Raw genomic sequence first — 56,691 nt, forward strand, 5'->3', positions numbered from 1 at the left:
CCTGGCTCAATTCGGTTCGGGCATCGAAAGCGATACGTTTGAAGCGGCGACGCTCGGACGGGTGCTCGCTCATGGCGCAATCCTCAGGAAGGTCAGCTGACTATAGACCCGACCTGCGGGGTGTTGCCAACGAATGGACTGTCTAGACCAATGTCGGGGTATGGCCTTTGCCGCCAACAGCGCTAAACTCGGGGTGGCTGTCTTTCTTGTCCACCCTGGCTGGAATAATAAAATGAAAAATAATAATAGCCTGCTACGCCACTTACCCTGGCTGCTGCTGGCAATCGTAGGAGCGTGCGCCCTGGGCGTAGTGGCATTGCGCCGAGGCGAGGCGATCAACGCCTTGTGGATTGTGGTCGCCGCCGTGGCCATTTATCTGGTTGCGTACCGTTACTACAGTCTGTTCATCGCTAACAATGTGATGCAACTCGATCCGCGTCGGGCCACCCCCGCCGTGCTCAACAACGACGGTCTGGACTACGTTCCAACCAACAAACACATTCTTTTCGGTCACCACTTCGCAGCCATCGCCGGCGCGGGGCCGCTGGTCGGCCCGGTACTGGCGGCGCAGATGGGCTATCTGCCCGGCACGCTGTGGCTGATCGCCGGCGTGGTGCTGGCGGGCGCGGTGCAGGACTTCATGGTTCTGTTCATGTCGACCCGTCGCAACGGCCGGTCCCTGGGCGACATGGTGCGTGAAGAAATGGGCCGCATCCCCGGCACCATCGCCCTGTTCGGCTGCTTCCTGATCATGATCATCATCCTCGCGGTGCTGGCGCTGATCGTGGTGAAAGCCCTGGCTGAAAGCCCGTGGGGCATCTTCACCGTGATGGCGACCATCCCGATCGCGATGTTCATGGGCATCTACATGCGCTACATCCGTCCGGGCCGTATCGGCGAGATCTCGGTCATCGGCGTGTTGCTGCTGCTGGGTTCGATCTGGCTCGGTGGGCAGATTGCCGCCGATCCGGTCTGGGCCAAAGCCTTCAGCTTCACCGGTGTGCAAATTACCTGGATGTTGATCGGTTATGGCTTTGTCGCCGCCGTGCTCCCGGTGTGGTTGATCCTTGCACCGCGTGACTACCTCTCCACCTTCCTCAAGATCGGTACCATCGTCGCTCTGGCGATCGGCATCCTGGTGACCATGCCCGAGCTGAAAATGCCGGCGCTGACCCAGTTCGTCGACGGCACCGGTCCGGTGTGGAAGGGCGGTCTGTTCCCGTTCCTGTTCATCACCATCGCCTGCGGTGCGGTATCGGGCTTCCACGCGCTGATCTCTTCCGGGACCACGCCGAAGCTGCTGGATAACGAAACCAACGCCCGCTACATCGGTTACGGCGGCATGCTGATGGAATCGTTCGTGGCCATCATGGCCATGGTCGCTGCCTCGGTAATTGAGCCGGGCGTGTACTTCGCCATGAACAGCCCGGCTGCCGTGGTCGGCGGTGATGTGGTGGCTGTGGCAACCGCAGTCAGCAACTGGGGCTTTGCAATTACCCCGGAAGCCTTGCAAGCCGTGGCGCATGACATCGGCGAAACCACCATCCTGGCCCGTGCCGGTGGTGCGCCGACCCTGGCGGTCGGTATTGCGCAGATCCTGCACAGTGTCCTGCCGGGTGAAAACACCATGGCGTTCTGGTACCACTTCGCGATCCTGTTCGAAGCGCTGTTCATCCTGACCGCTGTGGACGCCGGCACCCGTGCCGGGCGCTTCATGCTGCAGGACCTGCTCGGCTCCTTCGTACCGGCACTGAAACGTACCGAATCCTGGACCGCCAACCTGATCGCCACCGCCGGTTGTGTGGCGATGTGGGGCTGGTTGCTGTATCAGGGCGTGATCGATCCGCTGGGTGGTATCAACACCCTGTGGCCGCTGTTCGGTATCTCCAACCAGATGCTCGCCGGTATCGCGCTGATGCTCGGCACCGTGGTCCTGATCAAGATGAAGCGCCAGCGCTACATCTGGGTCACCCTGTTGCCGGCCACCTGGCTGCTGATCTGCACCACGACTGCTGGCTTCATCAAGCTGTTCGACGCCAACCCGGCGATCGGCTTCCTGTCGCTGGCCAAGAAATACAACGACGCACTGGCCGCGGGTCAGGTGCTCGCTCCGGCCAAGAACGTCGAGCAGATGCAGCACGTGATCTTCAACGCCTACACCAACGCCACATTGACCGCGCTGTTCCTGTTCGTGGTATTCAGCATCCTGTTCTATGCGCTCAAGGTCGGCATCGCCGCCTGGGGCAAAAAAGAGCGTACGGACAAAGAATCGCCATTCCAGGCCCTGCCGGACGCGTAACCAGAGGATTGCAGCATGTTCAATGACCTGAGTCGCCTCGGTAAATACCTCGGTCAGGCCGCGCGCCTGATGGTCGGCATGCCCGACTACGACACCTACGTCGAGCATATGCAGACCAAACACCCGGACAAACCGGTGATGAGCTACGAGATGTTCTTCCGCGAACGTCAGGAAGCCCGTTACGGTGGCAAGGGTGGGCCGAAGTGCTGTTGATCTGACAGCCTTCGGTTGATGCAATCCCCCTGTGGGAGCGGGCTTGCTCGCGAAAGTGGTGTGTCATTGAGCAATGATGTCGACTGACACGACCCCCTTCGCGAGCAAGCCCGCTCCCACATTTGTTTTGTGTTGCTCATCAATTTCGTGAAGGGGATCGATGTTGTCTTCTCCAATACCTGTAACGGTACTCAGCGGTTTCCTCGGCGCCGGCAAGACCACTTTGCTGCGCCATCTGTTGAAAGCCGAGCACGGCCTGAAAATCGCCGTGATCGAAAACGAATTCAGCGACGCCGGTATCGACACCCAATTGCTGGGCGACGAGCCGGTGCAAGTCATGACCCTGGCCAACGGCTGCGTCTGCTGCACCATCCACACCGACCTGACCAAGGCCCTGTACCTGCTGCTTGAACGGCTGGACAGCGGCGAAATCGCTTTTGATCGGTTGGTCATCGAATGCACCGGCCTGGCCGACCCGGCCCCGGTAGCACAGACCTTTTTCATCGACGAAGAACTGCGCGAACGCTATTTGCTCGACGGCATCATCACCCTTGTGGATGCGGCCCATGCCGAACTGCATCTGACCCAGACCATTGCCCAGGCGCAGATCGGTTTTGCCGACCGCTTGCTGGTGAGCAAGACCGATCTGGTGGACGAGGCCTCGTTCACCGCGCTCAGCGAACGCCTGACCCGCATCAACCGCCGTGCGCCGATCCGCGTGGTCGAACACGGCAACATCGATCTGGCCGAGTTGCTCGATGTGCGCGGTTTCAACCTGAACGCCGATCTCGGCGGCGGGGTGAGTCTGCGACCGGTCAGCAAGGCGCCGTCCATCGACCGGATTTCCAGTCTGGTGCTGCGTACCGACCAGCCGCTGGATATCGATCAGCTCAGCGAATTCATGAATGAACTGCTGGATGCGCACGGCAAGCAGTTGCTGCGTTACAAGGGCGTGTTGAACATTGCCGGTGAAGATCGGCGGCTGGTGTTCCAGGGTGTGCTGAAACTCTACGGCTTCGACTGGGATACCGAGTGGGCCGAGGGCGAGGCTCGGGAAAGCGTGATCGTGTTTATCGCCGACGATTTGCCGGAAGAGAAAATTCGGGCGGGGTTTGCCAGGGTGGCTGCACAGCAAAACTGAATTTGTGGAGGCTCGAAGGGCCTCTTCGCGAGCAAGCCCGCTCCCACAGTAGATCGCATTCTGTCAGGAAGAATGCAGTTCATTGTGGGAGCGGGCTTGCTCGCGAAGGCGTTCTAACCAGCAACACAATATTCAGATTCTGAACCCAGCAACGTCTGCTCAAGATGTTCCAGATGCCGATTCATCAGCATGCCGGCTTTTGAAATATCTCCCCGCTCCACCGCCTCGACAATTGCCAAGTGTTCCTCCCACGCGCAACAGCTGTGCGTCTGCTTACCGCATCGCGCAATCGCCAGTGAGGTCAGCGGCACCAGCGTGCCGAGAAAATGCGTCAACGGTGCATTCCGCGCCATTTTCGCCAGCTGCAAATGAAACTCCCCGGACAGGCGAATCGCCGCCCCGCGTCGATCTTTATCCACAGCCTGGCGCTCACCTTCGATCAAGGCGCGCAGGCGCTTCAGATCTTCAGCCTGCGCATGCTGACAAGCCAATCGAACCAGCGTGTTCTCGGTCAGGCGCCGGGCGTGCAGTGCCTGACGTGTCTGCTCGGCGTCCGGCGCAGCAACACGCGGCCGATGGTTGGTCCGCAGCACGATGATCTGTTCGTGGGATAGCTGGGTCAGCGCCCGGCGCACATCGGCGCGGCTGACCCCGAACATCTGCTTGAGACTTTCTTCGGTGAAACGGCTGGCAGCATCGATGCGCTGTTCGAGGATTGCGTCGAACAGGCGCGGATACAGATCGTCCACCGGCGCGTGCAGGCGGGAGAAGGGCAGGGCCGCCGAGGTCGGGCGAGGGTGCGACGGCGTGGCAAGACTGTTCATGGCCGGTCTCCTGTGTGAGGCGTTTCAGTGGCTCAGGTTGTCATCCGGAATATTCAGCTCGATGCCCATCCGCTGGCCTTCACGCAAAATGTGCCGGCGCATTTCGGCACTGGCCTGGGCGCTGTTCTTGCTGCGGATCGCGCGCACCACGGCTTCGTTTTCTTCAAGGCGTTCGGCCAGGTGCTCCGGCGAATTGCGCAGCACTTCGGCGCTTTGCTTGAGAGCGTTGCTGGTCTGTTGCACCACGCTCTGGAAAATCGGGTTCGAGGTCAGGGTGAACAGCTCCTCGTGGAACGCGATGTAGGCGCTGACTCCGGCCTCGCTGTCGCCCGCTTCGAGGGCTTCGCGCATGTCCATCAGGGTCAGGCGCAGTTGCCCGACTTCCTTGCTGCTGATTGACTGCGCCACCAGCCCGACGATGAACGGCTCGAGGGTGTAGCGCAGTTGCAGCACGTCTTCGAGACTGGCGCCGGCTACCGCGTTGTCGTGGCTTTGGCTGTCACTGGCCTGGGCGTCGAGCACCACCACGCCTTTGCCTGGCATCGAGCGCACCAGACCGAGGGTTTCCAGCACGATCACCGCTTCACGCAGGCTCGGGCGGCTGATGCCCAGTTGTTCGGCCAGTTCGCGCTGGCCCGGCAGCATCTCGCCGGAGCGCCACTGACCACGGGCCAGCGCCGCCCGAAGTTTTTCTACCACTGAGTTGACGACGGTTGATGAAGTAATCACGGGTTCGCTCCATGTGCCGTGCCTGCATTGGCGCAGGCACGGCGGTCATTCAGAATTCTTTGGCTGCCGCTTGAGCGACGGTTTTTCTCGGCTGAAAGTTATAGCCCTGCTCGCCGTTGAGCACCTTGTTCGCCCGTTGCACATCGATGTCCTTTTCCCAACGGGCGATGGCCACGGTGGCAACGCAGTTGCCGATCAGGTTGGTCAGCGCCCGGCCGATGCCCATGAACCAGTCCACCGCCAGCACCAACACCAGACCGACCACCGGGATCGCCGGGATGGCCGTCAGCGTGGCCGCGAGAATCACCAGCGCCGAACCTGGAATGCCGTGGGCACCTTTGGAGGTAATCAGCGATACCAGCAAAATCGTCAGCAGATCGGTCATGGCCAGCGGTGTACCGGTGGCGTTGGCAATGAACACAATGGCCAGCGTCAGGTAGATCGAAAAACCGTCGAGGTTGAACGAGTAACCGGTGGGAATCACCAGGCCGACGGTCGAGCTGCCGATGCCCAGATGTTCCAGCTTGCGCATGATCTGCGGCAGCACGGCATCGGAGGACGCAGTGCCCATGACGATCAGCAGTTCTTCACGCAGGTACCTGAGCAGCGGCCACATGCGCAGGCCCGAGAGGCGCATCACCAGACCGAGAATCAGCGCGACGAAGGCGATGCAGGTCAGGTAGAACAAGCCGACGAGGCTGCCCAAGTGTTGCAGGGAATCAAGGCCATATTTGCTGGTGGTGAAGGCGATGGCGCCGAACACGCCGATCGGTGCCAGACGCACGATCATGCCCATGATGCGGAAGATCACATGGCTCAGTTCGTTGATCAGCCGCGAGATTCCGGAAGCTGCTTCGCCCACCAGATTCAACGCGCTGCCGAACAGCACCGAGAACAACAGCACTTGCAGGATGTTGTTGTCGGCAAAGGCGCCGAGTACCGAAGTCGGAATCAGGTCCATCAGGAACTGAGTGGTGGTGTGCATGTGCTGGCCGCGTTCGGCGATGTCGCCCATGTCGGCGGCGGACAGTTGCTCCAGATGGATGTTGGCGCCGCTGCCGATCCCGGTGGTGAAGGCGAACACCAGACCGATCACCAGGGCGATGGTGGTCAGCACTTCGAAGTAGATCACCGACTTGAGGCCGATACGCCCGACCTTCTTCAGATCGCCCGCGCCGCTGATGCCGCTGACCACCACGCAGAACACGATCAGGCCGATGAGCATCTTGATCAGTTTGATGAAACCGTCGCCGAGCGGTTTGAGCTGGGCCGAGTATTCAGGAAGGGTCAGCCCGCAGACGATGCCGAGCATCAGTCCGAGAACCACTTGGAGGAAGATTGAACGCGAGCACCATCTGAGCATGGGAGGAATCCTGGTCGGTGTCCTGGCTGCCGTGCGCGAAGCGCATCAGATTCAGGACTTAATTATTGTGGTCTTACCGGTATGTCCAGTGCGGGTGCAGTCTAGGCGCTGTTTTTTACGGATCGCAAGTGAAAAATGACGAATTGGCATGACCGGTCTGACCAGCTGGGCGGCAAGTCCCATTCTTGAGCGATTCAAGCGTTTGAAAAAATCCGGGCGAAAAAAAAACCGGCCAATCACTTGGCCGGTTTTTCATGCTGCGGTTTTACGTCGCAATCAAGCGCCGTACACCGGCAGTTTCTTGCAGATGGCTTTGACTTTCTCACGAACGGCGTCGATCACCGCTTCGTTGTTCAGGTCTGCCAGGATGTCGCAGATCCAGCCGGCCAGCTCTTTGCACTCAGCCTCTTTGAAGCCGCGAGTGGTCACGGCCGGAGTACCGAAGCGCAGGCCGGAGGTAACGAACGGGGAGCGTGGGTCGTTTGGCACGGAGTTCTTGTTCACGGTGATGAACGCTTTGCCCAGAGCGGCGTCGGCGTCTTTACCGGAGATTTCCTGCTTGATCAGCGACAGCAGGAACAGGTGGTTTTCAGTACCGCCGGAAACCACGTCGAAACCGCGCTCGATGAACACGCTGGCCATGGCCTGGGCGTTTTTCACCACTTGTTGCTGGTAAGCCTTGAACTCAGGCTGCAGGGCTTCCTTGAAGCAGATCGCTTTGGCGGCGATCACGTGCTCCAGCGGGCCACCCTGGGCGCCCGGGAATACGGCGGAGTTCAGCTTCTTCTCGATGTCGGCGTTGGCGCGAGCCAGGATCAGGCCACCCCGTGGACCGCGCAGGGTCTTGTGGGTGGTGGTGGTCACCACGTCAGCGAACGGAACCGGGTTCGGGTAGACGCCAGCGGCGACCAAACCGGCCACGTGAGCCATGTCGACGAACAGGTACGCGCCCACCTTGTCGGCAATGGCACGGAAGCGTGGGAAGTCGAGAATCTGCGAGTAGGCAGAGAAACCGGCCACGATCATTTTCGGCTTGTGCTCGACAGCCAGACGCTCGACTTCGTCGTAGTCGATCAGGCCGTTGGCATCGATGCCGTACTGGATGGCGTTGTACAGCTTGCCGGAGGAGGACACGCTGGCGCCGTGGGTCAGGTGACCGCCGTGGGCCAGGCTCATGCCCAGGATGGTATCACCGGCCGACAGCAGGGCCAGGTAGACAGCGGCGTTGGCTTGCGAACCTGCGTGCGGCTGAACGTTGGCGTAGTCGGCGCCGAACAGTTCCTTGGCGCGGTCGATGGCCAGCTGTTCAACAACGTCGACGTACTCGCAACCACCGTAGTAGCGCTTGCCCGGGTAGCCTTCGGCGTACTTGTTGGTCAGTACCGAGCCTTGAGCTTCCATCACCGCTGGGCTGGTGTAGTTCTCCGAAGCGATCAGCTCGATGTGTTCTTCCTGGCGCTGGGCTTCTTGCTCCATGGCGGCAAAAAGATCGGCGTCGTACTTGGCAATAGTCAAATCACGGCTGAACATGGCGGTCCTCAAGGATCGGGGGGCAGAAAAGGGGGGCATTCTAACCCATCGGGTTTTGGATGGCATATGAAACGACATCATGTCGCAGACAAGTGGCGTTCATGACAGATGTGCGGTGCTTTTGCTCGCCTCATCGCGAGCAGGCTCGCTCCCAGAGTAATCGAGGCAGGCCTGAGATTTTGTGATCGACATCAATTCCTGTGGGAGCGAGCCTGCTCGTGAAGGCCGTACCGCAGATGTTCAGTCAAACATGAACAGCGCATCATTGCTGAACTGTGCTTCGAACCGGCCCGCCGGCATCGGCCGCCCGAACAGATAGCCCTGAACCTCGTCGCAGCCATGCTCGCGCAGGAAGTCCAGTTGCTCATGGGTTTCCACGCCCTCGGCGATCACCGCCAGATTCAGGCTGTGGGCCATGGCGATGATCGCCCGGGCGATCTGCGCGTCCTGCTCGCCGGACGGCAGGCCGTCGACGAAGGTGCGGTCGATCTTCAGCACGTCGATCGGGAACTGCTTGAGGTAGTTCAGCGATGAGTAACCGGTGCCGAAGTCGTCGACCGCAATGCTCAGGCCGAGGTTCTTCAGGCCGGCAAGGATCTGCATCGCCTCGCTGACTTCACGCATCAGGATACTTTCGGTCAGTTCCAGTTCCAGGCACGCCGGCGGCAGGCCGGTTTCCCTGAGGATGGTGGCGATCCGCGTGCCGAGCTGGCCGTCGGAGAATTGCCGGGCGGAAATGTTCACCGAGACCTTCGGCACGCGCACGCGGCTCTGGTGCCAGGTCTTGAGCTGACGGCAGGCCTCGCTGATCACCCAGTCGCCGACGTCCACCACCAGCCCGAGTTCTTCGAGCACCGGGATGAAATCCCCCGGCGGCACCAGCCCGCGACGCGGATGACGCCAGCGCAGCAGGGCTTCGGCGCCGGTCAGGCGTTTGCCGTCGCCGCTGAACTGCGGCTGGTAATACAGCACGAATTCGTTCTGCTCGAGAGCGTGGCGCAGGTCGCTTTCCAGTTCCAGGCGTTCCAGTGCACTGGCGTTCATGTCGGCCTGATAGAACTGGAAGTTGTTCTTGCCGCGCTCCTTGGCGTGGTACATCGCGGTGTCGGCGTTCTTCATCAGTTGGCTGAGTTCGTTGCCGTCCTGCGGGCTCAGGGCGATGCCGATACTGGCGGTGACGAAGAACTCGCGTCCCTCAAGTACGAACGGTCGTACCAGACTGCCAAGGATCTGTTCGGCCACGTGGATCGCACGGTTCAGCGCCATTTCACGGCTGGAGCGGTGTTGCAGCAGCAGGGTGAATTCGTCGCCGCCCATTCGCGCCACGGTGTCGTCATCATCGACGCACGCCAGCAAACGCGTGGCCATGTCCTTGAGCATGCGGTCGCCGGCGGCGTGGCCGAGGGAGTCGTTGATCGGTTTGAAACGGTCGAGGTCGAGGAACATCAGCACCACCCACGACTTCTGCCGTTCGGCCGATTGCAGCGCGGTGTGCAGACGATCCTGGAACAGCGTGCGGTTCGGCAGGTGGGTCAGGGCGTCGTAGTAGGCGAGGCGGTGAATCCGCTGCTCGCTGGCCTTGCGCTCGCTGATGTCACTGAAGAAGCACACGTAACTGGCCAGGTCGCCCTCGTCATCGAGCACGGCGGTGATGCCGACCCACGCCGGGTAGTGCTCGCCGTTGCGGCGCTTGAGCCAGACCTCACCTTCCCAGGTGCTGTGCTGATGCAACTGCTTGAGCACGTAGCGCAGGTGCGCGTCCTGCTGTTCGTCGACGGTCAGCATGTTCGGCAACTGGTCGAGCACCTCACCCACCGCGTAACCGCTGACCCGGCTGAACGCCTCGTTGGCCTGGACGATATAACCGGCCGGGTCGGTGATCAGGATCGCCGAGGTCGAGTGCTCGAATACCGTGGCCGCCATCCGCAGGTCTTTCTCGGCGCGGCGTTGCTGGCTGATGTCGCGACCGACCCCGAGTACGCCTTCGAAGGCGCCATGCTCGTCCCACACCAGCACCAGGCGCAGTTCGATCGGGATCTTGCGGCCGTCGGCGCGCAGGCAGTCGAACAGGAACAGCTGGGTCTGCACCTGGCTGCGCAAAATCACCAGTTGCTCGGGTTTGCCCAGGGCTTTGCTGACGCGATCCATCAGGTGATAGATGCCGCTCAGTTGCTGCGGGTTGGCGATGGTCGACTGCCAGCCGTTCTGGAAAATCCATTCGGCGTCATAGCCCAGCACTGCCTGCACCGAGGGGCTGACATAGTTCAGGGACAGCTTGCTGTCGGTGGAGAAAATCACGTCGCTGATGCTTTCGGCGAGCATCCGGTAGCGTTGTTCGCTGTCGCGCAGGGACTCGCTGGCTTCGATCTGCTCGGTGATGTCCTTGGCCACGCCGATGATCCGCGTGACCTGGTCGTGCTTGTCCCGGGCCAGCGCCTGTTCGCGAATGTCGAAGCGCCGCCACTCGCCGTCGCGATGACGGAAGCGCAGCTGACATTGCAACAACTGGCTGTAACCGGCGTGACGCTGCATCTGCCGCGAGCGATGGTAATAGTCGGCGTCTTCCGGGTGCAGGAGGATTTCCCAGAAGTACTCGCCCATCTGATGCAGTTCGGTGCGGTTGTAGCCCAGGGTCTGGCCGAGGTGGTGGTTGCTGAAGATCATCCGCTGGCTGATCACGTCCTGCACGTACAGATGATCCGGCACGGTACGCACCACATCCGACCAGAAACCTTCGCGCTCCAGCAGCGACAGTTCGATCAGCTTGCGGCTGGTGATGTCGTTGATGCTCAGGATCACGGCCTTGTAGTCGTGCTGTTCCTGAGGCAGGCGCAGCACCAGCCACAGGTGCTGGTCGCGGCCATTGATGTCCGGGAGCTTGATTTCCAGTTCCAGCTGCTTTTGCTGCTGGAGCACGGCGTCCAGCACTTGATTGCCGATGGCGCACTGACTGTGCGGCTGACCGTCGATCAACAGTTGCCAGGCGTGGTCGCAGGAATTGACGTTGAGCAGTTGCAGCGCGACCTGGTTGACCTCGGTCACCCGCAGTTCGTGGAGCAATTGCTGGCGCTGTGCCGGCTGGTCGAGCCAGGCCTTGAGCTGGTCGCTGGTCTGGATCTGGGCCCTTTCGAAAACCTGTTTGAGCCCCGAAAGATCCAGCACGCACAACGCCACGCCGGTGCCTTCGAAAATATCCTGATAACGCCGACGCCCCTCATGCACCTGACGCTGACGACGACGCATGTTGAGCAGGGCGATAAACGGCAGCAGCGACAGCGCCAGGCCCAACAGGCATTTGCCGATGAACGCCGGCAGCAGTTGTTCGAGCACATGCTGGCGGTCGAACAGGCCACGCAGTTGCCAGTCGCTGCTGCTCAGCGGCACGGTCAGCACGCTGTTGGCCAGATCGTCCGGGGTCAGGACGCTGGTGCTGCCGATGGGCATTGCTTCGTCGCGGCTGATGATCTGATGGTTGATGCGGTTTTCCACCAGCCACAGAGGACGGATGCCTGTTTCGCCTTGTTTGGTCAGTGCTTTAAAGAAGGTGGGTGTCAGCCGCAGCGCCCAGTAACCGCGAGTGCTGCCACTGGCCTGATGCAGTAGCAGATGCACCACCGAACCGTCTTCGTCGTTGCTGAAGTAATGCGCCTGAGCGCGACTGCGGCGCACCAGATCGCTGAGGTAATCGGCGTCATGGCTGTCGGCGGCGCTGTCGCTGAGGATCTTTCCGGACGGGCTGAGCAGGGCCAGGCTGCGCAGGTCGGGCAGTGATTTCTGAAGTTTGCGCAGGAGTGCCTGCTGTTCGTCGGCCGACTGCGGTTGTTCGACGATCGGTAGCAGGTTGAGGGCGATCTGCGCGTTCAACGCCATGTTCAGGCTGACCTGAGCGGCGAGGTCGGCGGTGTAGTCGATGGTGTACTGACGCTGGTTTTTCTGGGTTTCACGCAGTTGATCGAGCAGTTGCCAGAACAGCAGCGCCAGCAGCAAAAGCACCAGCGTCGCCAGCGCGCCTTTCAAGGTTCCGCGCAGGGACGAGCCGGGCGCCGGTTGGGTGCTGCTCACAGAGGCTGGCGGAGTGACGTTGGACAAGCTGTAATCCTGCGGTCTGGCTGGACTGGCGCGACGTGCACTATAAGCCGGACGCCCAAGAGGCGGCTAGCATGCCTTGAGTTGTGGCGAAGTGCCAGCCCCACTCGGCTGGACTGCCTTCCGTCATTAAGGTAGCTTTGCCGGTTACGCGGGAGCGTTCCAGCTCCTAGACTCAGACTTTTTCAGCGCGCACGCATTGATGACCATCAAGTGAACGACGCGCATCGGTCTGGCCGGGCATCGCCTGCGCTCCAATCATTCATCTGTCACTGACCCAAGGTTCTCCATGGCTCAATACGTCTTCACCATGCATCGGCTGGGCAAAGTTGTTCCGCCGAAGCGGGAAATCCTGAAAAACATTTCGCTGTCTTTCTTCCCCGGCGCCAAGATCGGCGTACTCGGCCTCAACGGTTCGGGTAAATCCACGCTGCTGAAAATCATGGCCGGCGTCGACACCGAGTTCGAAGGCGAAGCGCGCCCGATGCCGGAACTGAACATCGGTTACCTGCCGCAAGAACCGCAACTGGATCCGACCAAGACCGTGCGTGAAGTGGTCGAGGAAGCGGTCAGCGTGATCAAGGATGCGCAAGCGCGTCTGGACGAGGTCTACGCGGCCTACGCCGACCCGGACGCCGACTTTGACAAGCTGGCCGCCGAACAGGCCAAGCTCGAAGCGATCCTGCAGGCCAGCGACGGTCACAATCTGGAGCGCCAGCTGGAAGTTGCCGCCGATGCGCTGCGTCTGCCGGCCTGGGACGCGAAAGTGGAACACCTGTCCGGTGGTGAAAAACGTCGTGTGGCCCTGTGCCGTCTGCTGCTGTCTGCCCCGGACATGCTGCTGCTCGACGAACCGACCAACCACCTGGACGCCGACTCCGTTGCGTGGCTCGAACACTTCCTGCACGACTTCCCGGGCACTGTGGTCGCGATCACGCACGACCGTTACTTCCTGGACAACGTTGCCGGCTGGATTCTGGAACTCGACCGCGGCGCGGGCATTCCTTACGAGGGCAACTACTCCGGTTGGCTGGAAGCCAAGTCCGATCGTCTGGCCCAGGAATCCAAGCAGCAATCGGCTCACGAAAAAGCCATGAAGGAAGAACTGGAGTGGGTGCGCAAAGGCGCCAAGGCCCGCCAGTCGAAATCCAAGGCTCGTCTGCAACGCTTCGAAGAAATGCAGTCGCAGGAATTCCAGAAGCGTTCGGAAACCAACGAGATCTACATCCCGGCCGGTCCGCGCCTGGGTGACAAGGTCATCGAATTCAAGAACGTCACCAAGGGCTATGGCGATCGCGTACTGATCGACAACCTGTCGTTCTCGATGCCCAAAGGCGCCATCGTCGGCGTGATCGGCGGTAACGGTGCCGGTAAGTCGACCCTGTTCCGCATGCTGATGGGCAAGGAAACCCCGGACTCCGGCAGCATCGAGATCGGCGAAACCGTGCAACTGGCCTGCGTGGATCAGAGCCGTGAAGACCTGGACGGCAGCAAGACCGTGTTCCAGCAGATCTCCGACGGTTCCGACCAGATCCGCATCGGCAACTACGAGATCCCGTCGCGTACCTACGTCGGTCGCTTCAACTTCAAGGGCGGCGATCAGCAGAAGTTCGTCAAGGACCTGTCCGGTGGTGAGCGCGGTCGTCTGCACCTGGCGCTGACTCTGAAGGAGGGCGGCAACGTCCTGCTGCTCGACGAACCGTCCAACGACCTCGACGTTGAAACCCTGCGTTCCCTGGAAGAAGCCCTGCTGGACTTCCCGGGCGCCGCCATTGTGATCTCTCACGATCGGTGGTTCCTTGACCGCGTCGCAACTCACATCCTGGCGTACGAAGACGACTCGCAAGCGGTGTTCTTCGAAGGCAACTACACCGAGTACGAAGCCGATCGCAAAAAGCGCCTCGGCGAAGCAGCGGCCCAGCCACACCGGGTACGCCACAAGAAACTGGCCTGATTACGGGTTGGTTGCATGAAACAGCGGAGCCTTCGGGCTCCGCTTTTTTTTGCCTGCAATGCAGACTGTTTTATACCTTGTGTACTATTTGTTTTCATAAATGCGACATTTTTGTCTGTTGCTGTGTACAGATCGTTTGTTACAGTCCGGCTCAATCGCTTCCAACGACAACAAATCTGCCGAGACTTTCCCCATGATCGAATCCGTCGAATCCTTCCTCGCCCGTCTGAAAAAACGCGATCCGGATCAACCCGAATTCCACCAGGCCGTCGAAGAAGTCCTGCGCAGCCTGTGGCCGTTTCTCGAAGCCAATCCGCACTATCTGACCTCGGGGATTCTGGAGCGCATCTGCGAGCCGGAGCGGGCGGTGGTGTTCCGGGTGTCGTGGGTCGACGATCAGGGCAAGGTGCAGGTCAATCGCGGTTTCCGCATCCAGATGAACAGCGCCATCGGCCCGTACAAGGGCGGCTTGCGCTTCCATCCTTCGGTGAATATGGGCGTGCTGAAATTCCTCGCCTTCGAACAGACCTTCAAGAACTCCCTGACCTCATTGCCCATGGGCGGCGGCAAGGGTGGCTCGGACTTCGATCCGAAGGGCAAGAGCGACGCCGAAGTCATGCGTTTCTGCCAGGCATTCATGAGCGAACTGTACCGGCACATCGGTGCCGACGTGGACGTGCCGGCCGGTGATATCGGTGTCGGCGCTCGGGAAATCGGTTTCCTGTTCGGCCAGTACAAGCGCCTGAGCAACCAGTTCACCAGCGTGCTGACCGGCAAGGGCATGACCTACGGCGGCAGCCTGATTCGTCCGGAAGCCACTGGTTTCGGTTGCGTGTATTTCGCTGAAGAAATGCTCAAGCGTCGCGGGCAGACCGTCGAAGGCAAGCGCGTGGCGATCTCCGGTTCCGGCAACGTTGCGCAATACGCGGCTCGCAAAGTGATGGACCTGGGCGGCAAAGTGATTTCCCTGTCCGACTCCGAAGGCACGCTGTATTGCGAGGCGGGCCTGAGCGAAGAACAGTGGCTGGCGCTGCTGGAACTTAAGAACGTCAAGCGTGGGCGGATCAGCGAATTGGCTTCCGCCTTCGGCCTGGAGTTCCGCGCCGGTCAATTGCCATGGTCGTTGCCGTGCGACATCGCGCTGCCATGCGCGACCCAGAACGAGCTCGACGCGGAATCCGCCCGCACCTTGCTGCGCAACGGCTGCATCTGCGTGGCCGAGGGCGCGAACATGCCGACCACCCTCGAGGCTGTGGATATCTTTATCGAGGCCGGCATTCTGTTTGCGCCGGGCAAGGCCTCGAATGCCGGCGGCGTGGCGGTCAGTGGGCTGGAGATGTCGCAGAACGCCATGCGCCTGCTGTGGACCGGGGGCGAAGTGGACAGCAAGTTGCACGGGATCATGCAGTCGATCCACCACGCCTGTGTGCACTACGGCGAGGAAAACGGCCGGATCAACTACGTCAAAGGCGCGAACATCGCCGGCTTCGTCAAAGTCGCCGACGCGATGCTCGCCCAAGGCGTGGTTTAAGCAACCGGGTTCAAGAGCGCTCGATGCGGATCACTTCGATCAGTTGATCGCCTGCCGGGCGCTGCCACAGCACTTCATCGTTGAGCCGCGCGCCAAGCAGCGCACGGCCCAGCGGTGAGGCCCAGTTGATCAGGCCGTTGGCCGCATCGGCCTGGTCTTCACCGACCAGTTGCACCCGGTGCTCGGTGTCGTGTTCGTCGGCGTAGGTCACCCAGCTGCCGATCTGCACTTTGTCGGTAGATGTCGGGGCCGGAGCGACTTGAGCGCTGCCGACCCGTTGATTGAAATAACGCAAATCCCGTTCGAGATCGGCCAGCCGCTGTTTGTCAGCCTGTTCGCCCTTGGCCGACTGCTCGGCGTGCAGGCTTTGCAGCTCGGCGACTTTTGCCTGCAATTGGGCAAACCCTTGCGGCGTGACGTAATTGGGCTGGGTGCTGACCTGCCGTTCGACCGGCTGATCGGCTTGCGCAGCGGCATTGTCTTCGTTGACGAAAGCGCGACTCATGGTGGGCTCCTGTTATAGCCGTTGGGCCATGGTCGCAGGCAAAAGGTTTCGCTGGATGTCTGGAAGCGACCTACTGCGAACGATAAGCCCGCGCGGCGCCCTGATCCTTCTCCTGCTGCCAGGCGCGCTCGCGTTCGTCCCAGTGCTCGTTGCGATACTGTTCGCGATCCTTGTTTTCCAGCATCGCCTGACACTGACGGAAGCCGTCGCTCCAGCCTTCGGCGTATTGCTTGTCCTTGAGATAACGCGGCACGTTCTTGCGAAATTCGCCGCTGATCGAACCGGCCGCCTGACGACCGCTGATGCATCCGTCATCGAAACCGTCGGCGAACGCCGGTGGATAACCCTTGGCAATCAGGTCTTCGTGAGTGCTCTGACAGCCACCCAGCAACAGCAACACGCCCGCGAACACCGCACACCGCCACATCACACTCTCCCGAGCCGTCACACGGCTGATAGGGAAAGTCTAGAAGCGGATTCGTCGGGCTTTGGTGAAAGGCCTGTCAGTAATTCGTTAACCAGTGGAGATCCCTGTGGGAGCGGGCTTGCCCGCGATGAGGCCATCAGACTCAACATTTCTGTTGACTGATAATTCGCTATCGCGGGCAAGCCCGCTTCCACAGTTTCAGGGATATGTTCGGGATCAGTAGTGATACCACTTCACTTCCAGCATCACTTCGGTCTCCGGCGTGGCCAGATGGCTGAACTCACGCTGGGCGCTCAGGCGCAGGCCGAGGTTGCGCGACAGTTCCCACTGCTGATTCAGGCTCAGGCTACGGCGCACTTCACCATTGAAGAAGTAATCGCCTTTGGCCTCCAGGCTGAGATTGCCCAACGGGTTTTTCCACAAAACGCCGGTATTGAAACCGCCTGCGGGGGAAACGAACTCGGCGAAATCATTGTTGTGTTCAACGCGCACGGTGCCGAGGGCAAAACCCAGCACATCGTCACCCAGCGCCCACGTGCCGCCACCGCCACCGTTGACGTGGCTGACCAGCGTCTCGTCATCATGCTTGCCCGGCACTCGCTCAAGACCGCCGGTGACTTGCCACGACAGCGGCTGCAACAGCGCGTTGCGCGGCGTCAGCGAGCGGATGGTCGCCAGATCCAGTTGCTGAAATTGCCAGTGATTGCCTTCGTACTGGCGCAGCTTCATTTGCAGGATTTCGATCTGTGCGCCGAGGGGGAAACTCTCGGCGTTGTCGTTGAGGTCGTGATAGGCCATGCGCAAGCCGTACTCGCCGAACGCGCGGTCACCGCGCGTGCCGAGACCAGCCTGCCAGGTGCGCGATTCGTGGCCGTCTTCGGGCAGACCCGGTTGGGGAATTTGCAGCTCCGGCGCCGGATTCTTGTTGATCGCCCGCAGCAATTCGAAACTGCGCTGCGCTCGCTGTGGATCACGTTCCTGGCCGTTGGCGCGGTAGCGCTCCAGCCGATACGCCGCGTCAACAATCAGCGCCTGGCGATCCCGGGGCAGGGCCTGGAAGCCTGGATCCTGCAATTGCTGCTGGTCGGCGCTGACTTTCAGCACCCAGTCCTGTTCTTCGCCGCTCAAGGGCTCGGCACGGCTGAGCAGTTCGCGCTCGCGGGACGGACGATATTCGATGTGCTCGACCAGCCCGGCTTCCTTCACCGCTTTGACGGTGTCGGTGGGGATCGCCGTCAGCGGGAATTGCTCGGTCAGGCGCAGGCTCGGGCGCGCCACCTGCAACAGTTCCAGCAGGCGATAGGAGCAGTTTTCATCGAAGAAGAAGTAATCGAACTGGATCTGCTTCAACTCCCACACGTGCTCGACCATTCGCGCGGTTTCGGCTTGCGTCAGATTGAGCCGGTATTCCCACAGATCTCGGTTTTCCAGGCTGCGGTATTCCGAGAGTTTTTCCTGATAGGGCACCAGCGCGAACAGCCCCGGATAACCGCCCATCAGGCCTTTCCAGGCGTAAAGAATGCTGTTGTCCGAACCTTCGATGTAGGCGCCGAAGTTGATCGCGTAGCTGAGCAGAGAAGTCTTGTCGCTTTGTACGTCAGCCTGGTCGATGCGCAGCAGGGTGTGGCCGAACATCGACGACGGGCTGTTGAGGTAGGCCGCCGGGAAAATCATCACCGCGCTGTGGGGCGAGACGTCCTTGAACCATTTCTTGAATTCGGCGCAGTCCGGCGCCGGTAAGTCGGTCAGGTTCAGTTGATCTTTCAACCAGCGGGTGCGTGCCGGGTAAACGCACTGTGCGTGTCGCTCACCGAGACTGGCCGGGGCGTACAACGCCTGCACGGTGGCGGCCAGTTCATGGTCGGGGTGTTCGTTGCCGTCAGGGGCGAGGAAGAATTTTTTGTCGCTGACGTAGCTGCGCCAGCCACCGAGTTTGGCGGTTTCGTAATGACCGAGGGAAATCCAGAAGCGGTCGTTGGCCAGTTGCTGCAAACGTTGAGGGTCGATGTGAGGCGCGGCGGACAGCGGGGCGCAGACACACAGCGCCAGCCAGGCAAGGCGTTTGAGCATAAATGGCAACTTAAGTCGAAAAGAAACAAAGCCCGGGAAGGGCGGGCCGAAAAAATAAAACCCGCTTCCCGAAGGAAGCGGGTGGGTCGAGCTTAAGCCTGAGTCGCGTACTTGGCCAGACGTGGGTCTGCCTTCAGAACGGCCAGGGTGTTGGTATGCACGTCTTCAGCGGTCACGTCAGCCTTGCTGAAGATCTGCTGGAAGTGCTCGTGAGTGACGGCGGCGAAGTGCGCACGGTCTTCCGGCGCCACGCCCAGTACCACGGCATAGGTCGTCAGCGCTTCGCCGTTGCCTTTTGCCATGTCTTCGGACAGCTCGTTCATCATGCCATTCATGGCAAACCAGGATTTGCCGCCATAGGTCAGCGAAGCGTTGGTGGAGCAGCCGTTGGTGCCGGACGTCATGCCGAACGTCGCGTTGCCGGAGGTGCCGTTGGTGGTGGATGCCAGGAAGTGTGCCGGGGTGCCACGCTGACCTTCGAACAGCATGTTGCCCCAACCGCAATCCGGGCCGCCTGGAGCTTGCGCCATGGCGTTGATGGATACAGCGGTGAAGAGAGTACCGAGAAGAATCCGTTTCATAGCTTTGTTCTCTTTGTGTGCATACCAATGGACAGGGTTCTGGCCCCCAAGCTCTGTACGAAACAGATCCAGACGAAGCCAGTGGGCCGGTATTAGTTCCAGCCGCGCAGTTTGGAGTTTAGGCACGTTCCGAGGGTTCCGTGAGTTTTTGCACAATATTTGGAATAAACCCCGGTTTCACGGGGCGGCGCCGCGTGCAGGGCGGTTGTCTATGCTTTGTCGTGTGGCGCGCCTTGCCAGTGGGGCTCGGGCAGCGCCAGAATGCCGCTATCTGCCCCGCCTGATTGTTAAGGAAGCCCGATGCCTGATCCTGTTGCTGCCAGCTTGCGTCTAGCGCCCGAAGCGCTGACCCGTCCGTTTTCCGCTGAACAGTTCAGCTTCACTACCACCAATGATCTGGAGCCCTTTCGCGGTGTGCTCGGCCAGGAACGTGCGGTCGAAGCCTTGCAGTTCGGTGTGGCCATGCCACGCCCCGGTTACAACGTATTTGTCATGGGCGAGCCCGGCACCGGCCGTTTCTCGTTCGTCAAACGCTACCTGAAGGCCGAAGGCAAACGCCTGCAGACCCCGGCGGACTGGGTCTACGTCAACAATTTCGATGAGCCGCGCGAACCCCGCGCTTTGGAGCTGCCATCGGGCAGCGCCGCTGCTTTCATCGGCGACATCAACGGCCTCATCGACAACCTGCTGGCGACCTTTCCTGCGGTGTTCGAGCACCCGTCCTACCAGCAGAAGAAAAGCGCCATCGACCGCGCCTTCAACCAGCGCTACGACAAGGCACTGGATGTCATCGAACGTCTGGCTTTGGAAAAAGACGTCGCCCTGTACCGCGACAGCAGCAACATCGCCTTCACCCCGATGCTCGAAGGCAAGGCGCTGGACGAAGCCGAGTTCGCCCAGTTGCCGGAGGCCGAACGCGAGCGTTTTCATGACGACATCTCCGGCCTCGAAGAGCGCCTGAACGAAGAGCTCGCCAGCCTGCCGCAATGGAAGCGCGAGTCGAGCAACCAGCTGCGTCAGCTCAACGAAGAAACCATCACCCTGGCCTTGCAGCCCTTGCTCGCACCGCTGTCGGAAAAGTACGCGGAAAATGCGGCCGTCTGCGGTTACCTGCAAGCGATGCAGGTCTATCTGCTGAGAACCGTGGTCGAGCAACTGGTCGATGACAGCAAGACCGACGCCGTCGCGCGCAAGCTGCTGGAAGAGCAATATGCGCCGAGCCTGGTGGTCGGCCATCCGGCCAGCGGCGGTGCGCCGGTGGTCTTCGAGCCGCATCCGACCTACGAAAACCTGTTCGGCCGCATCGAGTACACCACCGATCAGGGCGCGCTCTACACCACCTATCGCCAGTTGCGTCCGGGTGCGTTGCACCGCGCCAACGGTGGTTTCCTGATTCTTGAAGCGGAAAAAATGCTCGGCGAGCCGTTTGTCTGGGATGCGCTCAAGCGCGCCCTGCAATCGCGCAAGCTGAAGATGGAATCGCCGCTGGGCGAGATGGGCCGTTTCGCCACCATGACGCTCAACCCGCAGCACATTCCGTTGCAGGTCAAAGTGATCATCATCGGCGCGCGTCAGCTGTATTACACGCTGCAGGACCTTGATCCGGACTTCCAGGAGATGTTCCGTGTTCTGGTGGACTTCGACGAAGACATCCCGATGGTCGACGAAAGCCTGGAGCAGTTCGCCCAGTTGCTGAAAACCCGAACTTCGGAAGAGGGCATGGCGCCGCTGACCGCCGACGCGGTGGCGCGCCTGGCAACTTACAGCGCGCGTTTGGCCGAGCACCAGGGGCGTTTGTCGGCGCGGATCGGCGATCTGTTTCAGTTGGTCAGCGAGGCGGATTTCATCAGGCACCTGGCCAACGATGAAATGACCGACGCCGGCCACATCGAGCGTGCCCTGAAGGCCAAGGCCACCCGCACCGGCCGGGTATCGGCGCGGATTCTCGACGACATGCTGGCGGGGATCATTCTGATCGACACCGACGGCGCCGCAGTCGGCAAGTGCAACGGGCTGACGGTGCTCGAAGTCGGCGACTCGGCGTTCGGCGTGCCGGCGCGGATTTCCGCCACGGTGTACCCGGGCGGCAGCGGCATCGTCGACATCGAGCGCGAGGTCAATCTCGGTCAGCCAATCCACTCCAAGGGCGTGATGATCCTCACCGGGTATCTGGGCAGCCGTTACGCCCAGGAATTCCCGCTGGCGATTTCCGCGAGCATCGCGCTGGAGCAATCCTACGGCTACGTCGATGGCGACAGTGCGTCGCTGGGCGAGGCGTGCACACTGATTTCGGCGTTGTCGAAAACCCCGCTCAAGCAATGCTTCGCGATCACCGGCTCGATCAACCAGTTCGGCGAAGTGCAGGCGGTGGGTGGGGTCAACGAGAAGATCGAAGGCTTCTTCCGTCTCTGCGAAGCACGCGGGCTGACGGGCGAGCAGGGCGCGATCATTCCCCAGGCCAACGTTGCCACGCTGATGCTTGATGAAAAGGTGCTGGCGGCGGTGCGTGCCGGGCAGTTCCACGTTTACGCGGTGCGTCAGGCCGACGAAGCGTTGAGCCTGCTGGTGGGCGAGCCGGCCGGTGAGCCGAACGAACAGGGCGAATTCCCGGAAGGCAGCGTCAATGCGCGGGTGGTGGAGCGCCTGCGGGTGATTGCCGAGATGATCAGTGAAGAGGATCTGAAAGAGGCCGAGAAGGAACTGGCGCAGGAGGCGCTGGCCGAGGCCAAACCGGCGTAAGCCAGGCAGCCATAAAAAAACGGGAGCCTTGTGCTCCCGTTTTTGTTTTGTCGCGAACGTCGGCAAAAGTGCCATCAGTCTGGCGTCAATATTCACACAATGACCATTCGGCGCCTTCTGGTTCTGTGCGGCTTGCGCGGCGGACTTTTCTTCTATTCTCTGCTCAAGGACATCGACAGTATCACTGGATCGAAACAGCTCTTCAGCAAGGGCTGAACACCGGCTTTACCGAGGGTCGCCGCCATGTCGCGCAACCTCTGCCTCACCCGTCAGTGCCTGGGTCTCGTGACCCGTATCGAATGCGCCATCAAGCCGTTGGCCGGCGATAACGGCATGTGGACGTTGCTCTTCGCCGCCGGCATGGCCGGTGAACAACCTTCCGCCATCAAGGCCCAGGGTCCGTTCCACGGACCGATCGCCGCCGAGTCGATTCTCGACACCATCGTTGAAAGCCTGACGATGCACGGCTATGAACTGGCCAATGATCCACAGATCTGGTCGTTGCATCTGCAGGCGCAGTTACGGCAGATCAACGGTGGACGCGGACGCAGCATCGGCACTTTCGATCACTAGAGTGCCGATCATCAGCGCCGATCAGGGCGCAGCGCCCTGGGTCTGCGCCTTGTCGAGTTTGACCTCAAAGCCGTATTGCACGGTGGCGAGGTCGGTTCGCTGGTAGGTTTCCACGTGCGTCGGACGGCCGTAGAAATAATGCACGCCGAATAACGCCGGCCCTTCCGTGCTCGCGTCGTGGCTGACCGACAGAATCCGCTTCAGGTAATGACCGCTGTCGTCCTTGACGAAAAATCGCCATTCGTTGGCGGGGAATCGCTTTAAATCCACCACCAATGCGTTGTTCCTGATTTCCAGACCTTTAGGCAGGGCCTTGGCTTCATAAGCCTGTTTGTCCACCGTGGCCAGGAACAACGGCATCGAGCCGACGGCAATCGCCGGGGTTTCCGGGAACAGGTTCAGGTCGTAGGTGATGGTCGCCTGCAGCGGGTCGACCTGATACGCCTCGGGCGGCAGTTCGATCGGCTCGTCGAGTTTGCCGTTGTGTTTTTCAGTGAAGAACGTCACCGGGCTTTCGCCGGGGCTGAAGTCGTCGCCGAGCATTTCATCGTTGAAGGTTTTGCGGTGGTCGAATTCGATGCGCGCGGCGCTCGGCTCTTCAACCGACTGGCGGATATGAACGCCGCTTTTCAGCTGTTCTTCAGTCAGGGACGCGCCCTTGAGCCAGTCGGGCGCGAGGTCATCGTAGACGGTGATCGGCAGGTCGAGCGGCTGCACGGTTTTTTCCGTGGTGTGCGGATCGAATTCGCGCACGGGCAAATCCAGCGCCTTGCGGGTGACGGTTGCTTCGGAAAAATCCAGCAGGCTGACTTCGAGGGCGTCGATCGGGCCGTTGAAGTACACCTTGTTGTAGTGGCGCGGATGCTGCTGTTCAAAGGCCTGTTGTTCATCGTCCAGCTTTTTTTCCAGCGTCTCGCTCCAGGCTTTTTGCTGTTGCAGGTAGGCCAGCTGCTTTTGATAGAACGCCACCTGCTCGGGGTTTTCATTGATGGCGCCGGCCCGCACCAGATACTGGCCCGTCGAATCGCGGGCCTGGACGATCAACGGATTGAGCCGGGTATTGGCGACTTCCGGGGCGAGCGGCAGTTGGTTGCTGAACTCGAGTTCGGCGTAGTGTGTGTCCAGTTTCAGCAAGGTCACGCTGAGGCTGCCATCGGAGCGGGTCTGGCCGACGTCCTTTTTATCCAGATTGAAACTGTGCAGGCGTTTCGGGACGATGACTTCCACCTGGCCTTGCAGGCTGACCGGGCGCGGCAGGTTGTTCTTGTCGACATTCAGCCCTTCGATGAACGGGTAAGTGACAGTCAGGTCATCGGGGTTGGTGACGTTGGAACTGGAAGGACTGAGCTGAATGCCCGGATCGGTTTCCGACCATTCCGGTTGATAGGCAATCACCCGTTTGTTGCTCAGGGTCACCGAGCGCCACTCCACGCCATGGGGGAACAGAAAGCCGCCGGGGATGTTGAGATTGAAAGGGAACACCGGTTGCAGATCGGTGAGGTAATCGGAACTGGAATCCTTGTGCAGCACGAACAGGCCGTTGATGAAGGTATCGACCAGCGTCTGCGGCGTGGGGTAGTGCCTGAGCACGCCGAGGGCGTCTTCGCCGTATTCGGTAATGGACGGTTTGTTGTCGAGCTTCTGTTGCGCGCGTTCGAGCAACAGCAGCGAACGGCCGAGTTCGGTCACGGCGTCCTTGAGTTTGGGGTCGGTGATGGCGTCCAGCGACTGCTCGAACTGCGCGGTCTTTTCCTCGAGGCTGACGGCAGGCTTTTCATCGCCGGGCGAACACCCGCCAAGCAACAGGGCAAAGCAAATTCCGGCAGTCGTTATCGGCAATCGCACATCCATTTCCCGTCTTCCTGTGCACTGTCGCTGGGCTGTCAATGGTTTGGACACTAGCAGAAAAACTTTGACACACACACGCAGGTGGCGGATTTCCGGGCGGTTTCTGGCTGTCATGGGCGGCTGGTATACTCGCCGCCGATTTCAACCCTTCTTGTGTGAGAGTCAATGGAACGCTTTATCGAAAATGCAATGTACGCCACGCGCTGGCTGCTGGCGCCGATCTACATCGGGCTGTCCCTGGGGCTGCTGGCGCTGGCATTGAAATTCTTCCAGGAAGTGTTTCATGTCATTCCCAACGTTTTCTCCATGGCCGAGTCCGAGCTGATTCTGGTGCTGCTGTCGCTGATCGACATGGCGCTGGTCGGCGGCTTGCTGGTGATGGTGATGATTTCCGGCTACGAGAACTTCGTCTCCGAGCTGAACATCGATGAAGGCAAGGAAAAGCTCAGCTGGCTGGGCACCATGGACTCCTCGTCGCTGAAGATGAAAGTGGCGGCGTCGATCGTTGCAATCTCTTCGATCCATCTGCTGCGGATCTTCATGGATGCCAAGAACGTCGATCCCGAGCACCTGATGTGGTACGTGATCATCCACATGACCTTCGTGATCTCGGCGTTTGCCATGGGTTATCTGGACAAGCTCACCAAGCACTGATGAGCTGACGATTGCTGTAACAAAACCGCCCGTCTGTTGCGAAACAGACGGGCGGTGTCGTTTGTGGCTTGTGCTTTGATCCGCCGAGGCATATCCCTGTAGGTCTCAAGGCTTGCCACCGCGTGAGGTGCGTTCATGAACCTGCAAGAGTTGAATGCGTTTGCCGTCGCCAGAAAGGTCGACGAACTGAACCTGATCTCCATGGAAGGCGGGATCTATCTGCTTGAGGCCCGGATGCATGGCGCGGCGTATCCGCTGAGCGATCCGCAGGGGAATATGCTGACGCTGCGTTCGGTCGAGCATGCCCGGGATGTGCTGCATAACTTTCCGGTGCTGCCGTTCAACCTGGTGCACACCTCGGTGCACGATGAAATGTGCGGTCTTGGCGCCAGTGGCGAAGAAAGCCTGAAGGTGCCGCTGGCTTGGCGATCCGCGCTGTAGGCCCTGGGGCCTGATCAATGCCGGAACATCTGTGCTAGTCTGCTCGCCCTTTTGGTTCCGGGCGCGCCGGGACGCGCTGTGTACGCACGGCAGGTCCTGAGGCCGTCCGCACAGCGGAGCAGTGTCATGTCCGAAGTTAATCTGTCCACCGACGAAACCCGCGTCAGCTACGGTATTGGCCGTCAGTTGGGTGACCAGCTGCGCGACAACCCGCCACCGGGTGTCAGCCTGGACGCCATCCTGGCCGGTCTGACCGACGCGTTCGCCGGTAAGGAAAGCCGTGTAAGTCAGGAAGCCATGTCCGCCAGCTTCAAGGTGATCCGCGAGATCATGCAAGCCGAAGCCGCTGCCAAGGCTGAAGCCGCTGCTGGCGAAGGCCTGGCATTCCTGGCTGAAAACGCCAAGAAAGAAGGCATCACCACCCTGGCCTCCGGTCTGCAATTCGAAGTGCTGACGCAGGGCGAAGGCGCCAAGCCATCCCGTGAAGACACCGTGCGTACTCACTACCACGGCACGCTGATCGACGGCACTGTGTTCGACAGCTCCTACGAGCGTGGCCAGCCCGCTGAATTCCCTGTTGGCGGCGTTATCGCTGGCTGGACCGAAGCCCTGCAACTAATGAATGCCGGCAGTAAATGGCGTCTGTATGTGCCGAGCGAGCTGGCTTACGGTGCTCAAGGCGTTGGCAGCATCCCGCCGCACAGCGTTCTGGTGTTCGACGTCGAGCTGCTCGACGTTCTGTAATCCCGTTACCCTGCACAAGCGTGGCTTGTGCAGGGTTTCCTCGCCGTTCTCATACTTCGATCTTGTTGTGCAGTTCACTGGTCGGGCGCAAGGCCCGGGCATAGCAGAACAGGAACAGATTGCGCACCAGCTCCTTGAGCACCAATGGCTCGCTGGAACTCAGGCCGCTGACGTCAAGATCCCCTTGATCCTGCAGTTCATGCAGGGCTTCTTCTTCCAGTACGGCACAGACTTCACCGGTTTCCCGATGCAGGATCCTGAGGTACGGATGCGGGCGATCCAGCCAGGCGTCGATCAAATAAGTCATGGGTCTCATCTCCATTGAAAGGTTTCAATGAGAATAATTCTTATTCGTCAAATAGCAAGCGCCTATTGGCGGTTTGTGATTTTTTGCGGGTAAAGATTGCGTAAGGTCAAAACGGCTGGCGTTTGGCTATCGCGAGGATTTGCTGGGGATTGCGGGGGAGGGCGAAGCTCCATCCCACGGCGGGCGCGGGATGGAAGACAGCAGACTCAGACTTTTCTGACGAACTCGGATTTGAGTTTCATCGGGCCGATGCCGTCGATCTTGCAGTCGATGTCGTGATCGCCATCGCACAGGCGGATGTTCTTGACCTTGGTGCCGACCTTGACCACCAGCGAGGTGCCCTTGACCTTCAGGTCCTTGATCACGGTGATGGTGTCGCCGTCCTGCAGGACGTTACCGACCGAATCTTTCTTCACGGCATCATCGGACGCCACTTCGGCTTCACCGCCGGCAGACCACTCGTGGGCGCACTCCGGGCACACCAGTTGGGTGCCGTCTTCGTAGGTGTATTCGGAATTGCATTTCGGGCAGGGTGGCAACGTGCTCACTAAGGCTCCTTGGAGAGGGGATCGCTAAAAGTCGCACATTGTATAGGGTTTTAGCCGCCGATGGCAGGCAACAAAAAACCGCAGGCTCCAACGGAGGCTGCGGTTTTTAGATGACGCGATGCTGATCAGTGCGTGCGGGCGACCGCGAACTCGCTCAGCTCAACCAGCGCATCGCGGTATTCGCTGGCCGGCAGCGCGTCGAGGCACTTGATCGCACGGGCCACGTAATCACGGGCCAGTTGCGCTGTGTATTCCAGCGAACCGGAGGCTTCCACGGCGATGCGGATGCTTTCCAGGTCTTCGATCCCGCCTTTCTGGATTGCCTGGCGTACCAGTGCGGCTTGCTCTGGCGTGCCTTCGCGCATGGTGTAGATCAGCGGCAGGGTCGGCTTGCCTTCGGCCAGATCGTCACCGACGTTCTTGCCCAGGGTTTCGGCGTCGCCCTTGTAGTCGAGCAGGTCGTCGACCAGTTGGAACGCCACGCCCAGGTGATCGCCGAAGGTGCGCAGGGCTTCGCTCTGCTCGGCGGTGGCACCGGCCAGCGCCGCGGCACTGTGGGTCGAAGCCTCGAAGAGCATCGCGGTCTTGCCGCGGATGACTTCCATGTAGGTTTCTTCGGTGGTGCTGGCGTCGCGGACCTTGGACAGTTGCAGCACTTCGCCTTCGGCGATGATGCGCGTGGCCTGAGACAGGATCTTCATCACCGGCATCGAGCCCAGTTCGACCATCATCTCGAACGAACGCGAGTACAGGAAGTCGCCCACCAGTACGCTCGGGGCGTTGCCCCACATGGCGTTGGCGGTGGAGCGGCCACGGCGCATGCCGGACATGTCGACCACGTCGTCATGCAGCAGGGTGGCGGTGTGCAGGAATTCGATGGTGGCGGCCAGCAGGCGCATGTCGTCGCCTTCGCGACCCAGGGCCTTGCCACACAGCAGCACCAATAAAGGACGCAGGCGTTTGCCGCCGGCCGACGTGATGTAATCGCCGATTTTCGATACCAGCGGCACTCGGGAAGTCAGCTGCTTCTTGATGATGCCGTCGACGGCGCTAAAATCGTCCGCCACCGCGCGGTAGAAAGCTTGGGGTTGCATCAGCGACAGGTGCTCCAGAAGGGTTGCGCGGCATGCTAGGACCCACGTCCGGGCCTGTCAAGGCGCGATGGACGGCCCCTTGCATGACTTCGAAGGCTTGCGTACAATCGCGCACCCTGAACTTCCTGGGCAGCACCTGCCTTACGCAATTGCACTTGGGCCGTTCCAGCCCCATGCAGCCATGCCAGCCAATACCTCTTCTTATAAAGAGCTGGGTGAGCAGGATTATCGGAGAAATACCATGTACGCAGTAATCGTTACCGGCGGTAAGCAATACAAGGTCGCTGAAGGTGAATACCTGAAGATCGAAAAACTGGAAGTCGCCACTGGCGAATCCGTGACTTTTGACCGCGTTCTGTTGGTCGCCAACGGCGACGACGTGAACATCGGCGCACCTGTTGTTGCTGGCGCAACCGTCAAGGCTGAAGTGATCTCCCAAGGTCGTCACGATAAAGTCCGCATCATCAAGTTCCGTCGCCGTAAGCACCACATGAAGCGTATGGGCCACCGCCAGTGGTTCACCGAGATCAAAATCACCGGTATTCAGGCTTAATTACAGCCTAATTCCTCACTAGGAGAATTGAACTCATGGCACACAAAAAAGCTGGTGGTAGTACCCGTAACGGTCGCGACTCAGAAGCCAAACGCCTTGGCGTGAAGATGTATGGCGGCCAGGTCATCAAGGCCGGCAACATCATCGTGCGTCAGCGCGGCACCCAATTCCACGCTGGCTACGGCGTTGGCATGGGTAAAGATCACACCCTCTTCGCGAAAATCGAAGGCGTGATCAAGTTCGAAGTAAAAGGCGCCTTCGGTCGTCGTTACGTGAGCGTTGTCGCAGCCTAACTGCGAGAGTGCTGGAGAAGCCCTGTCTTGCGACGGGGCTTTTTCGTTTGTGGGGTGAGTCTCTTGCAAAGCTGTTTGTATGGGCTGCCGGCGTGCGATGCAGGTCGTGGATTGGGGTCGCTGCGCTCATTTTTGCAAGAGTCTTATGTCTTGATTGTTTTTCGGCTCGTCCGTACGGCGAGAGGCGTTGGTTATGAAGTTTGTTGATGAAGTATCGATCCGCGTAAAGGCTGGCGACGGCGGCAATGGCTGCATGAGTTTCCGTCGGGAAAAATTCATTGAAAACGGCGGCCCGAACGGTGGTGATGGCGGTGACGGCGGTTCCATCTACATGATGGCCGACGAAAACCTCAACACCCTGGTGGACTACCGTTACACCCGGCACTTCGATGCCGAGCGTGGCTCCAACGGCGGCAGCACCGACTGCACCGGCAAGAAGGGTGAAGACCTGATCCTGCGCGTGCCGGTCGGCACCACCGTGATCGACTCCGCCACCCAGGAAGTCATCGGCGACCTGACCAAAGCCGGTCAGAAACTGATGGTGGTGCAGGGCGGCTGGCACGGTCTGGGTAACACCCGTTTCAAATCCAGTACCAACCGTGCGCCGCGCCAGACCACGCCGGGCAAGCCGGGCGAGCAGCGCGACCTGAAACTGGAAATGAAAGTGCTGGCCGACGTCGGTCTGCTCGGTCTGCCGAACGCCGGTAAAAGTACCTTTATCCGCTCGGTGTCGGCTGCCAAGCCGAAAGTTGCCGATTACCCGTTTACCACCCTGGTGCCGAACCTCGGTGTGGTCAGCGTCGATCGCTGGAAAAGCTTCGTCATCGCCGACATTCCGGGTCTGATCGAAGGCGCTTCCGATGGTGCCGGTCTGGGTATTCGTTTCCTCAAACACCTGGCGCGTACCCGTCTGTTGCTGCACCTCGTCGACATGGCGCCACTGGATGAAAGCAGCGCGCCGGACGCCGCTGAAGTGATCGTCAACGAGCTGATCAAGTTCAGCCCGTCGCTGGCCGAGCGTGATCGCTGGCTGGTGCTGAACAAGTGCGACCAGATCCTCGAAGAAGAGCACGAAGCGCGGGTCAAGGAAATCGTCGATCGTCTGGAGTGGACCGGTCCGGTCTACGTGATCTCGGCCATCGCCAAAGAAGGCACCGAGCGCCTGACGCGCGACATCATGCGTTATCTGGAAGATCGTGCCGATCGCTTGGCCAATGACCCGGCCTACAAGGAAGAGCTGGCCGATCTGGATCAGCGCATCGAAGACGAAGCCCGTGCGCAGTTGCAGGCGCTGGATGACAAGCGTGCCCTGCGTCGCAGCGGCGTGAAGTCGGTCCATGACATCGGCGACGATGACTGGGACGAAGAAGATGTGGATGACGAAGACGGTCCGGAAATCATTTACGTGCGTGACTGATTCGTTGCAGTAAACTTAAGCGCCGCTCAATCGAGCGGCGTTTTAGTATCTGGAAATCGATTGTTGGTCACGAAGAACCACGAATAACGTCACGGGCAGTGCCAGGTCGCGCTGCCCTCAAGCTAAGGTTGAAGATGATGCGGAGCAAGGTGACAGGTGCGCAGCGTTGGGTCGTGAAGATCGGCAGCGCTTTGCTGACGGCGGATGGCAAAGGGCTGGATCGCGCGGCAATGAGTGTCTGGGTCGAGCAGATGGTGGCTTTGCACGAGGCCGGCGTCGAGCTGGTGCTGGTGTCCTCCGGGGCAGTGGCGGCGGGCATGAGTCGCCTGGGCTGGACTGCGCGACCCAGTGCGATGCACGAGCTCCAGGCTGCCGCTGCAATCGGTCAGATGGGCCTGGTGCAAGCCTGGGAATCGAGCTTTGCCGAGCATGGCCGGCACACCGCGCAGATTCTCCTGACCCACGACGACCTGTCCGATCGCAAGCGCTACCTGAACGCCCGCAGCACCTTGCGCGCGCTGGTCGAGCTGAAAGTCATCCCGGTGATCAACGAGAACGACACTGTGGTCACCGACGAGATCCGCTTCGGCGACAACGACACGCTTGCAGCGCTGGTGGCCAACCTGGTCGAGGCCGATCTGCTGGTGATCCTGACGGATCGCGACGGTATGTTCGACGCCGATCCGCGCAATAACCCTGATGCCCAGCTGATTTACGAAGCGCGCGCCGATGATCCGACGCTGGATGCGGTGGCGGGCGGTACCGGTGGTGCGCTGGGGCGTGGCGGCATGCAGACCAAGCTGCGCGCGGCACGTCTGGCGGCGCGTTCCGGGGCGCACACCATCATTGTCGGCGGGCGTCTGGAGCGCGTGCTCGATCGTCTGAAGGCGGGTGAGCGCATCGGTACGCTGCTGTCGCCTGAGCGCGGCATGCTCGCGGCGCGCAAACAGTGGCTGGCCGGTCATCTGCAAACCCGTGGCACGCTGGTGCTGGATGATGGCGCGGTTTCCGCTCTGTCTCAGGGCAATAAAAGCCTGCTGCCGGTCGGGGTCAAACTGGTTCAGGGCAGTTTCCGTCGCGGCGAAATGGTGGTGTGCGTGGCGCCGGACGGTCGAGAGATTGCCCGTGGCCTGGCCAATTACAGCGCGCTGGAAGCACAAAAAATCATCGGTCAGTCGTCGGATGCGATTGTCGGTTTGCTGGGTTACATGGCTGAGCCGGAACTGGTTCACCGTGACAACCTGATTCTGGTGTAAGGAAAAACGCGATGCGTATGGCAAAAGGATTGTTGGGCTTGCTGGTGGTGTTGCCATTGCTGGCCTCGGCCGAGGAAATCGGCCAGGTGTCGACGGTGTTCAAGTTTGTCGGGCCGAACGACCGGATTGTGGTCGAGGCGTTCGATGACCCGAAGGTCGAGGGTGTGACCTGCTACCTGTCGCGCGCCAAGACCGGTGGTGTGAAGGGTGGGTTGGGTCTGGCCGAGGATCGTGCCGAGGCGTCCATTGCTTGCCGCCAGGTCGGGCCGATCAACTTCAGGGGCGAGTTGAAGGATGGTGAAGAGGTTTTCAAGGAGCGCACTTCGCTGGTGTTCAAGACCATGCAGGTGGTGCGCTTCCTCGACAAGAAGCGCAATACGCTGGTCTATCTGGTCTACAGTGATCGTCTGATCGAGGGTAGCCCGCAGAATGCGGTGACGGCGATCCCGATTCTGCCGTGGGCGTCAGCTCATTAATCACGCGTAAAAAAAGAGGAGTCGATTGGCAAGCCGATTGGCTCCTCTTTTTTGGGTCTTGATTTCAGCAAATCGCAGGCAATAAAAAACCGACCCTGAGGTCGGTTTTTTAATGACTACGTCGCTTAGGCAGCTTCTTTCAGTGCCTTGACGTGGCCATTCAGACGGCTCTTATGACGAGCAGCCTTGTTCTTGTGGATGATGCCTTTATCGGCCATGCGGTCGATAACTGGCACAGCCAGAACGTATGCAGCTTGAGCTTTTTCAGCGTCTTTTGCGTCGATGGCTTTAACTACATTCTTGATGTAGGTACGAACCATGGAACGCAGGCTGGCGTTGTGGCTGCGACGCTTCTCAGCCTGTTTTGCACGTTTTTTGGCGGAAGGTGAGTTGGCCACCGTCGAGCTCCTCGAAAGACTTTTTAGGAAATAGCAAACAAAATAGGCCGCGAATCATGCCGATGAGTTGAAGTCTTGTCAAGGGCGCTTGAAACGTTCCGCTAAGTGGTAGGCGTGGTGCGACGGGATATTTCTTTCCGGCGTGTGACCTGTAAACTCGCGAGCTTTGGCTCTGTGCTGTTGCGGCGCGGAGTATCGCACAAGTGGGCGCGTTATTCGCCTGCTGTTTATCGACAGGCACACATTCCTTCAATGAATCTGCTCAAATCGTTGGCCGCCGTCAGCTCTATCACGATGCTTTCCCGGATTCTCGGGTTTGTTCGCGACACGCTCATCGCCCGCACCTTCGGCGCCGGAATGGCGACCGACGCCTTCTTCATCGCCTTCAAACTGCCCAATCTGCTGCGCAGGATTTTCGCCGAGGGCGCGTTTTCCCAGGCTTTTGTGCCGATCCTGGCCGAGTATAAAAGCCAGAAGGGCGAAGAGGCGACCCGCACCTTTATTGCCTACGTTTCCGGTCTGCTGACGCTGGTGCTGGCGCTGGTCACCGCGCTGGGCATGATTGCCGCGCCCTGGGTGATCTGGGCCACAGCGCCGGGTTTCACCGATACCCCGGAAAAATTCCAGCTGACCTCCGACCTGCTGCGAGTGACCTTCCCTTATATATTGCTGATCTCCCTGTCTTCCCTGGCAGGTGCGATCCTCAATACCTGGAACCGTTTCTCGGTGCCGGCATTCGTGCCGACCCTGCTCAACGTCAGCATGATCGTGTTTTCGCTGTTCCTGACGCCGTATTTCGATCCGCCGGTCATGGCCCTTGGCTGGGCGGTGCTGGTCGGTGGCCTCGCGCAGCTGCTCTATCAACTGCCGCACCTGAGAAAGATCGGCATGCTGGTGCTGCCGCGTCTGAATCTGCGCGATACCGGTGTCTGGCGGGTCATGAAGCAGATGTTGCCGGCCATCATCGGCGTCTCGGTCAGCCAGATTTCCCTGATCATCAACACTATTTTCGCCTCGTTCCTGGTGGCGGGCTCTGTGTCGTGGATGTATTACGCCGACCGTCTGATGGAGCTGCCGTCCGGTGTGCTCGGTGTGGCGCTGGGCACGATCCTGCTGCCGACATTGGCCAAGACCTATGCGAGCAAGGATCGCCACGAATATTCGCGGATTCTCGACTGGGGCCTGCGGCTGTGCTTCGTGCTGGTACTGCCGTGTGCGCTGGCGCTGGGTATCCTGGCCGAACCGTTAACCGTTTCGCTGTTCCAGTACGGCCAGTTCAGCGGCTTTGACGCGCAGATGACGCAGCGGGCATTGATTGCCTATTCTGTCGGTCTGCTCGGGATTATCGTGATCAAGGTGCTGGCGCCTGGCTTCTATGCGCAACAGAACATCCGGACACCGGTAAAAATCGCAATCTTCACTCTGGTGGTCACGCAGTTGTTCAATCTGGTGTTGATCGGCCCGCTGGCGCACGCTGGCCTTGCGTTGGCGATCAGCGCCGGTGCCTGCCTGAACGCCGGACTGCTGTTCTATCAACTGCGCAAGCAACAGATGTATCAACCACAGCCGGGCTGGCTGAAGTTCGGTTTCAAGCTGGTGGTTGCGGTGGCGGTGATGTCGGCCGTGCTGTTGATCGGCATGCATTTCATGCCCGCGTGGGATCAGGGTCACATGCTGGAGCGCTTCCTGCGCCTGGGCGCGTTGGTGATTGCTGGCGTGGTCGCCTATTTCGGCATGTTGCTGCTGCTTGGTTTCCGCCTGCGCGACTTCAATCGCAAGGCGTTGAGCTGAGGTTTCACCCCTGAAAGACGGACGCGAGCCGGCAGTTTTGTCGGCTCGATCACTTTGGGTTACGGTGTTGCCTGTCGTCGGCCGTCTGGTGTGGTTATAATCGGCCACTTTATGAGCAAGAAGCGCGTTATGCAGCTGGTTCGAGGCCTCCACAATCTGCGCCCCCAGCATCGGGGCTGCGTCGCCACTATTGGCAACTTTGACGGTGTTCACCGTGGTCACCAGGCCATCCTGGCCCGACTGCGTGAGCGTGCGCTCGAGTTGGGCGTACCCAGCTGCGTGGTGATTTTCGAGCCACAGCCACGGGAGTTCTTTGCCCCGGAGACCGCGCCGGCGCGTCTGGCCCGGTTGCGCGACAAGCTGCAACTGCTGGCCGCTGAAGGTGTCGACCGGGTCTTGTGTCTGGCCTTCAACCAGCGCTTGAGCAAGCTCAGCGCCAGCGAGTTCGTCGATACCATCCTGGTCGATGGCCTCGGCGTGCAGCATCTGGAGGTCGGTGATGATTTCCGCTTCGGTTGCGACCGCCTCGGCGATTTCGATTTCCTGTTGCAGGCCGGCCAGGTTCACGGTTTTACCGTCGAAGCCGCGCAAACCGTCGAGCTGGACGGCATTCGTGTCAGCAGCACTCAGGTGCGCAACGCGTTGGCCGCCGCCGATTTTGCTTTGGCTGAGCGTCTGCTCGGCCGCCCGTACCGGATTGCCGGTCGCGTGCTGCATGGCCAGAAACTGGCCCGGCAGTTGGGTACGCCCACGGCGAACATTCAACTGAAACGCCGTCGCGTGCCGTTCACCGGGGTTTACCTGGTCGACGTCGACATCGACGGCAAGACCTGGCCCGGCGTCGCCAATATCGGCGTTCGGCCCACGGTCCAAGGTGATGGCAAGGCCCACCTTGAAGTCCATCTTTTAGATTTTGCCGGCGATCTGTATGACCGGCGTTTGACGGTGGTTTTCCACCAGAAGCTGCGTGAAGAGCAGCGTTTCGCCTCCCTGGAGGCATTGAAAACGGCGATCAGCGCGGATGTCGCCGCCGCCCGTGCACTAGCCGCACCTAGCGCCCATCGCTAATGAAGAGCCTTAAATGACCGACTATAAAGCCACGCTAAACCTTCCGGACACCGCCTTCCCAATGAAGGCCGGCCTGCCACAGCGCGAACCGCAGATCCTGCAGCGCTGGGACAGTATTGGCCTGTACGGAAAGTTGCGCGAGATTGGCAAGGATCGTCCGAAGTTCGTCCTGCACGACGGCCCTCCGTACGCCAACGGTACGATTCACATCGGTCACGCACTGAACAAGATTCTCAAGGACATGATCATCCGCTCGAAGACCCTGTCGGGCTTCGACGCGCCGTATGTCCCGGGCTGGGACTGCCACGGCCTGCCGATCGAGCACAAGGTCGAAGTGACCCACGGCAAGAACCTGGGCGCGGACAAGACCCGCGAACTGTGCCGTGCCTACGCCACCGAGCAGATCGAAGGGCAGAAGACCGAGTTCATCCGCCTCGGCGTCCTGGGCGACTTCGCCAATCCGTACAAGACCATGAACTTCAAGAACGAGGCCGGTGAAATCCGCGCCCTCGCCGAAATCGTCAAGGGCGGTTTCGTGTTCAAGGGCTTGAAACCGGTGAACTGGTGCTTCGATTGCGGTTCGGCCCTGGCCGAAGCGGAAGTCGAGTACGAGAACAAGAAGTCCTCGACCATCGACGTAGCGTTCCCGATCGCTGACGAGGCCAAACTGGCCGCCGCATTCGGTCTGCCGTCGCTGGGCAAACCGGCCTCGATCGTGATCTGGACCACCACCCCGTGGACCATCCCGGCCAACCAGGCGCTCAACGTTCATCCGGAATTCACCTACGCCCTGGTCGACATCGGCGACAAGCTGCTGGTGCTGGCTGAAGAACTGGTCGAATCCTGCCTGACCCGTTACGGCGTCGAAGGCACCGTATTGGCCACCGCACCGGGTTCGGCGCTGGAACTGATCAATTTCCGTCACCCGTTCTATGACCGTCTGTCGCCAGTGTATCTGGCCGACTACGTGGAACTGGGCGCCGGCACCGGCGTGGTTCACTCCGCGCCGGCCTACGGCGTGGACGACTTCGTGACCTGCAAGAAATACGGCATGGTCAACGACGACATCCTCAACCCGGTACAAAGCAATGGCGTCTACGTGCCGTCGCTGGAGTTCTTCGGCGGCCAGTTCATCTGGAAGGCCAACCCGGCCATCGTCGAAAAACTGACCGAAGTCGGTGCGCTGCTGCACACCACCGTCATCGAACACAGCTACATGCACTGCTGGCGCCACAAGACCCCGCTGATCTACCGCGCCACCGCGCAGTGGTTCATCGGCATGGACAAAGAGCCGGTCAGCGGCGACACCCTGCGCGTACGCTCGCTCAAAGCCATCGAAGACACCAAGTTCGTCCCGGCCTGGGGCCAGGCGCGCCTGCACTCGATGATCGCCAACCGTCCGGACTGGTGCATCTCCCGTCAGCGCAACTGGGGCGTGCCGATCCCGTTCTTCCTGAACAAGGAAAGCGGCGAGCTGCACCCACGCACCGTCGAGCTGATGGAAGAAGTCGCCAAGCGCGTTGAAGTCGAAGGCATCGAAGCCTGGTTCAAACTCGACGCGGCCGAACTGCTGGGCGATGAAGCGCCGCAGTACGACAAGATCAGCGACACCCTCGACGTCTGGTTCGACTCGGGCACCACGCACTGGCACGTCCTGCGCGGTTCGCACCCGATGGGCCACGAGACCGGCCCGCGTGCCGACCTGTACCTGGAAGGTTCGGACCAGCACCGTGGCTGGTTCCACTCGTCCTTGCTGACCGGTTGCGCCATCGACAACCACGCGCCGTATCGCGAGCTGCTGACCCACGGTTTCACCGTGGACGAGTCCGGCCGCAAGATGTCCAAGTCCCTGGGCAACGTGATCGCGCCGCAGAAAGTCAACGACACCCTGGGCGCCGACATCATGCGTCTGTGGGTCGCTTCGACCGACTACTCCGGCGAAATGGCGGTGTCCGAGCAGATCCTGCAACGCAGTGCGGATGCCTACCGTCGTATCCGTAACACCGCGCGTTTCCTGCTTTCCAACCTGACCGGCTTCGACCCGGCCACCGACCTGCTGCCGGCCGAAGAGATGCTGGCACTGGATCGCTGGGCGGTTGACCGTACCCTGCTGCTGCAACGCGAGCTGCAAGAGCACTACGGCGAATACCGTTTCTGGAACGTCTACTCGAAGATCCACAACTTCTGCGTGCAGGAGCTGGGTGGTTTCTATCTGGATATCATCAAGGACCGCCAGTACACCACCGGCGCCGACAGCAAGGCCCGTCGTTCGTGCCAGACTGCGCTGTTCCACATCTCCGAAGCGCTGGTGCGCTGGATCGCGCCGATCCTGGCGTTCACCGCCGACGAGCTGTGGCAATACCTGCCGGGCGAGCGCAACGAATCGGTGATGCTCAACACCTGGTACGAAGGCCTGACCGAGTTGCCGGAAGGCTTCGAGCTGGGGCGCGAGTACTGGGATCGCATCATGGAAGTGAAGGTGGCGGTCAACAAAGAGATGGAAATCCAGCGCGCGGCCAAGGCCGTCGGTGGCAACCTGCAAGCCGAAGTGACGCTGTTCGCCGAAGACGCGCTGACTGCCGACCTGGCCAAATTGAGCAACGAGCTGCGCTTTGTCCTGATCACCTCGACTGCCACTGTTGCGCCGTTCGTGCAGGCTCCGGCCGATGCTGTGGCCACCGAAGTCAGCGGCCTGAAGCTGAAGATCGTCAAATCCGCCTTCCCGAAATGTGCCCGTTGCTGGCACTGCCGCGAAGACGTCGGCGTGAACCCGGAGCATCCGGAAATCTGCGGCCGTTGCGTGGACAACATCGATGGCGCCGGCGAGGTTCGTCACTATGCCTAATGCCGTTGGCCGTTTCGGACGGCTGAGCTGGCTCTGGTTGAGCTTGCTGGTTCTGGTCATCGACCAGGCCAGCAAGTTCTACTTCGAAGGCAAGCTCGAGATGTTCCAGCAGATCGTGATCATCCCTGATTACTTCAGCTGGACCCTGGCCTACAACACCGGCGCTGCCTTCAGCTTCCTCGCGGACAGCTCCGGCTGGCAGCGCTGGCTGTTCGCGCTGATCGCGATTGTGGTCAGTGCGGTGCTGGTGGTCTGGCTCAAGCGTCTGGGGCGCAACGAAACCTGGCTGGCCATCGCGCTGGCGCTGGTGCTGGGCGGCGCACTGGGCAACCTTTATGACCGCATTGCCCTGGGCCATGTGATCGACTTCATTCTGGTGCACTGGCAGAACCGCTGGTACTTCCCGGCGTTCAACTTCGCCGACAGCGCCATCACCGTTGGTGCGGTGATGCTGGCACTGGACATGTTCAAAAGTAAAAAAACCGGAGAAGCCGTTCATGACTGAACAGGTATTGGCTGAGCAACGCATCGGCCAGAACACGGAAGTCACCTTGCACTTTGCATTGCGCCTGGAGAACGGCGACACGGTCGACAGCACTTTCGACAAAGCCCCTGCGACTTTCAAGGTCGGCGACGGCAACCTGCTGCCGGGCTTCGAGGCGGCGCTGTTCGGCTTCAAGGCCGGCGACAAGCGTACCCTGACCGTCGAGCCGGAAAACGCCTTCGGCCAGCCGAACCCGCAAAACGTACAGATCATCCCGCGTTCGCAGTTTGCGGACATGGAACTGTCGCCGGGGCTGCTGGTGATCTTCAACGATGCGGCCAATACTGAGCTGCCGGGTGTGGTGAAAGAGTTCGACGACGCGCAAGTGACCGTTGACTTCAACCACCCGCTGGCAGGCAAGACGCTGACCTTTGACGTGGAAATCTTCTCCGTCAAAGCGCTCTGAGTAACACAGCAGAACCCCTGTGGGAGCGGGCTTGCTCGCGAATGCTGACTGACATTCAACATAAACGTTGTCTGACACAGCGCTTTCGCGAGCAAGCCCGCTCCCACAGGGATTGCAATGATCCATTTTCTTGCGCGCAAGACACGAGGCACAGCATGCAAATCAAACTCGCCAACCCCCGTGGCTTCTGCGCCGGCGTGGACCGGGCGATCGAAATCGTCAACCGCGCCCTGGAAGTCTTCGGACCGCCGATCTATGTGCGTCATGAAGTGGTGCACAACAAGTTCGTGGTCGAAGACCTGCGCAGTCGTGGCGCGATCTTCGTCGAAGAGCTGGATCAGGTGCCGGACGATGTCATCGTGATCTTCAGTGCCCACGGCGTCTCGCAAGCTGTGCGTAGCGAAGCCGCCGGCCGTGGCCTGAAAGTGTTCGACGCCACCTGCCCGCTGGTGACCAAGGTGCACATCGAAGTCGCGAAATACAGCCGCGACGGCCGTGAATGCATCCTGATCGGCCACGCCGGTCACCCGGAAGTCGAAGGCACCATGGGCCAGTACGACGCCAGCAATGGCGGCGCGATCTACCTCGTCGAAGACGAGAAGGATGTCGCCGAGTTGCAGGTGCGCAACCCCGACAAGCTCGCCTTTGTCACCCAGACCACGTTGTCCATGGATGACACCAGCCGTGTCATCGATGCGCTGCGTACGCGTTTCCCGGCCATTGGCGGGCCGCGCAAGGACGATATCTGCTACGCCACCCAGAACCGTCAGGACGCGGTCAAGCAACTGGCTGACGAATGCGATGTGGTGTTGGTGGTGGGCAGTCCGAACAGCTCCAACTCCAACCGCCTGCGTGAGCTGGCCGAGCGCATGGCCACGCCGGCCTACCTGATCGATGGCGCCGAAGACCTGCAGAAGAGCTGGTTCGACGGTGTCGAGCGTATCGGCATCACTGCCGGCGCCTCCGCCCCGGAAGTTCTGGTACGTGGCGTGATCCAGCAGTTGCAGGCCTGGGGCGCCACCGGCGCCGACGAACTGGCCGGGCGTGAGGAGAACATCACGTTCTCGATGCCTAAAGAGTTGCGCGTCCGTTCGATCTGATCGCTTTATCCTTTCGGCACAACGCCTGTTCAGCCTTTTGGCTGGCCAGGCGTACGCGACCGGTCGCCGCCAGCACCACCTGAAGCTGGCTGACCGGTTCACGAGCCGAACATAGATGTATCGTCCCCGCCTGAAACTTGCGGTCCGGCACCAGTGGCTGGCCCAGGCTGCTGAACCGTATGTACCGGCTCACCAACCAGTTGCCGACAATCGGTATCTTTCCGTCACTCGCCTGCTCGGTCAGCAATGGATTACCCGCATCCGCCGGCCCCTTCCCATTGAGATCCAGGATGATCCGCCAGCCCTGACCCCAGTCACCGTTGATGCCATGAATCACCACACTCTGGTTGCGCGTGATGGCCATGCTCCGGGCATTACGAATCCCGTCGAGCAAAGACTGCGCGGCCTGCTGCCGTCGGTTTGATTCGGTGAAGTCCGCCAGCGCCGGACTGACCAGCGACAGAACAATTGCGCCGATCGCCAGTCCCATAAGCAGTTCGACCAGACTGAAACCCTGTTGCGGCATGTGCGCCTCCTCCCTGGATTGTGCACGGCGGCGCAATCCGTGCGCCGCACGCGGTAAATCAACCGGCGCATGCCGGTCGAATGTTCTAGGTTTGTACAGGTATAGCCGACGGCAACGGAGGGCATCGATGGATCATCGTACAAAAGGTTTCACGCTGATCGAGCTGTTGGTGGCGGTCGCGGTGTTTGTGATCCTGATCACGATGGCGGTGCCGGCATTCACCCGTTCGGTGCAGGGCAGCAAGGCCGACACCGAGGTCGGCGACCTGCAACGGGCCCTCAACTACGCCAGGCTCGAGGCGATCAACCGGGGCATCACCACCCGCCTGCGGCCGAGCGCCGGCGGCAGTGTCTGGACCGGCGAGTTGTCGGTCTACGACAGTACTGGCACTCCGGCCAATGTATTGCGGGTTGTTCCAGCAATGAGCAGCGGTGCGACTCTGACGCTACCCTCTGGGGTGACCGCGCTGGATTTCAATAATCTGGGCGGGCTGGCGGCGCCGTCCACGGCGGTGGTCATCAGTTACACGCTGGGCACGCAAAGCAGGACGCTGAACGTGTGTCTGAACGGACGAATTCAATTGGGTGGAAGTTGCGGATGAGGGCAGGGAGCAAGCACGCACAGGAGGGCATGACGCTGATCGAAGTGCTGGTCGCGTTGTTGATTCTGACGGTCGGGTTGCTGGGCGCGGCGGCGGTTCAGCTCAATGCGCTGAAGTACACCGACAGCTCGCGGATGACCAGCCAGGCGAGTTTCATCGCCTACGACATGATGGACCGGATCCGCGCCAACTCCGGCGCCGACTACACCGTGACGCCACCGACCACGGGCAATCTGAGTGTCGCCCGGGATCAGGATCTCTACGATTTCAGCACCAACATCGTCAATTTCGGCGGCCCGACCGCCACCGGCAGCATCACCCTCAATCAGCGCGTGTACACCATCACCATCACCTGGAGTGACGCGCGCGCCGCCAATACGGCCGGTGCAACCCGCAGCTTCGTCCTGACCAGTCGCGCCGCGGTCGATCCGGTGACCACACCATGAAGCGCCATAACCTGGGTTTCGGTCTGATCGAAATGCTGGTCGCTCTGGCGCTGGGGCTGATCGTGGTGCTCGGCGTGGTGCAGATCTTCCTGGCGGCGAAGAACACTTACGTCAGTCAGAACAGTGCGGCCGCCATGCAGGAGGACGCGCGGTTTGTACTGAGCAAGATGATTCAGGAGCTGCGCATGGTGGGCATGTTCGGCTGCCTGGGCACGATTACCGATTCCAGCTCGGCGGGGGATTTCACGGCGGCCCAGATCACGCCGATCAGTTGGGACAACGCCAACCTCAAGCTGACCCTGGTCACCGCTGATGTCGGCAGTGCGGGCGGGACCCCGACCTGGACGGTGGTCTCCGATTGCCGCAACAGCGCCATTGCTTATACCGGCGCACGGGCGGCAGCGACGGGGCAGATCGCGTTCCCGATCCGTCGGCTGGTCTACAGCTTCAGCAACAACCAGATTCTGATGGGCACTGGCAGCGGCAATCCGGCCCAACAGGTGCTGGTGAACAACGTCAGTGCATTTACCGTGACGTTCGGTCTGGCGAGTTCCGCGACCGATGTCGCGGCGTCCACCTACAGCGCCAACCCCAGTGATCCGGCGCGGATTCGCAGCGTGCGCCTGAGCCTGACCCTCACTGACCCGAACAACCGGGTCAGCAATCAAACCTTCAACGTGGTTGCCGCCTTGCGCAACCGCTTGCAGTGAGGGGCGAACGATGAACGTTTCTCTCCATCGGCGAAGGTCCCAGGGCGGCATGGTGTTGCTGGTCAGCCTGGTATTTCTGCTGCTTCTGACGGTGATCGGCCTGTCATCGATGCAGAGCGCCAACCTGCAGGAAAAAATGGCCGGCAGCGTGAGTTTGCGCAATCAATCGTTCCAGACTGCCGAGGCGGCGCTGCGCATCGGCGAAAGTGCGGTGCAACTGGATGGCTACGCGCTGGCGGTGTGCGCCAGCCCTACCCAATGCGCGCCGCCGGCGGAGTCCTCGGTGGTCAGCGCGGCCGGGTTCAATTCCACGTCGGGGGTCACCTGGATCGCCGCCGGCAGCGGGTTCTACGGGGTGCAGAATATCGGTACGACCCTGACGGCGGTGAACGTACCGAGCAACACCTCGGCGACGTTGTACCGGGTCACGGCCATCGGCATCGCCGGCACTTCGCGCAGTGTGGTGGAGAGTGTCTATGCGAAGTACTGAGCGACGCTTCAAAGGGTTGTCGCTGCTGCTCGGCGTGTTGACCGGGCTCTATCTGGCGGCACCGGCGTATGCTTTCACGCCGTCCGATTCGCCACTGTTAAGCGCGGCCGCCGTGCCACCGAACGTCATGTTGATGATCGACGACTCGGGCAGCATGAACAGCATCATCTATGCAGCAGGGTTCGATCCGACCGTGGATCGCACGCCGGCTCGCCAGTGCAACGCGGTCATCGGCCTGTGTCTGAGCTCGACCGCCATTACCGGCGATACGATCTTTCTGTCGAGCCTGCCGACCTCCGGCTGCTCCGGCGGCGCCTATGCGTTCTACAACAACAGCCTGACGCCGCTCTGCCTGAAGCTGCCGGATCCGGTGGGCAGCGGCAATACCCGTTATTCGGCGGATTACATTTCCTACGTGGTGAGTCTGGCGATCAACAACGGCACACGCGACTTCACCACCGGGGCGATTCCCAACGATTACCGGATCAACGTGGCGCGCAACGTCTCCACCGCACTGGTCACCAGCAACCGCAACCTGCGCATGGGCCTGGCCACCTTCAATCCGGCCACCAGCAACAACCCCGGCAACGGCGGTTTCATTGCCCGCTCCGTCAGCGACCTGTCACCGGTCAGCGGCAGCGTGACCCAGGCCCAGGCCGACACCAACTACAACGCACTGATTTCCTCGATCAATGGCCTGAGCGCGGTGGCCAACACCCCATTGGCCGAAACCTACTACGAGATCACCCGATATATGCGCGGAATGGCGCCGTACTACAACAGCACGCCGAGCACCTACACCAGCCCGATCCAGTACCGCTGCCAGAAAAACTACGGGGTGGTGATCACTGACGGTTTGCCGACCTATGACCGCACCTTTCCCAGCAACGACCCGCTGGGTGGCAGCCGCTTGCCGAACTGGGACGGCATCAACAATGACGGGAACAACCTCAACGGGGACGGGGAGGGCGATACGCTGTATCTGGACGATATCGCCAAGTTCGCCTTCGACATCGACATGCGTTCCACCGGCACCGATGCAGCGGGCAAGAGCTGGAACGCGGTGGATTTCCCCAGGCAGAACATGAACACCTACACCGTGGGTTTCACCGCTTCCAACGACATGCTCTCGGACGCCGCCGATTACGGACAGGGCCGCTACTACCAGGCGACCGACAGCGCCGGCCTGAATGCCGCGCTGTCTTCGGCGTTGAGCGACATCACCTCGAAGGCCGGTTCCGGCGGCAGCGGCGTGGCCAGTGGCACCACGCTGGCGAGCGGCACCAGTTATTTCCAGACCAGTTATGACCCCAAGGACTGGCGCGGCACGATCAAGTCCTTTGGGTTCAACTCGGCCGGGGCAGTCAATACGTCGACCGTGCTGTGGACCACCGACACGGCCATCGTGCCCGGTGCCACTGCGCCGACCTACCAGTCCTGGAATTCCCTGAACAACGCGGTGGTGACGCTGGCCTACGGTAATTTCTCACCGGCCCAGCAGACCGTTCTCAGCCAGGGTTTGCCCACCGGCATCAGCGGCATCGACCTGGTCGAATGGAGCAAGGGCACCAACAAGACCGGGCTCAAAGTGCGCAGCGTGTTGCTCGGAGACATCATCAACTCGCCGCTCGTATTGGCTTCGCCCACGGAAAAAACCGCTTCCGATCTGGCCGGTGACACCACCTACAGCACCTACCTGACCACCAAGGCTTCGAACATGAATGCCAGCCTGGTGGTGAACGCCAACGACGGATTTGTCAGCGTCATCAACTCGGCCAACGGTACCCGACGCTATGCCTACATGCCGTCCAGCGTATTGCCCTCGCTGCGCCTGATTGCCGATCCGAACTACGTCAATGGCGTCAGCCACAAATTTCTGGTGGATGGTCAAATCGGTGTATTCGATGCGCAATTCGGCACGGCCTGGAAAACCCTGGCCATCGGCGGGACAGGGGCCGGTGGCAAGACTTTCTATGGGCTTCAACTATTCGACGCCTCGGCGGGCAACGTCATTCGTGCCTTGTGGGAAGTCAGCGCGCCGGCCACTGCCAGCACTTCCAACGCTTTCAATGATCTGGGTTACGCCTATGCCCGTCCGGAAGTGGCACGCTTGGCCGATGGTCGCTGGGCGGCGTTCATTGCCAACGGTTACGGCAGCAACTCCGGGGTGGCGGCGCTGTATGTGCTGGATGTGCGTGACGGCTCGCTGATCAAGAAAATCGTCATCGACAGTACGGAAACCGCCAACGGTTTGTCCTCGGTGAAGCTGCGGGTCAATTCGCAGAACGTGGTGCAGGCGGCGTATGGCGGTGACTTGAAGGGGCGGTTGTGGAAGTTCGACCTGAGCGCCACGTCCTCCGACAGCTGGGGCGTAGCTTTTTCCGGCAAGCCGTTGTTCACCACGGCCGGCGGGACGACTCAGCCGATCACCGCGCAGCCGTTACTGGCGGACAACGCTCTGGGCGGCAAACAGATTTTCGTTGGCACCGGCAAGTTCAACGAAGCCGCCGACAAGACCAACAAGGATTTGCAGGCGTTCTATTCGGTGTGGGATGCCGATGGCGGGTCGGGCCAGATCACGGTCAGCAGTTTGCAGGCGCAGGCGATTACCGGGGTGTTCTCCGGCAGTACCGGGCAGTTCGTCACCACCAGCCAGAACGACACGACTTATCCGGCGGAGAAGGGCTGGTATCTGCCGCTGGTGTACAACAACGCCTTGACTGGCGAACGGGTGATCAATCAGGCCAGTCTGGTGCTGGGACGCATCGTGTTCACCACGGCCAGTGTCGATACCACCGACCCGTGTTCCAGTTTCGGTACCGGCAAACTGATCGAACTCGATGCGTTCAGCGGTAAGATGCTCAACTACGCGGTGCTCGACACCAATGCCGATGGCGTGGTCGACAGCAACGACACGATTTCCAGCGGCGTGGTGTTCACCGGCGGTATCCCGACCCTGAACGCCATCGTCAACGGTGCATCACGCAAGGTCGTGAACGATTCCAGTGGTGGTATCACCACCCTGGTGGAAAAATCCGGCGGCGGCAGCCGTCGTATCATGTGGCGGCAAATTCAGTAAGCGAGAGTTCGAGGCATGCGCAGATCCAACCGAGGTTTCACCCTGATCGAAATCATGATCGTGATTGCGATCATCGGTATCGTCATCACCATCGGCTATCCGAGCCTCACCGAATACGTGAAGAAGGGCCGTCGTGCCGACGTGGTCAGCACTTTGTCGGAACAGGCACAGATCCTCGAGCGCTTCTATTCGAAGAACAACGTCTACACCGGTGTCACCGGGTTGAGCACCGGCAACGATTTCTACACCATCACGCCGACGCTCACCGATCAGACCTTCCTGCTGACCGCGACCCGCAAGACCGGCACGGCCATGGCCACTGACAAGTGCGGGGATTTCACCCTCACCAACACCGGTGTCAGAAGCATGAACAACGCGACCACCGGGCTGACCACCAAGGATTGCTGGGGCCGCTGAGCCGCATTATTTCGGGCGCCTTTTGCGCCCACTGTCTTTTTTACGGTTGGATCAAACATGACCAGGCAACAGCAAGTGGTGATTGTCGGTGGCGGGGTGATTGGCCTGCTCACTGCGTACAACCTCGCCTCCGAGGTCGGCAGCGTGGTGCTGCTGGATCGTTCGAACGTCGGCCAGGAATCGTCCTGGGCCGGCGGCGGTATCGTGTCTCCGCTGTACCCGTGGCGCTACAGCCCGGCCGTCACCGCGCTGGCGCATTGGTCGCAGGATTTTTATCCACAGCTGGGCGAGCGCCTGTTTGCCGATACCGGGGTCGATCCAGAAGTGCACACCACCGGCCTGTACTGGCTGGATCTGGATGACGAAGCCGAAGCGCTGGCCTGGGCCGCGCGGGAGGACCGTCCGCTACGGGCTGTGGATATCTCGGCGGCGCATGATGCGGTGCCAGTGCTCGGTGGCGGCTTTTCCCGGGCGATCTATATGGCCGATGTGGCCAACGTGCGCAATCCGCGGCTGGTGAAGTCTTTGAAAGCGGCGTTGCAGGCGCTGCCGAACGTGACGATCCATGAGCAGTGTGAAGTCAGCGGGTTTGTCCGTGATGGCGAGCGGGTGGTGGGCGTGCAGACCTCCACTGGTGTGATCACCGGTGATCAGGTCGTTCTCACCGCAGGTGCGTGGAGCGGCGAACTGCTCAAGACCCTGGACCTGTCGCTGCCGGTGGAACCGGTCAAGGGCCAGATGATTCTCTACAAGTGCGCGGCGGATTTCCTGCCGAGCATGGTGCTGGCCAAGGGGCGCTACGCGATTCCGCGCCGTGACGGGCACATTCTGATCGGCAGTACGCTGGAACACGAAGGCTTCGACAAGACCCCGACGGACAACGCGCTGGAAAGCCTCAAGGCCTCGGCAGTCGAGTTGCTGCCGGCGCTGACCGATGCCGAAGTGGTGGGGCACTGGGCCGGGCTGCGACCGGGTTCGCCCGAGGGCATCCCTTACATTGGCCGGGTTCCGGGTTTTGACGGTCTGTGGCTGAACTGCGGGCATTACCGCAACGGGCTGGTGCTGGCGCCGGCGTCCTGTCAGTTGTTTGCCGATGTGATGCTGGGGCGCGCGCCGATCATTGATCCGGCGCCGTATGCACCGGCCGGACGGATCTAGTCAGTTTTTTAGCGGTGCCTGATAAATCGCTTTCGCGGGCAAGTTGAATCGTCGCACCGCCGCTCCCACAGGGTGCGGCGCTTTACTCAAAAGTTGAGCACGGCACAAAACTGTGGGAGCGGCGGTGCGACGATTCGACTTGCCCGCGAAGAGGCCCTCAATCCAGACCCAGTTTCTTCAGCCTGTAGCGCATCGACCGAAATGACAGGCTCAACCGCTGCGCCGCCGCCGTGCGATTCCAGCGGGTTTCCTCCAGCGCCTGCAGAATCAGTTTGCGTTCGACGCTTTCCAGATAGTCTTCCAGATTGTCGATCTGCGTGAGATCGGCAATGCCGCCTTCAGCGGTGCCATTACCTTCACTCAGGCGTAAATCCTCGGCCTCGATCGTGCGGTTTTCACACAGGGTGTGTGCCCGCTCGAGCACGTTCTCCAGCTCCCGCACGTTGCCCGGAAAACGGTAGTTTTTCAGCGCTTCGAGTGCATGGGGGTGAAGACGTGCCGCCGGTTGCCCGGTGCCATTGGCCAGGCGCTTGAGCACATGGCCGGCCAACGCTTCGATGTCCTCGCGACGTTCGCGCAGGGACGGCACACGCAGTTCGATCACGTTCAACCGGTAATACAGATCCTGACGAAAGCGCTCGGCAGCCACTTCCGCGTCGAGATCCTTGTGCGTCGCGCAAAGGATGCGCACATCAACCACGGTTTCCTGTTGACCGCCGACGCTGCGCACGGCTTTTTCCTGGATCGCCCGTAGCAGCTTGACCTGCATCGGCAGCGGCAGATCCGCCACTTCATCGAGAAACAGTGTGCCGCCATGGGCCGCCTGAAACAGTCCTGGTTTATCCTCCACTGCACCGCTGAAACTGCCTTTGCGGTGGCCGAAGAACTCGCTCTCCATCAACTCTGAAGGAATCGCCCCGCAGTTCACCGGCACGAACGGCTGATTGGCGCGGGGGCCTTGTTCATGAATCAATCGGGCCACCAGCTCCTTGCCACTGCCGGATTCGCCGCTGATGTACACCGGTGCCTGGCTGCGGGCCAGTTTGTCGATCTGTTTGCGCAGGTTGCGCATCGGCGGTGAATCGCCGAGCAGCCGCCGGTCGATCGAAGTGCAGACATTGCCCGGCGCCGGCATACGCAACGCCGAGCCGACCAGCTCGCGCAGGCGCGTCAGGTCCACCGGTTTGGTCAGGAAGTCGAAAGCCCCGGCCTTGAGGGCGTTGATCGCCGTTTCCAGGCTGCCGTAGGCGGTGATCATCGCCACCGGCAGTTGGGGATAACGTTGCTGAATGTGCTGCACCAGTTCCAGGCCGGTGCCGTCGGGCAGGCGCATGTCGGTCAGGCACAGATCGAAGGTCTCGCGGTGCAGCAGCGCCTGGGCTTCTGCGAGATTGCGTGCGCTGAAGGTGTCGAGTTTCATCCGTCCCAGGGTGATTTCCAGGAGTTCGCGGATATCCGGCTCGTCGTCGACGATGAGGATTTTTTGCCGTGGGCTCGTGTTCAACTTTGTTTCCGTCCGTGAGCAAAGGTGATGCGAAAGCAGCCGCCGCCTTGGCGTGATTTGAAGTCTAGGCGCGCTTGATTGCTTTCGCATAGCTCACGGGACAGATAAAGCCCAAGGCCGGTGCCTTGGCTGCTGGTGGTAAAGAACGGTTCGAACAGGTGAGCCTGCTGATCCAGCGGCACGCCGGGGCCGTTGTCCTGCACTTCGAGCACGGCCAGCGTGCTCTCGGGGTCGATGGACAGCGTCAGCCAGACCTCGGCCGGATCGTGCAAAAGGGCGCTGTGGCGCCAGCCGTTGCGTAACAGATTGTCGAGAATCTGCGTGAGCTGGCCGGGATCCATCAACGTGCGGAAATCCCCCGGGCCGATGTGCAGATGAATGTGCTGGCGCTCGCCGGCCTGTTCGCGGCTCTCGCTGACGAACTGCTCCAGCCACGGTTTGAGATCCAGCCGTTGCGGCGCGCTCTGCTGGCGGCGGGACAGTTGCAGGACGTTTTCGATGACTCGGTTCATGCGCAGGGAGTGGTCTTGAATGATCTGCGTCAGACGCCGATCCGCGCCGTCGAGTTCCTCGGATTCCTGCAACAGCTGCGCGGCATGACTGATGGCCCCCAGCGGATTGCGGATTTCATGGGCGATACCGGCGGTCAGCCGGCCCAGCGCGGCCAGTTTCAATTGCTGGGCCTGCTGGGCGATCTGGGCGAGGTCTTCGAGAAACACCAGGGTCTGGCGATTCGGGCTCTGTTCCAGGGCGATGAAGCTCGGCTGCAGCTCCAGGCCGTTGCCGGCGATTTTCAGGCTTTGCGGGCGCAGGGTCGGGTTGTTCAGCCACAGTTGCAGGCGTTCGACCAATGCGCTCGAGTGCTCGTCGATCAAGTCGCCTTCAAGGTGCGTTTGTCCCAGCAGGGCCTTGGCGCTGTGGTTGGCCAGTTGCACCCGGCGCTGTTCGTCGAGCACCAGAATGCCGGTGCGCATGCGTTGCAGGATCAGCGCGTTGAGGGCTTCGAGCCCCACGACCTCGCTGGCGCGCAACTCGGCCAGGTTCTCACTGACTTCGAGACGACGGATCAACCCTTGCACCAGCAGCGAGGCGGCAAAGCACAAGGCGCCGAGGGTGCCGGCCTGCAGATAGTCGTTGGCGCTCAGGGGATGGCTGAAGCTCAGCAGAAAGCTGAGCCCGACGATGCCGAGGGTGGCGACGGCGGCGATCAGCAGGCCGATGCGTCGTCGCAGCAAGGTGTTGCTGATGGCCACCGAAACGATCAGCAAGTTGCCGATCGCACTGGCCACACCGCCCGCTGCGTAGAACACGCCGCACAGCAGCAGAATGTCGACCAGTGCCAGAGCGAACAACTGGGCTGGGCGGCGGATGTTCTCGAGGAACACCACCAGCAGGATGTTCAGCACCAGGTACAACCAGCTGCCATTGCGCAGCAACTCGTCGTTGGCCGAGGTCAGCAGGCGGTTGTCCATGTTGCTGGATATCAGCAACACCAAGGTGATGCCGACACTCAAACGGTACAGATGATAGAGGCGCAGCAGTCGCTGGACCTGTTTGCTGTCGGCGTTTTCGGCCTCAGCGATCACTGGAACCGGGGCCTTGCTCAAGGTGAGCCTGGCTGCAATACCACTGTTGTTGAAGGTTCAGCGCGCGGTCGCGGGGCAGGTGCACGCCGCAGTGGGCGCAGCGCACCATCGGTGCGGCATCCTGTTCGCGAGGCGGTCGGGCGGACGAGGCGGGGGCCTTGAATTTGCGCCACAACCAGACAGCAGCGGCGATCAAGGCAATCCAGAACAGTAAACGAAGCATGATGGGCGGCTTTTCGGCTAATGATTCGGCAGTTTAGCCAAGGACCCGACAAGCGCACAGCCCAGTCACACGCCGCAATAAAAAGGGAGATCCGAAGATCTCCCTTTTTGGCATCACCGAAGTGATCAGTCGAACAGACCGAAGGTCATGTAGCTGAAGATGGAACGGTCGCTGTCGCTCGACTCCGGTTCCGGCTCTTCGATCACGTCGCCGTTTTCGTCTTTTGGCTTGAGCTCGTTCGGGATCGCGTCTTTCGCGTCCTGGAACTGCTTCTGCACGTCCTGGTTGGCGCGGGTCTCTCCCGGCGGCAGCGGCGGACGGGATTCGATCAGGCCCAGAGTAGCCTTGCTCAGGAACGAACGGTTGTCGGCTTCGGCAACGCGAGGCACGAACTGACCGTCCTGCAGGCTCGGGTGGTTCGGGTAGTTGAGCTTCAGGGTTTCCAGGCTGGTGGCCGCCAGTTCGTCCAGATGCAGACGCTGGTAGGCTTCGGTCATTACCGCCAGGCCGTCGCCGACCGATGGGGTCTCCTGGAAGTTTTCCACTACGTAACGGCCACGGTTGGCAGCGGCGACATAGGCCTGACGGGTCAGGTAGTAGTCGGCCACGTGGATTTCGTAGGAAGCCAGCAGGTTGCGCAGGTAGATCATGCGCTGCTTGGCGTCCGGCGAGTAGCGGCTGTTCGGGTAGCGGCTGGTCAGCTGGGCGAACTCGTTGTAGGAGTCGCGGGCGGCGCCCGGGTCACGCTTGGTCATGTCCAGCGGCAGGAAGCGCGCCAGCAGGCCGACGTCCTGGTCGAACGAGGTCAGGCCCTTCAGGTAGTAGGCGTAATCCACGTTCGGGTGCTGCGGATGCAGACGAATGAAGCGCTCGGCGGCGGACTTTGCAGCTTCCGGCTCCGAGTTCTTGTAGTTGGCGTAGATCAGTTCCAGCTGTGCCTGATCGGCGTAGCGACCGAACGGATAACGCGACTCCAGAGCCTTCAGCTTGGCTGTGGCGCTGGTGTAGCTGTTGTTGTCCAGGTCCTGTTGAGCCTGCTGGTACAGCTCGGCTTCACTCAGGTTTTCGTCTACGACTTCCTTCGATGAGCAAGCAGCGGTCAATGCGAGGATGGCGATCAGCAGCAGGTGTTTCACTTGCATGGCGGCTTGCGTCCCTATGACGGCCGCTGTCTTGGGCGGGGCCGTCCTGTTATGATGAGCGCCCCGTTGAAAAGCCCCGGGGCAAAAGACGCCGTATTTAACCACAAGCGCGCAGCCGAAACCAAAGGCTGTAGCCGACGCCCAGTCCGAGCATGTCCGATAAAATTGAACTTCGCGCAGAGGTGCCGTCCGAATTGGGCGGCCAACGCCTCGATCAAGTCGCCGCCCAACTCTTCGCCGAGCACTCGCGCTCGCGCCTTTCCGCCTGGATCAAAGAAGGTCGCCTGACTGTGGACGGGGCGGTCATCCGCCCGCGCGACATTGTTCATGGCGGTGCCATCCTTGAGCTCACTGCCGAGCAGGAGGCCCAGGGTGAATGGGTCGCTCAGGACATCGAACTCGACATCGTCTATGAAGACGACGACATTCTGGTGATCAACAAGCCTGCGGGCCTGGTGGTGCACCCGGCTGCCGGTCACGCTGATGGCACCTTGCTCAACGCCTTGCTGCACCACGTGCCGGACATCATCAATGTCCCGCGCGCCGGTATCGTGCATCGTCTGGACAAGGACACCACCGGTCTGATGGTGGTGGCCAAGACCATTCAGGCGCAGACCAAACTGGTCGCGCAGCTGCAAAGCCGCAGCGTCAGCCGGATCTACGAGTGCATCGTGATCGGCGTGGTGACCGCCGGCGGCAAGATCAACGCCCCGATCGGCCGTCACGGCCAGCAGCGCCAGCGCATGGCGGTGATGGAAGGCGGCAAGCCGGCCGTCAGCCACTACCGCGTGCTGGAGCGCTTCCGTTCCCACACCCACGTACGGGTGAAGCTGGAAACCGGTCGTACTCACCAGATCCGCGTGCACATGGCGCACATCAACTTCCCGTTGGTCGGCGACCCGGCGTACGGCGGTCGTTTCCGCATTCCGCCGGCCGCGAGCCAAACCATGGTCGAATCCCTCAAGCACTTCCCGCGTCAGGCCCTGCACGCGCGGTTCCTCGAGCTGGATCATCCGACCACCGGTGAGCGCATGAGCTGGGAATCGCCGCTGCCGGAAGATCTGGTGTGGCTGCTGACCCTGCTCAAGCAGGATCGCGAGGCATTCGTCGGATGAACTGGCTGACGCCGGACTGGCCCGCGCCGGCCAGCGTCAAAGCCTGTGTCACCACCCGCGAGGGCGGCGTCAGCGAGGCGCCGTTCGACAGCCTCAATCTGGGCGATCATGTCGATGACCGTCCGGAGGCTGTTGCCGAAAACCGTCGGCGTCTGACCGAACACTTCTCCATAAAGCCTGCCTGGCTGCAGCAAGTGCACGGGATTGCCGTGGCACATGCTGATCCGTCCGTGGTGGCCACGGCGGATGCCAGCTGGACGGCGACGCCCGGTATCGCCTGTGCGGCGATGACTGCCGATTGCCTGCCGGCGCTGTTCTGCGACCGTGCCGGCACTCGCGTTGCTGCCGCTCACGCCGGTTGGCGTGGATTGGCGGCCGGCGTGCTGGAGGCTACCCTCGACAGTCTGGATGTGCCTGCCGAAGACATTCTGGTCTGGCTCGGCCCGGCCATCGGCCCGCAAGCCTTTGAAGTCGGCCCGGAAGTCCGGGAAGTCTTCATCAATCAATTGCCCGAAGCCGAGACAGCCTTTGTCCCGAGCCACAACGCCGGCAAGTTCATGGCTGACATCTATAAGCTGGCGCGGCTGCGTCTGGCGGTCCGCGGTGTCACCGCTGTTTATGGTGGTGGTTTCTGTACCGTGACCGATCCGCGCTTCTTCTCTTATCGCCGTGCGTCGCGCACCGGTCGCTTCGCTTCTCTAGTCTGGCTCACCCGCTAAGCTTGTCTGACCTGCATCAACTCCCTGACGCTTGAATCTTCCAGAATCGACCGCATCTATAGCGGTATCTGGCAGGTTTCTTTATTCAGGATGGTTTTTTAGGTCCGGCCTGCTCAAAAGGAAGGTGACCCATGCGTATAGACCGTTTAACCAGCAAATTGCAGTTGGCGTTGTCCGATGCCCAATCTTTGGCCGTCGGCCACGATCATCCAGCCATCGAGCCGGCGCATTTGATGCAAGCCATGCTTGAACAGCAGGGTGGTTCGATCAAACCCCTGTTGATGCAGGTGGGCTTCGACGTCAACAGCTTGCGTAAAGAGCTGACCAAAGAGCTCGATCAATTACCGAAAATCCAGAACCCGACCGGCGACGTCAACATGTCGCAGGATCTGGCGCGTCTGCTCAACCAGGCCGACCGTCTGGCCCAGCAGAAGGGCGACCAGTTCATTTCCAGCGAGCTGGTGCTGCTCGCCGCGATGGACGAGAACAGCAAGCTCGGCAAGTTGCTGCTCGGCCAGGGCGTGAGCAAGAAGGCGCTGGAGAATGCGATCAACAACCTGCGCGGTGGCGAGGCGGTCAACGACGCCAACCACGAAGAGTCGCGTCAGGCACTGGATAAGTACACCGTCGACCTGACCAAGCGCGCCGAAGAAGGCAAGCTCGACCCGGTGATCGGCCGTGACGATGAAATCCGTCGGACTATTCAGGTTCTGCAACGCCGCACCAAGAACAACCCGGTGCTGATCGGCGAGCCTGGCGTGGGTAAAACCGCGATTGCCGAAGGGCTGGCCCAGCGCATCATCAACGGCGAAGTGCCGGACGGCCTGCGTGGCAAACGCCTGCTGTCCCTCGATATGGGTGCGCTGATTGCCGGTGCCAAGTACCGCGGCGAGTTCGAAGAACGCCTGAAAGCGCTGCTCAACGAGCTGTCGAAGCAGGAAGGGCAGATCATTCTGTTCATCGACGAACTGCACACCATGGTCGGCGCCGGCAAGGGCGAAGGCTCGATGGACGCCGGCAACATGCTCAAGCCGGCTCTGGCCCGTGGTGAGCTGCACTGCGTCGGCGCGACCACGCTCAACGAGTACCGCCAATATATAGAGAAGGATGCGGCCCTCGAGCGGCGCTTCCAGAAAGTGCTGGTGGACGAGCCGAGTGAAGAAGACACCATTGCGATCCTGCGTGGCCTCAAGGAGCGTTACGAGGTTCACCACAAGGTGGCGATCACCGACGGCGCGATCATCGCTGCAGCCAAGCTCAGCCATCGTTACATCACTGACCGACAGCTGCCGGACAAGGCGATCGACCTGATCGACGAAGCGGCCAGCCGCATCCGCATGGAGATCGACTCCAAGCCGGAAGTGCTGGATCGTCTTGAGCGGCGCCTGATTCAACTGAAGGTGGAATCTCAGGCACTGAAGAAAGAAAGTGACGACGCGGCGAAGAAACGTCTGGAGAAACTCCAGGAAGAAATCGATCGCCACGAGCGTGAGTACTCCGATCTGGAAGAAATCTGGAACTCGGAAAAAGCCGAGGTGCAGGGCTCTGCGCAGATTCAGCAGAAGATCGAACAGTCCCGTCAGGAGCTGGAAGCCGCGCGCCGTAAAGGCGACCTGAACCGCATGGCCGAGTTGCAGTACGGGGTGATCCCGGATCTGGAGCGCAGTCTGCAAATGGTCGACCAGCACGGCAAAAGCGAAAACCAGTTGCTGCGCAGCAAGGTGACCGAAGAGGAAATCGCCGAAGTCGTTTCGAAATGGACCGGCATTCCGGTGTCGAAAATGCTCGAAGGCGAGCGCGACAAGCTGATGAAGATGGAAAGCCTGTTGCATCAGCGCGTGATCGGTCAGGACGAAGCGGTGGTGGCGGTAGCCAATGCGGTGCGGCGTTCCCGGGCCGGGTTGTCCGATCCGAATCGCCCAAGCGGCTCGTTCATGTTCCTCGGCCCGACCGGTGTCGGTAAAACCGAGCTGTGCAAGGCGCTGGCCGAGTTCCTCTTCGACACTGAAGAGGCGATGGTGCGGATCGACATGTCCGAGTTCATGGAGAAACATTCCGTGGCGCGGCTGATCGGTGCACCACCGGGCTACGTCGGCTATGAAGAGGGCGGTTATCTGACCGAAGCGGTACGGCGCAAGCCTTACTCGGTGATCCTGCTGGACGAAGTCGAGAAGGCGCACCCGGATGTGTTCAACATCTTGCTGCAAGTGCTGGAGGATGGCCGTCTGACCGACAGCCATGGCCGCACGGTGGACTTCCGCAATACCGTGATCGTCATGACCTCCAATCTCGGTTCGATGCAGATCCAGGAACTGGTCGGTGATCGTGAAGCACAACGGGCAGCGGTGATGGATGCGATTTCCACCCACTTCCGTCCGGAGTTCATCAACCGGGTCGACGAAGTGGTGATTTTCGAGCCATTGGCGCGGGATCAGATCGCGGGCATCACCGAGATCCAGCTGGGCCGTCTGCGCAGCCGTCTGGCCGAGCGCGAGCTGAAGCTGGAACTGAGCCCGGAAGCGATGGACAAGCTGATTGCCGTCGGCTACGACCCGGTCTATGGCGCACGGCCGCTGAAGCGGGCGATCCAGCGCTGGATCGAGAACCCGCTGGCACAGTTGATCCTG

Annotated in this window: 51 protein-coding genes (2 of these 51 cut by a window edge); 31 read left to right on the top strand and 20 right to left on the bottom strand. The window is 60.8% G+C overall.

Going from position 1 to position 56,691, the window contains the following annotated elements; genetic code table 11:
• On the bottom strand, nt 1–73 hold the start of the coding sequence (locus ACKUG4_RS17190; RefSeq protein ID WP_064599557.1) for a PilZ domain-containing protein. It extends 296 nt beyond the left edge of the window; 73 of the gene's 369 nt are visible here — the first part of the coding sequence; it begins with the start codon at nt 71–73; its stop codon lies off the left edge, out of view.
• A gap of 159 nt (nt 74–232) precedes the next feature.
• On the opposite strand from ACKUG4_RS17190, the gene ACKUG4_RS17195 reads away from it, so the two are divergent.
• The 3 genes from ACKUG4_RS17195 (at nt 233) to yjiA (ending at nt 3,653) form a co-directional block, all read left to right on the top strand.
• The gene (locus ACKUG4_RS17195; protein ID WP_039771745.1) at nt 233–2,299 is read left to right on the top strand and encodes a carbon starvation CstA family protein; all 2,067 of its coding nucleotides are present in this window, start codon (nt 233–235) and stop codon (nt 2,297–2,299) included.
• Between the two features lie 15 nt (nt 2,300–2,314).
• A complete protein-coding gene (locus ACKUG4_RS17200; RefSeq protein ID WP_003228401.1) occupies nt 2,315–2,512 on the top strand; it encodes a YbdD/YjiX family protein in 198 nt (65 codons plus the stop codon).
• A gap of 160 nt (nt 2,513–2,672) precedes the next feature.
• Entirely contained in the window at nt 2,673–3,653 is a 981-nt protein-coding gene (gene yjiA, locus ACKUG4_RS17205; RefSeq protein WP_445434469.1) for a GTPase, read from the top strand.
• 113 nt (nt 3,654–3,766) lie between these two features.
• Here yjiA and ACKUG4_RS17210 read toward each other — a convergent pair whose 3' ends face one another.
• The 5 genes from ACKUG4_RS17210 to ACKUG4_RS17230 all read right to left on the bottom strand — a co-directional run bounded on the left by ACKUG4_RS17210 (nt 3,767) and on the right by ACKUG4_RS17230 (nt 12,188).
• Nucleotides 3,767–4,477 (bottom strand): GntR family transcriptional regulator, encoded by a 711-nt coding sequence (locus tag ACKUG4_RS17210; protein ID WP_445434470.1) that lies wholly within the window; start codon nt 4,475–4,477, stop codon nt 3,767–3,769.
• 24 nt (nt 4,478–4,501) lie between these two features.
• Nucleotides 4,502–5,206 (bottom strand): FadR/GntR family transcriptional regulator, encoded by a 705-nt coding sequence (locus ACKUG4_RS17215; RefSeq protein ID WP_064599554.1) that lies wholly within the window; start codon nt 5,204–5,206, stop codon nt 4,502–4,504.
• Between the two features lie 49 nt (nt 5,207–5,255).
• Nucleotides 5,256–6,569 (bottom strand): C4-dicarboxylate transporter DctA, encoded by a 1,314-nt coding sequence (locus ACKUG4_RS17220; protein ID WP_085612603.1) that lies wholly within the window; start codon nt 6,567–6,569, stop codon nt 5,256–5,258.
• Nucleotides 6,570–6,845: 276 nt separating this feature from the next.
• Nucleotides 6,846–8,099, bottom strand: coding sequence for a serine hydroxymethyltransferase (glyA, locus tag ACKUG4_RS17225; RefSeq protein ID WP_075948374.1), 1,254 nt, complete (start codon nt 8,097–8,099; stop codon nt 6,846–6,848).
• Between the two features lie 240 nt (nt 8,100–8,339).
• The gene (locus ACKUG4_RS17230; RefSeq protein WP_445434471.1) at nt 8,340–12,188 is read right to left on the bottom strand and encodes a bifunctional diguanylate cyclase/phosphodiesterase; all 3,849 of its coding nucleotides are present in this window, start codon (nt 12,186–12,188) and stop codon (nt 8,340–8,342) included.
• Nucleotides 12,189–12,474: 286 nt separating this feature from the next.
• Here ACKUG4_RS17230 and ettA point away from each other — a divergent pair, with 286 nt between their 5' ends.
• Nucleotides 12,475–14,139 carry an energy-dependent translational throttle protein EttA gene (ettA, locus tag ACKUG4_RS17235; protein WP_007950976.1) on the top strand — a complete coding sequence of 555 codons (1,665 nt, stop codon included), beginning with the start codon at nt 12,475–12,477 and terminating at the stop codon, nt 14,137–14,139.
• Nucleotides 14,140–14,332: 193 nt separating this feature from the next.
• Nucleotides 14,333–15,670 (top strand): NADP-specific glutamate dehydrogenase, encoded by a 1,338-nt coding sequence (gene gdhA, locus ACKUG4_RS17240; RefSeq protein ID WP_445434472.1) that lies wholly within the window; start codon nt 14,333–14,335, stop codon nt 15,668–15,670.
• A 10-nt stretch (nt 15,671–15,680) separates the two neighbouring features.
• On the opposite strand, the gene ACKUG4_RS17245 is transcribed toward gdhA, so the two are convergent.
• The 4 genes from ACKUG4_RS17245 to ACKUG4_RS17260 all read right to left on the bottom strand — a co-directional run bounded on the left by ACKUG4_RS17245 (nt 15,681) and on the right by ACKUG4_RS17260 (nt 19,253).
• Complete coding sequence (locus tag ACKUG4_RS17245) at nt 15,681–16,175, bottom strand: GreA/GreB family elongation factor (RefSeq protein WP_103385464.1); 495 nt, start codon at nt 16,173–16,175, stop codon at nt 15,681–15,683.
• A 70-nt stretch (nt 16,176–16,245) separates the two neighbouring features.
• Nucleotides 16,246–16,602, bottom strand: coding sequence for a hypothetical protein (locus ACKUG4_RS17250; protein ID WP_007950973.1), 357 nt, complete (start codon nt 16,600–16,602; stop codon nt 16,246–16,248).
• A 216-nt stretch (nt 16,603–16,818) separates the two neighbouring features.
• A complete protein-coding gene (locus ACKUG4_RS17255) occupies nt 16,819–18,672 on the bottom strand; it encodes an Lnb N-terminal periplasmic domain-containing protein (RefSeq protein ID WP_445434473.1) in 1,854 nt (617 codons plus the stop codon).
• Nucleotides 18,673–18,764: 92 nt separating this feature from the next.
• Complete coding sequence (locus ACKUG4_RS17260; RefSeq protein WP_007950971.1) at nt 18,765–19,253, bottom strand: DUF3015 domain-containing protein; 489 nt, start codon at nt 19,251–19,253, stop codon at nt 18,765–18,767.
• Nucleotides 19,254–19,553: 300 nt separating this feature from the next.
• Between ACKUG4_RS17260 and ACKUG4_RS17265 the strand changes: the two genes are divergently transcribed.
• Nucleotides 19,554–21,992: a Lon protease family protein gene (locus ACKUG4_RS17265; protein WP_445434474.1), complete on the top strand. Its 2,439-nt coding sequence runs from the start codon at nt 19,554–19,556 to the stop codon at nt 21,990–21,992.
• 243 nt (nt 21,993–22,235) lie between these two features.
• Complete coding sequence (locus tag ACKUG4_RS17270; RefSeq protein WP_007950969.1) at nt 22,236–22,565, top strand: PA4575 family protein; 330 nt, start codon at nt 22,236–22,238, stop codon at nt 22,563–22,565.
• 21 nt (nt 22,566–22,586) lie between these two features.
• On the opposite strand, the gene ACKUG4_RS17275 is transcribed toward ACKUG4_RS17270, so the two are convergent.
• Nucleotides 22,587–24,416, bottom strand: a complete 1,830-nt coding sequence (locus ACKUG4_RS17275; protein ID WP_445434475.1) for a hypothetical protein — start codon at nt 24,414–24,416, stop codon at nt 22,587–22,589.
• 162 nt (nt 24,417–24,578) lie between these two features.
• Here ACKUG4_RS17275 and ACKUG4_RS17280 point away from each other — a divergent pair, with 162 nt between their 5' ends.
• From ACKUG4_RS17280 to bamJ, 3 genes are all read left to right on the top strand, one after another.
• Entirely contained in the window at nt 24,579–25,067 is a 489-nt protein-coding gene (locus tag ACKUG4_RS17280) for a TIGR00645 family protein (protein WP_007950967.1), read from the top strand.
• A gap of 135 nt (nt 25,068–25,202) precedes the next feature.
• Complete coding sequence (locus ACKUG4_RS17285) at nt 25,203–25,508, top strand: DUF6482 family protein (RefSeq protein ID WP_064599536.1); 306 nt, start codon at nt 25,203–25,205, stop codon at nt 25,506–25,508.
• Nucleotides 25,509–25,634: 126 nt separating this feature from the next.
• Entirely contained in the window at nt 25,635–26,252 is a 618-nt protein-coding gene (gene bamJ, locus ACKUG4_RS17290; protein WP_007950965.1) for a BamJ family beta-barrel-assembly machinery protein, read from the top strand.
• Nucleotides 26,253–26,301: 49 nt separating this feature from the next.
• Here the strand turns inward: bamJ and ACKUG4_RS17295 are convergent, their stop codons facing one another.
• The 3 genes from ACKUG4_RS17295 to ACKUG4_RS17305 all read right to left on the bottom strand — a co-directional run bounded on the left by ACKUG4_RS17295 (nt 26,302) and on the right by ACKUG4_RS17305 (nt 28,201).
• Nucleotides 26,302–26,559, bottom strand: a complete 258-nt coding sequence (locus ACKUG4_RS17295) for a PA4570 family protein (protein ID WP_007950964.1) — start codon at nt 26,557–26,559, stop codon at nt 26,302–26,304.
• A gap of 206 nt (nt 26,560–26,765) precedes the next feature.
• On the bottom strand, nt 26,766–27,107 hold the full coding sequence (locus ACKUG4_RS17300; protein WP_007950963.1) for a zinc ribbon domain-containing protein YjdM: 342 nt from the start codon (nt 27,105–27,107) through the stop codon (nt 26,766–26,768).
• Nucleotides 27,108–27,232: 125 nt separating this feature from the next.
• Complete coding sequence (locus tag ACKUG4_RS17305) at nt 27,233–28,201, bottom strand: polyprenyl synthetase family protein (RefSeq protein WP_007950962.1); 969 nt, start codon at nt 28,199–28,201, stop codon at nt 27,233–27,235.
• 241 nt (nt 28,202–28,442) lie between these two features.
• On the opposite strand from ACKUG4_RS17305, the gene rplU reads away from it, so the two are divergent.
• The 5 genes from rplU (at nt 28,443) to ACKUG4_RS17330 (ending at nt 32,196) form a co-directional block, all read left to right on the top strand.
• Nucleotides 28,443–28,754, top strand: coding sequence for a 50S ribosomal protein L21 (rplU, locus tag ACKUG4_RS17310; RefSeq protein ID WP_003228361.1), 312 nt, complete (start codon nt 28,443–28,445; stop codon nt 28,752–28,754).
• Nucleotides 28,755–28,789: 35 nt separating this feature from the next.
• Entirely contained in the window at nt 28,790–29,047 is a 258-nt protein-coding gene (rpmA, locus tag ACKUG4_RS17315; protein ID WP_003228360.1) for a 50S ribosomal protein L27, read from the top strand.
• Nucleotides 29,048–29,240: 193 nt separating this feature from the next.
• On the top strand, nt 29,241–30,464 hold the full coding sequence (gene cgtA, locus ACKUG4_RS17320) for an Obg family GTPase CgtA (RefSeq protein WP_039771717.1): 1,224 nt from the start codon (nt 29,241–29,243) through the stop codon (nt 30,462–30,464).
• 137 nt (nt 30,465–30,601) lie between these two features.
• Nucleotides 30,602–31,720: a glutamate 5-kinase gene (proB, locus tag ACKUG4_RS17325; RefSeq protein WP_039771715.1), complete on the top strand. Its 1,119-nt coding sequence runs from the start codon at nt 30,602–30,604 to the stop codon at nt 31,718–31,720.
• A gap of 11 nt (nt 31,721–31,731) precedes the next feature.
• Complete coding sequence (locus ACKUG4_RS17330; protein WP_064599531.1) at nt 31,732–32,196, top strand: CreA family protein; 465 nt, start codon at nt 31,732–31,734, stop codon at nt 32,194–32,196.
• 125 nt (nt 32,197–32,321) lie between these two features.
• Here the strand turns inward: ACKUG4_RS17330 and rpsT are convergent, their stop codons facing one another.
• Nucleotides 32,322–32,594 (bottom strand): 30S ribosomal protein S20, encoded by a 273-nt coding sequence (gene rpsT, locus ACKUG4_RS17335; RefSeq protein WP_003228351.1) that lies wholly within the window; start codon nt 32,592–32,594, stop codon nt 32,322–32,324.
• 252 nt (nt 32,595–32,846) lie between these two features.
• On the opposite strand from rpsT, the gene murJ reads away from it, so the two are divergent.
• The 6 genes from murJ to ispH all read left to right on the top strand — a co-directional run bounded on the left by murJ (nt 32,847) and on the right by ispH (nt 40,348).
• A complete protein-coding gene (gene murJ, locus ACKUG4_RS17340; RefSeq protein ID WP_064599529.1) occupies nt 32,847–34,385 on the top strand; it encodes a murein biosynthesis integral membrane protein MurJ in 1,539 nt (512 codons plus the stop codon).
• Between the two features lie 129 nt (nt 34,386–34,514).
• Nucleotides 34,515–35,453, top strand: a complete 939-nt coding sequence (ribF, locus tag ACKUG4_RS17345; RefSeq protein ID WP_007959537.1) for a bifunctional riboflavin kinase/FAD synthetase — start codon at nt 34,515–34,517, stop codon at nt 35,451–35,453.
• A gap of 13 nt (nt 35,454–35,466) precedes the next feature.
• Entirely contained in the window at nt 35,467–38,298 is a 2,832-nt protein-coding gene (ileS, locus tag ACKUG4_RS17350) for an isoleucine--tRNA ligase (RefSeq protein WP_445434476.1), read from the top strand.
• Nucleotides 38,291–38,803: a signal peptidase II gene (gene lspA / locus ACKUG4_RS17355; RefSeq protein WP_064118729.1), complete on the top strand. Its 513-nt coding sequence runs from the start codon at nt 38,291–38,293 to the stop codon at nt 38,801–38,803. Before ileS ends, lspA begins: the two co-directional genes overlap by 8 nt.
• Nucleotides 38,804–38,810: 7 nt before the next feature.
• Nucleotides 38,811–39,248 carry an FKBP-type peptidyl-prolyl cis-trans isomerase gene (fkpB, locus tag ACKUG4_RS17360; protein WP_170928297.1) on the top strand — a complete coding sequence of 146 codons (438 nt, stop codon included), beginning with the start codon at nt 38,811–38,813 and terminating at the stop codon, nt 39,246–39,248.
• Nucleotides 39,249–39,403: 155 nt separating this feature from the next.
• A complete protein-coding gene (gene ispH, locus ACKUG4_RS17365) occupies nt 39,404–40,348 on the top strand; it encodes a 4-hydroxy-3-methylbut-2-enyl diphosphate reductase (protein WP_085612615.1) in 945 nt (314 codons plus the stop codon).
• Here ispH and ACKUG4_RS17370 read toward each other — a convergent pair.
• Complete coding sequence (locus tag ACKUG4_RS17370) at nt 40,320–40,874, bottom strand: GspH/FimT family pseudopilin (RefSeq protein ID WP_445434477.1); 555 nt, start codon at nt 40,872–40,874, stop codon at nt 40,320–40,322. The genes ispH and ACKUG4_RS17370 overlap by 29 nt on opposite strands.
• Nucleotides 40,875–41,001: 127 nt before the next feature.
• Between ACKUG4_RS17370 and ACKUG4_RS17375 the strand changes: the two genes are divergently transcribed.
• The 7 genes from ACKUG4_RS17375 to thiO are packed head-to-tail and all read left to right on the top strand — an operon-like array spanning nt 41,002 to nt 47,775.
• Nucleotides 41,002–41,475 (top strand): GspH/FimT family pseudopilin, encoded by a 474-nt coding sequence (locus tag ACKUG4_RS17375; protein ID WP_085689738.1) that lies wholly within the window; start codon nt 41,002–41,004, stop codon nt 41,473–41,475.
• Nucleotides 41,472–41,921, top strand: a complete 450-nt coding sequence (pilV, locus tag ACKUG4_RS17380) for a type IV pilus modification protein PilV (protein WP_064599519.1) — start codon at nt 41,472–41,474, stop codon at nt 41,919–41,921. Before ACKUG4_RS17375 ends, pilV begins: the two co-directional genes overlap by 4 nt.
• Entirely contained in the window at nt 41,918–42,631 is a 714-nt protein-coding gene (locus ACKUG4_RS17385; RefSeq protein WP_445434478.1) for a PilW family protein, read from the top strand. Before pilV ends, ACKUG4_RS17385 begins: the two co-directional genes overlap by 4 nt.
• Before the next feature lie 10 nt (nt 42,632–42,641).
• The gene (locus ACKUG4_RS17390) at nt 42,642–43,121 is read left to right on the top strand and encodes a pilus assembly PilX family protein (protein WP_085668041.1); all 480 of its coding nucleotides are present in this window, start codon (nt 42,642–42,644) and stop codon (nt 43,119–43,121) included.
• Entirely contained in the window at nt 43,108–46,200 is a 3,093-nt protein-coding gene (locus tag ACKUG4_RS17395) for a pilus assembly protein (RefSeq protein ID WP_445434479.1), read from the top strand. Before ACKUG4_RS17390 ends, ACKUG4_RS17395 begins: the two co-directional genes overlap by 14 nt.
• A 15-nt stretch (nt 46,201–46,215) precedes the next feature.
• Nucleotides 46,216–46,617, top strand: a complete 402-nt coding sequence (locus ACKUG4_RS17400) for a type IV pilin protein (protein ID WP_236190037.1) — start codon at nt 46,216–46,218, stop codon at nt 46,615–46,617.
• A 57-nt stretch (nt 46,618–46,674) separates the two neighbouring features.
• Nucleotides 46,675–47,775, top strand: a complete 1,101-nt coding sequence (thiO, locus tag ACKUG4_RS17405) for a glycine oxidase ThiO (RefSeq protein ID WP_445434480.1) — start codon at nt 46,675–46,677, stop codon at nt 47,773–47,775.
• Nucleotides 47,776–47,932: 157 nt separating this feature from the next.
• Here thiO and ACKUG4_RS17410 read toward each other — a convergent pair whose 3' ends face one another.
• From ACKUG4_RS17410 to ACKUG4_RS17425, 4 genes are all read right to left on the bottom strand, one after another.
• Nucleotides 47,933–49,279 carry a sigma-54-dependent transcriptional regulator gene (locus ACKUG4_RS17410; RefSeq protein ID WP_064599509.1) on the bottom strand — a complete coding sequence of 449 codons (1,347 nt, stop codon included), beginning with the start codon at nt 49,277–49,279 and terminating at the stop codon, nt 47,933–47,935.
• On the bottom strand, nt 49,276–50,865 hold the full coding sequence (locus ACKUG4_RS17415) for a sensor histidine kinase (RefSeq protein WP_445434483.1): 1,590 nt from the start codon (nt 50,863–50,865) through the stop codon (nt 49,276–49,278). Before ACKUG4_RS17415 ends, ACKUG4_RS17410 begins: the two co-directional genes overlap by 4 nt.
• The gene (locus tag ACKUG4_RS17420) at nt 50,855–51,088 is read right to left on the bottom strand and encodes a PP0621 family protein (protein WP_085747726.1); all 234 of its coding nucleotides are present in this window, start codon (nt 51,086–51,088) and stop codon (nt 50,855–50,857) included. Before ACKUG4_RS17420 ends, ACKUG4_RS17415 begins: the two co-directional genes overlap by 11 nt.
• A 125-nt stretch (nt 51,089–51,213) precedes the next feature.
• Nucleotides 51,214–52,230, bottom strand: coding sequence for an outer membrane protein assembly factor BamD (locus ACKUG4_RS17425; protein WP_085747727.1), 1,017 nt, complete (start codon nt 52,228–52,230; stop codon nt 51,214–51,216).
• A gap of 152 nt (nt 52,231–52,382) precedes the next feature.
• Between ACKUG4_RS17425 and rluD the strand changes: the two genes are divergently transcribed.
• The 3 genes from rluD to clpB all read left to right on the top strand — a co-directional run.
• Nucleotides 52,383–53,345, top strand: coding sequence for a 23S rRNA pseudouridine(1911/1915/1917) synthase RluD (gene rluD / locus ACKUG4_RS17430; RefSeq protein WP_011335991.1), 963 nt, complete (start codon nt 52,383–52,385; stop codon nt 53,343–53,345).
• Entirely contained in the window at nt 53,342–54,064 is a 723-nt protein-coding gene (gene pgeF, locus ACKUG4_RS17435) for a peptidoglycan editing factor PgeF (protein ID WP_445434481.1), read from the top strand. Before rluD ends, pgeF begins: the two co-directional genes overlap by 4 nt.
• A gap of 131 nt (nt 54,065–54,195) precedes the next feature.
• Nucleotides 54,196–56,691, top strand: the 5' portion of a protein-coding gene (clpB, locus tag ACKUG4_RS17440) for an ATP-dependent chaperone ClpB (protein WP_064382092.1). 69 nt of this gene lie beyond the right edge of the window; only the first 2,496 of its 2,565 coding nucleotides appear in the window; the start codon lies at nt 54,196–54,198; its stop codon lies off the right edge, out of view.

This window comes from Candidatus Pseudomonas auctus (assembly GCF_048654275.1).
GTDB lineage: Bacteria > Pseudomonadota > Gammaproteobacteria > Pseudomonadales > Pseudomonadaceae > Aquipseudomonas > Aquipseudomonas pharyngis.

What these genes read in the sequence shown, in the direction of transcription:
- ACKUG4_RS17195 (WP_039771745.1), top strand. Translation starts at nt 233, where the DNA reads ATGAAAAATAATAATAGCCTGCTACGCCACTTACCCTGGCTGCTGCTG.
- ACKUG4_RS17200 (WP_003228401.1), top strand. Translation starts at nt 2,315, where the DNA reads ATGTTCAATGACCTGAGTCGCCTCGGTAAATACCTCGGTCAGGCCGCG.
- yjiA (WP_445434469.1), top strand. Translation starts at nt 2,673, where the DNA reads ATGTTGTCTTCTCCAATACCTGTAACGGTACTCAGCGGTTTCCTCGGC.
- ACKUG4_RS17210 (WP_445434470.1), bottom strand. Translation starts at nt 4,477, where the DNA reads ATGAACAGTCTTGCCACGCCGTCGCACCCTCGCCCGACCTCGGCGGCC.
- ACKUG4_RS17220 (WP_085612603.1), bottom strand. Translation starts at nt 6,569, where the DNA reads ATGCTCAGATGGTGCTCGCGTTCAATCTTCCTCCAAGTGGTTCTCGGA.
- glyA (WP_075948374.1), bottom strand. Translation starts at nt 8,099, where the DNA reads ATGTTCAGCCGTGATTTGACTATTGCCAAGTACGACGCCGATCTTTTT.
- ettA (WP_007950976.1), top strand. Translation starts at nt 12,475, where the DNA reads ATGGCTCAATACGTCTTCACCATGCATCGGCTGGGCAAAGTTGTTCCG.
- gdhA (WP_445434472.1), top strand. Translation starts at nt 14,333, where the DNA reads ATGATCGAATCCGTCGAATCCTTCCTCGCCCGTCTGAAAAAACGCGAT.
- ACKUG4_RS17245 (WP_103385464.1), bottom strand. Translation starts at nt 16,175, where the DNA reads ATGAGTCGCGCTTTCGTCAACGAAGACAATGCCGCTGCGCAAGCCGAT.
- ACKUG4_RS17250 (WP_007950973.1), bottom strand. Translation starts at nt 16,602, where the DNA reads ATGTGGCGGTGTGCGGTGTTCGCGGGCGTGTTGCTGTTGCTGGGTGGC.
- ACKUG4_RS17255 (WP_445434473.1), bottom strand. Translation starts at nt 18,672, where the DNA reads ATGCTCAAACGCCTTGCCTGGCTGGCGCTGTGTGTCTGCGCCCCGCTG.
- ACKUG4_RS17260 (WP_007950971.1), bottom strand. Translation starts at nt 19,253, where the DNA reads ATGAAACGGATTCTTCTCGGTACTCTCTTCACCGCTGTATCCATCAAC.
- ACKUG4_RS17265 (WP_445434474.1), top strand. Translation starts at nt 19,554, where the DNA reads ATGCCTGATCCTGTTGCTGCCAGCTTGCGTCTAGCGCCCGAAGCGCTG.
- ACKUG4_RS17270 (WP_007950969.1), top strand. Translation starts at nt 22,236, where the DNA reads ATGTCGCGCAACCTCTGCCTCACCCGTCAGTGCCTGGGTCTCGTGACC.
- ACKUG4_RS17275 (WP_445434475.1), bottom strand. Translation starts at nt 24,416, where the DNA reads ATGGATGTGCGATTGCCGATAACGACTGCCGGAATTTGCTTTGCCCTG.
- ACKUG4_RS17280 (WP_007950967.1), top strand. Translation starts at nt 24,579, where the DNA reads ATGGAACGCTTTATCGAAAATGCAATGTACGCCACGCGCTGGCTGCTG.
- ACKUG4_RS17285 (WP_064599536.1), top strand. Translation starts at nt 25,203, where the DNA reads ATGAACCTGCAAGAGTTGAATGCGTTTGCCGTCGCCAGAAAGGTCGAC.
- bamJ (WP_007950965.1), top strand. Translation starts at nt 25,635, where the DNA reads ATGTCCGAAGTTAATCTGTCCACCGACGAAACCCGCGTCAGCTACGGT.
- ACKUG4_RS17295 (WP_007950964.1), bottom strand. Translation starts at nt 26,559, where the DNA reads ATGACTTATTTGATCGACGCCTGGCTGGATCGCCCGCATCCGTACCTC.
- ACKUG4_RS17305 (WP_007950962.1), bottom strand. Translation starts at nt 28,201, where the DNA reads ATGCAACCCCAAGCTTTCTACCGCGCGGTGGCGGACGATTTTAGCGCC.
- rplU (WP_003228361.1), top strand. Translation starts at nt 28,443, where the DNA reads ATGTACGCAGTAATCGTTACCGGCGGTAAGCAATACAAGGTCGCTGAA.
- rpmA (WP_003228360.1), top strand. Translation starts at nt 28,790, where the DNA reads ATGGCACACAAAAAAGCTGGTGGTAGTACCCGTAACGGTCGCGACTCA.
- cgtA (WP_039771717.1), top strand. Translation starts at nt 29,241, where the DNA reads ATGAAGTTTGTTGATGAAGTATCGATCCGCGTAAAGGCTGGCGACGGC.
- proB (WP_039771715.1), top strand. Translation starts at nt 30,602, where the DNA reads ATGCGGAGCAAGGTGACAGGTGCGCAGCGTTGGGTCGTGAAGATCGGC.
- ACKUG4_RS17330 (WP_064599531.1), top strand. Translation starts at nt 31,732, where the DNA reads ATGCGTATGGCAAAAGGATTGTTGGGCTTGCTGGTGGTGTTGCCATTG.
- murJ (WP_064599529.1), top strand. Translation starts at nt 32,847, where the DNA reads ATGAATCTGCTCAAATCGTTGGCCGCCGTCAGCTCTATCACGATGCTT.
- ribF (WP_007959537.1), top strand. Translation starts at nt 34,515, where the DNA reads ATGCAGCTGGTTCGAGGCCTCCACAATCTGCGCCCCCAGCATCGGGGC.
- ileS (WP_445434476.1), top strand. Translation starts at nt 35,467, where the DNA reads ATGACCGACTATAAAGCCACGCTAAACCTTCCGGACACCGCCTTCCCA.
- lspA (WP_064118729.1), top strand. Translation starts at nt 38,291, where the DNA reads ATGCCTAATGCCGTTGGCCGTTTCGGACGGCTGAGCTGGCTCTGGTTG.
- ispH (WP_085612615.1), top strand. Translation starts at nt 39,404, where the DNA reads ATGCAAATCAAACTCGCCAACCCCCGTGGCTTCTGCGCCGGCGTGGAC.
- ACKUG4_RS17370 (WP_445434477.1), bottom strand. Translation starts at nt 40,874, where the DNA reads ATGCCGCAACAGGGTTTCAGTCTGGTCGAACTGCTTATGGGACTGGCG.
- ACKUG4_RS17375 (WP_085689738.1), top strand. Translation starts at nt 41,002, where the DNA reads ATGGATCATCGTACAAAAGGTTTCACGCTGATCGAGCTGTTGGTGGCG.
- pilV (WP_064599519.1), top strand. Translation starts at nt 41,472, where the DNA reads ATGAGGGCAGGGAGCAAGCACGCACAGGAGGGCATGACGCTGATCGAA.
- ACKUG4_RS17385 (WP_445434478.1), top strand. Translation starts at nt 41,918, where the DNA reads ATGAAGCGCCATAACCTGGGTTTCGGTCTGATCGAAATGCTGGTCGCT.
- ACKUG4_RS17390 (WP_085668041.1), top strand. Translation starts at nt 42,642, where the DNA reads ATGAACGTTTCTCTCCATCGGCGAAGGTCCCAGGGCGGCATGGTGTTG.
- ACKUG4_RS17395 (WP_445434479.1), top strand. Translation starts at nt 43,108, where the DNA reads ATGCGAAGTACTGAGCGACGCTTCAAAGGGTTGTCGCTGCTGCTCGGC.
- ACKUG4_RS17400 (WP_236190037.1), top strand. Translation starts at nt 46,216, where the DNA reads ATGCGCAGATCCAACCGAGGTTTCACCCTGATCGAAATCATGATCGTG.
- thiO (WP_445434480.1), top strand. Translation starts at nt 46,675, where the DNA reads ATGACCAGGCAACAGCAAGTGGTGATTGTCGGTGGCGGGGTGATTGGC.
- ACKUG4_RS17420 (WP_085747726.1), bottom strand. Translation starts at nt 51,088, where the DNA reads ATGCTTCGTTTACTGTTCTGGATTGCCTTGATCGCCGCTGCTGTCTGG.
- ACKUG4_RS17425 (WP_085747727.1), bottom strand. Translation starts at nt 52,230, where the DNA reads ATGCAAGTGAAACACCTGCTGCTGATCGCCATCCTCGCATTGACCGCT.
- rluD (WP_011335991.1), top strand. Translation starts at nt 52,383, where the DNA reads ATGTCCGATAAAATTGAACTTCGCGCAGAGGTGCCGTCCGAATTGGGC.
- pgeF (WP_445434481.1), top strand. Translation starts at nt 53,342, where the DNA reads ATGAACTGGCTGACGCCGGACTGGCCCGCGCCGGCCAGCGTCAAAGCC.